This window comes from Agrococcus sp. GW821-FHT14H11 (genome assembly GCF_058803545.1).
Genome location: NZ_JBXAPA010000003.1, coordinates 110350 through 166607 on the forward strand (window position 1 = coordinate 110350; position 56258 = coordinate 166607).

54 protein-coding genes and 4 tRNA genes (2 of these 58 only partly in view) are annotated in these 56258 nt (G+C 73.4%); 43 read left to right on the forward strand and 15 right to left on the reverse strand.

The window, feature by feature from the left end; genetic code table 11:
* From AC1RNL_RS04460 to AC1RNL_RS04480, 5 genes are all read left to right on the forward strand, one after another.
* Positions 1-19, forward strand: partial view of a DUF3159 domain-containing protein gene (locus AC1RNL_RS04460; protein WP_146356264.1) — the 3' portion only. Its footprint begins 725 nt before the window's first position; the window shows 19 of its 744 coding nt (coding positions 726-744); its start codon lies off the left edge, out of view; it ends in the stop codon at positions 17-19.
* A 108-nt stretch (positions 20-127) separates the two neighbouring features.
* Positions 128-2968: an aconitate hydratase gene (locus AC1RNL_RS04465; protein WP_492934564.1), complete on the forward strand. Its 2841-nt coding sequence runs from the start codon at positions 128-130 to the stop codon at positions 2966-2968.
* A gap of 85 nt (positions 2969-3053) precedes the next feature.
* Positions 3054-5024, forward strand: a complete 1971-nt coding sequence (gene dxs / locus AC1RNL_RS04470) for a 1-deoxy-D-xylulose-5-phosphate synthase (RefSeq protein ID WP_492934565.1) — start codon at positions 3054-3056, stop codon at positions 5022-5024.
* A 65-nt stretch (positions 5025-5089) separates the two neighbouring features.
* Positions 5090-5539, forward strand: coding sequence for a hypothetical protein (locus AC1RNL_RS04475; RefSeq protein WP_492934566.1), 450 nt, complete (start codon positions 5090-5092; stop codon positions 5537-5539).
* Positions 5536-6333: an ADP-dependent NAD(P)H-hydrate dehydratase gene (locus AC1RNL_RS04480; RefSeq protein ID WP_492934567.1), complete on the forward strand. Its 798-nt coding sequence runs from the start codon at positions 5536-5538 to the stop codon at positions 6331-6333. Before AC1RNL_RS04475 ends, AC1RNL_RS04480 begins: the two co-directional genes overlap by 4 nt.
* Here the strand turns inward: AC1RNL_RS04480 and AC1RNL_RS04485 are convergent.
* The 5 genes from AC1RNL_RS04485 to AC1RNL_RS04505 all read right to left on the reverse strand — a co-directional run bounded on the left by AC1RNL_RS04485 (position 6323) and on the right by AC1RNL_RS04505 (position 13094).
* The gene (locus AC1RNL_RS04485) at positions 6323-7825 is read right to left on the reverse strand and encodes a DUF7059 domain-containing protein (protein WP_492934568.1); all 1503 of its coding nucleotides are present in this window, start codon (positions 7823-7825) and stop codon (positions 6323-6325) included. The genes AC1RNL_RS04480 and AC1RNL_RS04485 overlap by 11 nt on opposite strands.
* A gap of 41 nt (positions 7826-7866) precedes the next feature.
* Positions 7867-10005, reverse strand: coding sequence for a 3-hydroxyacyl-CoA dehydrogenase NAD-binding domain-containing protein (locus AC1RNL_RS04490; protein WP_492934569.1), 2139 nt, complete (start codon positions 10003-10005; stop codon positions 7867-7869).
* Entirely contained in the window at positions 10005-11189 is a 1185-nt protein-coding gene (locus AC1RNL_RS04495) for a thiolase family protein (RefSeq protein ID WP_396131274.1), read from the reverse strand. The genes AC1RNL_RS04490 and AC1RNL_RS04495 overlap by 1 nt, the downstream gene beginning before the upstream one ends.
* Before the next feature lie 95 nt (positions 11190-11284).
* Positions 11285-12505 (reverse strand): HRDC domain-containing protein, encoded by a 1221-nt coding sequence (locus AC1RNL_RS04500; RefSeq protein ID WP_492934570.1) that lies wholly within the window; start codon positions 12503-12505, stop codon positions 11285-11287.
* Entirely contained in the window at positions 12498-13094 is a 597-nt protein-coding gene (locus tag AC1RNL_RS04505; RefSeq protein WP_128189143.1) for a DUF3000 domain-containing protein, read from the reverse strand. Before AC1RNL_RS04505 ends, AC1RNL_RS04500 begins: the two co-directional genes overlap by 8 nt.
* A 22-nt stretch (positions 13095-13116) precedes the next feature.
* On the opposite strand from AC1RNL_RS04505, the gene AC1RNL_RS04510 reads away from it, so the two are divergent.
* Positions 13117-14292 carry an alpha/beta hydrolase family protein gene (locus tag AC1RNL_RS04510; RefSeq protein WP_492934571.1) on the forward strand — a complete coding sequence of 392 codons (1176 nt, stop codon included), beginning with the start codon at positions 13117-13119 and terminating at the stop codon, positions 14290-14292.
* Position 14293: 1 nt separating this feature from the next.
* On the opposite strand, the gene AC1RNL_RS04515 is transcribed toward AC1RNL_RS04510, so the two are convergent.
* Both AC1RNL_RS04515 and AC1RNL_RS04520 read right to left on the reverse strand, forming a co-directional pair.
* Positions 14294-14710, reverse strand: a complete 417-nt coding sequence (locus AC1RNL_RS04515; protein ID WP_128189145.1) for a SufE family protein — start codon at positions 14708-14710, stop codon at positions 14294-14296.
* Positions 14707-15597 carry a sulfurtransferase gene (locus AC1RNL_RS04520; protein ID WP_400530415.1) on the reverse strand — a complete coding sequence of 297 codons (891 nt, stop codon included), beginning with the start codon at positions 15595-15597 and terminating at the stop codon, positions 14707-14709. Before AC1RNL_RS04520 ends, AC1RNL_RS04515 begins: the two co-directional genes overlap by 4 nt.
* Before the next feature lie 120 nt (positions 15598-15717).
* Between AC1RNL_RS04520 and zapE the strand changes: the two genes are divergently transcribed.
* Positions 15718-16719 (forward strand): cell division protein ZapE, encoded by a 1002-nt coding sequence (gene zapE, locus AC1RNL_RS04525; protein ID WP_128189147.1) that lies wholly within the window; start codon positions 15718-15720, stop codon positions 16717-16719.
* On the opposite strand, the gene AC1RNL_RS04530 is transcribed toward zapE, so the two are convergent.
* Positions 16716-17918 carry a Na+/H+ antiporter NhaA gene (locus AC1RNL_RS04530; protein ID WP_246991182.1) on the reverse strand — a complete coding sequence of 401 codons (1203 nt, stop codon included), beginning with the start codon at positions 17916-17918 and terminating at the stop codon, positions 16716-16718. The two genes, zapE and AC1RNL_RS04530, sit on opposite strands and share 4 nt — an antisense overlap.
* Before the next feature lie 167 nt (positions 17919-18085).
* On the opposite strand from AC1RNL_RS04530, the gene AC1RNL_RS04535 reads away from it, so the two are divergent.
* Complete coding sequence (locus AC1RNL_RS04535) at positions 18086-19318, forward strand: ammonium transporter (RefSeq protein ID WP_128189149.1); 1233 nt, start codon at positions 18086-18088, stop codon at positions 19316-19318.
* 52 nt (positions 19319-19370) lie between these two features.
* Here the strand turns inward: AC1RNL_RS04535 and AC1RNL_RS04540 are convergent, their stop codons facing one another.
* A complete protein-coding gene (locus tag AC1RNL_RS04540) occupies positions 19371-20048 on the reverse strand; it encodes an SDR family NAD(P)-dependent oxidoreductase (protein WP_146356246.1) in 678 nt (225 codons plus the stop codon).
* A 108-nt stretch (positions 20049-20156) separates the two neighbouring features.
* Between AC1RNL_RS04540 and AC1RNL_RS04545 the strand changes: the two genes are divergently transcribed.
* The gene (locus AC1RNL_RS04545; RefSeq protein WP_492934572.1) at positions 20157-20525 is read left to right on the forward strand and encodes a four-helix bundle copper-binding protein; all 369 of its coding nucleotides are present in this window, start codon (positions 20157-20159) and stop codon (positions 20523-20525) included.
* A 59-nt stretch (positions 20526-20584) separates the two neighbouring features.
* Here AC1RNL_RS04545 and AC1RNL_RS04550 read toward each other — a convergent pair.
* A tRNA-Val gene (locus tag AC1RNL_RS04550) sits at positions 20585-20657 on the reverse strand.
* 157 nt (positions 20658-20814) lie between these two features.
* Here AC1RNL_RS04550 and AC1RNL_RS04555 point away from each other — a divergent pair.
* The 3 genes from AC1RNL_RS04555 to AC1RNL_RS04565 all read left to right on the forward strand — a co-directional run bounded on the left by AC1RNL_RS04555 (position 20815) and on the right by AC1RNL_RS04565 (position 21083).
* Positions 20815-20886, forward strand: a tRNA-Gly gene (locus tag AC1RNL_RS04555).
* A 37-nt stretch (positions 20887-20923) separates the two neighbouring features.
* Positions 20924-20994 (forward strand) — tRNA-Cys (locus tag AC1RNL_RS04560).
* Between the two features lie 14 nt (positions 20995-21008).
* Positions 21009-21083: transfer RNA gene (locus AC1RNL_RS04565), tRNA-Val, on the forward strand.
* Between the two features lie 36 nt (positions 21084-21119).
* Here AC1RNL_RS04565 and AC1RNL_RS04570 read toward each other — a convergent pair.
* Together AC1RNL_RS04570 and AC1RNL_RS04575 are read right to left on the reverse strand one after the other, a co-directional pair.
* A complete protein-coding gene (locus AC1RNL_RS04570) occupies positions 21120-21584 on the reverse strand; it encodes a hypothetical protein (RefSeq protein WP_492934573.1) in 465 nt (154 codons plus the stop codon).
* A complete protein-coding gene (locus tag AC1RNL_RS04575) occupies positions 21581-22126 on the reverse strand; it encodes a COG4315 family predicted lipoprotein (RefSeq protein ID WP_492934574.1) in 546 nt (181 codons plus the stop codon). The genes AC1RNL_RS04570 and AC1RNL_RS04575 overlap by 4 nt, the downstream gene beginning before the upstream one ends.
* Before the next feature lie 107 nt (positions 22127-22233).
* On the opposite strand from AC1RNL_RS04575, the gene thrS reads away from it, so the two are divergent.
* From thrS to ruvC, 8 genes are all read left to right on the forward strand, one after another.
* Complete coding sequence (gene thrS, locus AC1RNL_RS04580; protein ID WP_400530769.1) at positions 22234-24144, forward strand: threonine--tRNA ligase; 1911 nt, start codon at positions 22234-22236, stop codon at positions 24142-24144.
* Between the two features lie 134 nt (positions 24145-24278).
* Positions 24279-24797 carry an HIT family protein gene (locus AC1RNL_RS04585; protein ID WP_492934645.1) on the forward strand — a complete coding sequence of 173 codons (519 nt, stop codon included), beginning with the start codon at positions 24279-24281 and terminating at the stop codon, positions 24795-24797.
* 39 nt (positions 24798-24836) lie between these two features.
* Positions 24837-25727: a pyridoxal 5'-phosphate synthase lyase subunit PdxS gene (gene pdxS, locus AC1RNL_RS04590; protein ID WP_225792729.1), complete on the forward strand. Its 891-nt coding sequence runs from the start codon at positions 24837-24839 to the stop codon at positions 25725-25727.
* On the forward strand, positions 25721-26323 hold the full coding sequence (gene pdxT, locus AC1RNL_RS04595; RefSeq protein ID WP_225792747.1) for a pyridoxal 5'-phosphate synthase glutaminase subunit PdxT: 603 nt from the start codon (positions 25721-25723) through the stop codon (positions 26321-26323). The genes pdxS and pdxT overlap by 7 nt, the downstream gene beginning before the upstream one ends.
* Positions 26316-27242, forward strand: coding sequence for a DMT family transporter (locus AC1RNL_RS04600; protein WP_225792728.1), 927 nt, complete (start codon positions 26316-26318; stop codon positions 27240-27242). Before pdxT ends, AC1RNL_RS04600 begins: the two co-directional genes overlap by 8 nt.
* Positions 27243-27250: 8 nt before the next feature.
* Positions 27251-27925, forward strand: coding sequence for a hypothetical protein (locus AC1RNL_RS04605; protein ID WP_492934575.1), 675 nt, complete (start codon positions 27251-27253; stop codon positions 27923-27925).
* 54 nt (positions 27926-27979) lie between these two features.
* A complete protein-coding gene (locus AC1RNL_RS04610; protein WP_128189155.1) occupies positions 27980-28741 on the forward strand; it encodes a YebC/PmpR family DNA-binding transcriptional regulator in 762 nt (253 codons plus the stop codon).
* Positions 28742-28745: 4 nt separating this feature from the next.
* Complete coding sequence (gene ruvC / locus AC1RNL_RS04615) at positions 28746-29303, forward strand: crossover junction endodeoxyribonuclease RuvC (protein ID WP_492934576.1); 558 nt, start codon at positions 28746-28748, stop codon at positions 29301-29303.
* On the opposite strand, the gene AC1RNL_RS04620 is transcribed toward ruvC, so the two are convergent.
* Positions 29304-29483 (reverse strand): hypothetical protein, encoded by a 180-nt coding sequence (locus AC1RNL_RS04620; protein ID WP_246991166.1) that lies wholly within the window; start codon positions 29481-29483, stop codon positions 29304-29306.
* Positions 29484-29591: 108 nt separating this feature from the next.
* On the opposite strand from AC1RNL_RS04620, the gene ruvA reads away from it, so the two are divergent.
* The 6 genes from ruvA to AC1RNL_RS04650 all read left to right on the forward strand — a co-directional run bounded on the left by ruvA (position 29592) and on the right by AC1RNL_RS04650 (position 36520).
* The gene (gene ruvA, locus AC1RNL_RS04625; protein ID WP_492934577.1) at positions 29592-30188 is read left to right on the forward strand and encodes a Holliday junction branch migration protein RuvA; all 597 of its coding nucleotides are present in this window, start codon (positions 29592-29594) and stop codon (positions 30186-30188) included.
* A complete protein-coding gene (gene ruvB / locus AC1RNL_RS04630) occupies positions 30185-31198 on the forward strand; it encodes a Holliday junction branch migration DNA helicase RuvB (RefSeq protein ID WP_310125058.1) in 1014 nt (337 codons plus the stop codon). Before ruvA ends, ruvB begins: the two co-directional genes overlap by 4 nt.
* A 63-nt stretch (positions 31199-31261) precedes the next feature.
* Positions 31262-31636 carry a preprotein translocase subunit YajC gene (gene yajC / locus AC1RNL_RS04635; RefSeq protein ID WP_128189160.1) on the forward strand — a complete coding sequence of 125 codons (375 nt, stop codon included), beginning with the start codon at positions 31262-31264 and terminating at the stop codon, positions 31634-31636.
* Between the two features lie 3 nt (positions 31637-31639).
* Complete coding sequence (gene secD / locus AC1RNL_RS04640) at positions 31640-33301, forward strand: protein translocase subunit SecD (protein ID WP_492934578.1); 1662 nt, start codon at positions 31640-31642, stop codon at positions 33299-33301.
* On the forward strand, positions 33301-34272 hold the full coding sequence (gene secF / locus AC1RNL_RS04645; protein ID WP_246991156.1) for a protein translocase subunit SecF: 972 nt from the start codon (positions 33301-33303) through the stop codon (positions 34270-34272). The genes secD and secF overlap by 1 nt, the downstream gene beginning before the upstream one ends.
* Before the next feature lie 19 nt (positions 34273-34291).
* Positions 34292-36520, forward strand: coding sequence for a RelA/SpoT family protein (locus AC1RNL_RS04650; protein WP_146356228.1), 2229 nt, complete (start codon positions 34292-34294; stop codon positions 36518-36520).
* Positions 36521-36575: 55 nt separating this feature from the next.
* Here the strand turns inward: AC1RNL_RS04650 and AC1RNL_RS04655 are convergent, their stop codons facing one another.
* Entirely contained in the window at positions 36576-38102 is a 1527-nt protein-coding gene (locus tag AC1RNL_RS04655) for a DUF349 domain-containing protein (RefSeq protein WP_492934579.1), read from the reverse strand.
* A 48-nt stretch (positions 38103-38150) separates the two neighbouring features.
* Positions 38151-38909, reverse strand: a complete 759-nt coding sequence (locus AC1RNL_RS04660) for a peptidylprolyl isomerase (protein WP_128189164.1) — start codon at positions 38907-38909, stop codon at positions 38151-38153.
* Between the two features lie 85 nt (positions 38910-38994).
* Between AC1RNL_RS04660 and AC1RNL_RS04665 the strand changes: the two genes are divergently transcribed.
* The 17 genes from AC1RNL_RS04665 to AC1RNL_RS04745 form a co-directional block, all read left to right on the forward strand.
* On the forward strand, positions 38995-40320 hold the full coding sequence (locus AC1RNL_RS04665) for a replication-associated recombination protein A (protein WP_492934580.1): 1326 nt from the start codon (positions 38995-38997) through the stop codon (positions 40318-40320).
* Between the two features lie 126 nt (positions 40321-40446).
* The gene (rpsD, locus tag AC1RNL_RS04670; protein WP_128189166.1) at positions 40447-41076 is read left to right on the forward strand and encodes a 30S ribosomal protein S4; all 630 of its coding nucleotides are present in this window, start codon (positions 40447-40449) and stop codon (positions 41074-41076) included.
* Positions 41077-41189: 113 nt separating this feature from the next.
* Positions 41190-41369: a hypothetical protein gene (locus tag AC1RNL_RS04675; RefSeq protein WP_128189167.1), complete on the forward strand. Its 180-nt coding sequence runs from the start codon at positions 41190-41192 to the stop codon at positions 41367-41369.
* A 75-nt stretch (positions 41370-41444) separates the two neighbouring features.
* Positions 41445-44102 (forward strand): alanine--tRNA ligase, encoded by a 2658-nt coding sequence (alaS, locus tag AC1RNL_RS04680; RefSeq protein ID WP_492934581.1) that lies wholly within the window; start codon positions 41445-41447, stop codon positions 44100-44102.
* A 14-nt stretch (positions 44103-44116) separates the two neighbouring features.
* Positions 44117-44590: a Holliday junction resolvase RuvX gene (gene ruvX / locus AC1RNL_RS04685; RefSeq protein ID WP_492934582.1), complete on the forward strand. Its 474-nt coding sequence runs from the start codon at positions 44117-44119 to the stop codon at positions 44588-44590.
* Between the two features lies 1 nt (position 44591).
* Positions 44592-45668, forward strand: coding sequence for an endolytic transglycosylase MltG (gene mltG / locus AC1RNL_RS04690; RefSeq protein ID WP_492934583.1), 1077 nt, complete (start codon positions 44592-44594; stop codon positions 45666-45668).
* A gap of 1 nt (position 45669) precedes the next feature.
* Positions 45670-46521: a shikimate dehydrogenase gene (locus AC1RNL_RS04695; RefSeq protein ID WP_492934584.1), complete on the forward strand. Its 852-nt coding sequence runs from the start codon at positions 45670-45672 to the stop codon at positions 46519-46521.
* 2 nt (positions 46522-46523) lie between these two features.
* Positions 46524-47711, forward strand: coding sequence for a chorismate synthase (gene aroC, locus AC1RNL_RS04700; RefSeq protein ID WP_400530385.1), 1188 nt, complete (start codon positions 46524-46526; stop codon positions 47709-47711).
* Positions 47708-48247: a shikimate kinase gene (locus AC1RNL_RS04705; protein WP_492934585.1), complete on the forward strand. Its 540-nt coding sequence runs from the start codon at positions 47708-47710 to the stop codon at positions 48245-48247. Before aroC ends, AC1RNL_RS04705 begins: the two co-directional genes overlap by 4 nt.
* Positions 48248-48267: 20 nt before the next feature.
* Positions 48268-49329 carry a 3-dehydroquinate synthase gene (aroB, locus tag AC1RNL_RS04710; RefSeq protein ID WP_146356218.1) on the forward strand — a complete coding sequence of 354 codons (1062 nt, stop codon included), beginning with the start codon at positions 48268-48270 and terminating at the stop codon, positions 49327-49329.
* A 19-nt stretch (positions 49330-49348) separates the two neighbouring features.
* Entirely contained in the window at positions 49349-49783 is a 435-nt protein-coding gene (locus tag AC1RNL_RS04715) for a type II 3-dehydroquinate dehydratase (protein WP_492934586.1), read from the forward strand.
* Between the two features lie 53 nt (positions 49784-49836).
* Positions 49837-50400, forward strand: a complete 564-nt coding sequence (efp, locus tag AC1RNL_RS04720; protein WP_128190031.1) for an elongation factor P — start codon at positions 49837-49839, stop codon at positions 50398-50400.
* Between the two features lies 1 nt (position 50401).
* Positions 50402-50821 carry a transcription antitermination factor NusB gene (gene nusB, locus AC1RNL_RS04725; protein WP_128190032.1) on the forward strand — a complete coding sequence of 140 codons (420 nt, stop codon included), beginning with the start codon at positions 50402-50404 and terminating at the stop codon, positions 50819-50821.
* A 74-nt stretch (positions 50822-50895) separates the two neighbouring features.
* The gene (locus AC1RNL_RS04730; RefSeq protein ID WP_492934587.1) at positions 50896-53199 is read left to right on the forward strand and encodes a cell wall-binding repeat-containing protein; all 2304 of its coding nucleotides are present in this window, start codon (positions 50896-50898) and stop codon (positions 53197-53199) included.
* Positions 53200-53271: 72 nt separating this feature from the next.
* Positions 53272-55587 carry a cell wall-binding repeat-containing protein gene (locus AC1RNL_RS04735; RefSeq protein ID WP_492934588.1) on the forward strand — a complete coding sequence of 772 codons (2316 nt, stop codon included), beginning with the start codon at positions 53272-53274 and terminating at the stop codon, positions 55585-55587.
* An 89-nt stretch (positions 55588-55676) separates the two neighbouring features.
* Positions 55677-56225, forward strand: coding sequence for a bifunctional pyr operon transcriptional regulator/uracil phosphoribosyltransferase PyrR (gene pyrR / locus AC1RNL_RS04740; protein ID WP_128190035.1), 549 nt, complete (start codon positions 55677-55679; stop codon positions 56223-56225).
* Positions 56222-56258, forward strand: partial view of an aspartate carbamoyltransferase catalytic subunit gene (locus AC1RNL_RS04745; protein WP_364194008.1) — the beginning only. The gene runs 929 nt beyond the window's last position; 37 of the gene's 966 nt are visible here — the first part of the coding sequence; its start codon is at positions 56222-56224; its stop codon lies off the right edge, out of view. Before pyrR ends, AC1RNL_RS04745 begins: the two co-directional genes overlap by 4 nt.

Below are 56258 nucleotides of genomic sequence, written 5' to 3' on the forward strand. Positions count from 1 at the left end.
GGAGCCGTCTGAGCGCTAGGATATCTTGACGTCAAGATATCTCGCCCTGCACCCCTGGAGTACGGCGGTGCGAGGCTTACACTCGAGGCGCGGCCAGCGCATCCCGTGAAGACCCTGAGGAGTCACGATGGCGAATCCGAACAGCTTCGACAGCAAGGACACGCTGTCGGTCGGCGACACCGACTACACGGTGTACCGCATCGACAAGGTCGAGGGGCACGAGCGGCTGCCGTTCAGCCTCAAGGTGCTGCTCGAGAACCTGCTGCGCACCGAGGACGGCGCGAACGTCACGAAGGAGCAGATCCAGTCGCTCGGCTCGTGGGTCGCCGACTCCGAGCCTTCGACCGAGATCCAGTTCTCGCCGGCGCGCGTCGTCATGCAGGACTTCACCGGCGTGCCCTGCATCGTCGACCTCGCCACGATGCGCGAGGCCGTCGCGGAGCTCGGCGGCGACCCCAAGAAGATCAACCCGCTCGCCCCGGCCGAGCTCGTCATCGACCACTCGGTGATCGCCGACCTCTTCGGCACCGCCGACGCCCTCGAGCGCAACGTCGAGATCGAGTACCAGCGCAACGGCGAGCGCTACCAGTTCCTGCGCTGGGGCCAGACGGCGTTCGACGACTTCAAGGTCGTCCCGCCCGGCACCGGCATCGTCCACCAGGTCAACATCGAGAACCTGGCGAAGGTCACCTACTCGCGCGAGTTCGGCGGCGAGCTCACCGCCTACCCCGACACCGTCGTCGGCACTGACTCGCACACCACGATGGTCAACGGCCTCGGCGTGCTCGGCTGGGGCGTCGGCGGCATCGAGGCCGAGGCCGCGATGCTCGGCCAGCCCGTCTCGATGCTCATCCCGCGCGTCGTCGGCTTCAAGCTCACCGGCTCGATCCCCGCCGGCGTGACGGCGACGGATGTCGTGCTCACGATCACCGACATGCTCCGCAAGCACGGCGTGGTCGGCAAGTTCGTCGAGTTCTACGGCACCGGCGTGGCCTCCGTGCCGCTCGCGAACCGCGCGACCATCGGCAACATGAGCCCGGAGTTCGGCTCGACCGCCGCCATCTTCCCGATCGACGACGTCACGCTCGACTACCTGCGCTTCACCGGCCGCAGCGAGGAGCAGGTCGCGCTCGTCGAGGCGTACTCGAAGCAGCAGGGCCTCTGGCACGATCCCGCCGTCGAGCCGACCTACTCGGAGTACATGGAGCTCGACCTGTCGACGGTCGTGCCCTCGATCGCCGGCCCGAAGCGCCCGCAGGACCGCATCGAGCTGACCAACGCGAAGCAGCAGTTCTCGGCCGACCTGCAGAACTACGCGACGGCGCCCGAGCAGGCGGCGGAGCCCGAGAAGGACATCGTCGACGAGGCCGTGGAGGACACCTTCCCGGCCTCCGACCCCGCGTCGTTCTCGGCCGACACCGACGAGGAGCTCGTCGCCCCGACGCCCGCGGCCCCCACGGGCGTGCCGACGGCATCGCGCATCTCGCAGCCGGTCACGGTCGAGGTCGACGGCGAGACGTTCGAGCTCGACCACGGCCACGTCGCGATCGCGGCGATCACGTCGTGCACCAACACGTCGAACCCGTCGGTGATGCTCGCCGCCGGCCTGCTCGCGCGGAACGCGGTCGAGAAGGGCCTCTCGTCGAAGCCGTGGGTCAAGACGACGATGGCGCCCGGCTCGAAGGTCGTCACCGACTACTACGAGAAGGCGGGCCTCTGGGGCGACCTCGAGTCGCTCGGCTTCTACCTCGTGGGCTACGGCTGCACGACGTGCATCGGCAACTCGGGCCCGCTCAAGGAGGAGATCTCCGCGTCGGTCAACGACAACGACCTCGCCGTCACCGCGGTGCTCTCGGGCAACCGCAACTTCGAGGGCCGCATCAACCCCGACGTGAAGATGAACTACCTCGCGTCGCCGCCGCTCGTGATCGCCTACGCGCTCGCCGGCACGATGGACTTCGACTTCGACACCCAGCCGCTCGGCAAGGGCAAGGACGGCCAGGACGTGTTCCTCGCCGACATCTGGCCCTCGGCCGACGAGGTGCAGGCGACGATCGACTCGTCGATCGACACCGAGATGTTCACGACGCAGTACGCGGCCGTGTTCGACGGCGACGAGCGCTGGCAGAACCTGCCGACGCCGGCCGGCGACGTCTTCGAGTGGGACGAGCAGTCGACGTACGTGCGGAAGCCCCCGTACTTCGAGGGCATGACGATGGAGACGACCCCGGTCGCCGACATCACCGGCGCCCGCGTGCTCGCGAAGCTCGGCGACTCGGTCACGACCGACCACATCTCGCCCGCGGGCAGCATCAAGGCCGACAGCCCGGCCGGCCGCTACCTCACCGAGCACGGCGTCGACCGCAAGGACTTCAACTCCTACGGCTCGCGCCGCGGCAACCACGAGGTGATGATCCGCGGCACGTTCGCGAACATCCGCCTGAAGAACCTGCTGCTCGACGGCGTCGAGGGCGGCTACACGCGCGACTTCACGACCGCCGACGGCGAGCAGGCCTTCATCTACGACGCATCCGCCAACTACCAGGCGCAGGGCACCCCGCTCGTCGTGCTGGGCGGCAAGGAGTACGGCTCGGGCTCGAGCCGCGACTGGGCCGCGAAGGGCACGAGCCTGCTGGGCGTCAAGGCCGTCATCACCGAGTCGTTCGAGCGCATCCACCGCTCGAACCTCATCGGCATGGGCGTCGTGCCGCTGCAGTTCCCGGCCGGCGAGACCTGGGAGTCGCTCGGCCTCGACGGCACGGAGTCGATCTCGATCACGGGCCTCACCGAGCTGAACGAGGGCCGCACCCCGAAGACGGTGCACGTCGTCGCCGAGCCGACCGAGCACAGCCCCGAGGGCAAGCAGACGGTCGAGTTCGACGCGGTCGTGCGCATCGACACCCCGGGAGAGGCCGACTACTACCGCAACGGCGGCATCCTGCAGTACGTGCTGCGCTCGCTCGTCTGAGCAGCATCGATCGACGGCCCCGGGCTCCGCTATGAGCCCGGGGCCGTCGGCGTCCGCGGAGCCGTCGCCGCGTAGACTCGAGCGCATGAGCCTGCTCGATCGGATCCGCGGCCCGAGGGACCTCGATGGGCTCTCCCAGCACGAGCTCGAGGCGCTCGCCGCCGAGATCCGCGCCTTCCTCATCCGTGAGGTCTCGCGCACCGGCGGCCACCTCGGCCCGAACCTCGGCGTGGTCGAGCTGACGATGGCCATGCACCGCGTCTTCCGCTCGCCGCGCGACGCGTTCGTCTTCGACACCGGCCACCAGTCGTACGTGCACAAGCTGCTCACCGGCAGGCAGGACTTCTCGCGCCTGCGCCAGAAGGGCGGCATCGCGGGCTACCCGCAGCGCGCCGAGAGCGAGCACGACATCGTCGAGTCGAGCCACGCATCCTCCTCCCTGTCGTGGGCCGACGGCATCAGCCGCGCCTTCGACATCACCGGCCAGCATGACCGCTCGGTCGTCGCCGTCGTGGGCGACGGGGCCCTCACCGGCGGCATGACGTGGGAGGCGCTCAACAACATCTCCGACGACAACAGCCGCCGGCTCGTCATCATCGTCAACGACAACGGGCGCTCCTACGCGCCGACGATCGGCGGCATGGCCCGCTTCCTCAACGGGGTGCGCACGCAGCGCTCGTACCGGAGCCTGCGCGGCACCTCCGAGCGGCTGTTCTCGCACCTCGGCCGACCCGGCCGCGCGATGTACCGCGGCGTGCGCGGCGCGACCCACGGCTTCCTCACGCGCTTCGTCAACAACGAGGTGCTCTACTCCAACCTCGACATCAAGTACCTCGGGCCGATCGACGGCCACGACCTCGAGGCGCTCGAGGAGGCGCTCACCCAGGCGCGCGACTTCGCGGCGCCGGTCATCGTGCACGTCATCACCCAGAAGGGCCAGGGCTTCGACCTCGCCGTCAACGACGAGGCCGACCAGTTCCACGCCGTCGGGCAGATCGACCCGGAGACGGGGGAGTCGCTCTCGAGCGCGGGCCGGCCCGCCTGGACCTCGGTGTTCGCCGACGAGCTCGTCTCGCTCGCGCGCCGCGACGACCGCATCGTCGGCATCACCGCCGCGATGCTTCGCCCGACCGGCCTCGACCGGCTCGCGGCGCTCGACGCCTCGCGCGTGCTCGACGTCGGCATCGCCGAGCAGCACGCGGTCACGACCGCCGCGGGCCTCGCGTTCGGCGGGCTGCACCCGGTGGTCGCGATCTACGCGACCTTCATGAACCGCGCCTTCGACCAGGTGCTCATGGACGTCGCGCTGCACCGCGCGGGCGTCACCTTCGTGCTCGACCGCGCCGGCGTCACCGGCCCCGACGGCCCGAGCCACCACGGCATGTGGGACCTCGCGCTGCTGCAGTTCGTGCCCGGCATCCGCCTCGCCGCGCCGCGCGACGCTGCCCGCCTCGAGGAGGAGCTGCGCGAGGCCGTCGCGGTCGACGACGGCCCCACCGTCATCCGCTACCCGAAGGGGTCGGTGCCGAACCAGCTCGACGCGGTGCGCCGCACCGACGACGGCGTCGACGTGCTCGTGGAGGCGCCGCACCGCGACGTGCTCATCATCGCGATCGGCGCGTTCGCGCACCTCGGCGTCGACGTCGCCGAGCGCGTGCGCGCGCAGGGCATCGGCGTCACGGTCGTCGACCCGCGCTGGGTCGTGCCGGTCGCGGCCTCGATCGTCGAGATGGCGCGCGACCACCGCATCGTCATCACGCTCGAGGACGGCGTGCGCGTCGGCGGCATCGGCACGCGCGTGCGGCAGGAGCTGCGCGCCGCCGGCGTCGACACGGCGGTCGACGAGCTCGGCCTGCCGGACGCGTTCATCGACCACGCGGAGCGCGGCGAGATCCTCGAGGAGGCCGGGCTCTCGGCCCAGGCGATCGCGCGGAACATCGTGCAGCAGGTGCTCGGCACGGGACGCGTGCCGGTCGCGCGACCGCTGCCCGGCGAGCCCGAGCTGCGCATCGACGCCGACGACGCCGTGGACGGCGCGAGGCGCACGACCGACTGACGGCTCTCCACAGGCGGGCGGGCGCGGCGCGCGCCCGAGCGGCCGGATGCGGTTCCCTGCCGCGCATGGACGACACCGCCTCCTCCGCGCCCGATCCCGGGCGCGTGCCCAGCCGACCCATCCGCGCGCGCGACGCCGACGACCCGCTCGAGGTCGCGCGCGGGCTCGTGCAGCACGGCCTCGTGCGCCGGCTCTGGATCCTGCTGCTCACCCCGGGCGGCACGCTGCTGCCGCAGCTGCAGCAGGTCGACGGCATCCCGGTCTGCCCGGACGCCTACGCCGTGCTCGGGCTCCGCGGGCTCCTCGGCCGCATCGCCGAGCCCGAGCGGGAGATCGCCGTCGTGCTCGAGCGGCCCGGCGCCGCTCGGCCGACGCCCGACGACTGGGCGTGGCACGACGCCGTCGCGCGGGCGGCGCGAGGGCAGGCGCTGCCGCTGCGCTCGGTGCTGCTCGCGCACAGCGCCGACGTCGACCGCATGGAGCCCGACCCGCCGCCGCGTACGCTGGCGGCATGACGTGGCTGCGCGCCCCCGGTGCCGAGGACGACAAGCGATCGATGGGCGTGGTCGGCGTCGTGACGGGCTCCGAGCGCTACCCGGGCGCCGCCGTGCTGGGCGTCGAGGCGGCGTGGCGCACGGGCGCCGGCATGGTGCGGCTCTGGGCGCCCCGGCGCGTGCAGGACCTCGTGCTCGCGCGGCGGCCGGAGACGGTGTGCCACGCGCTCGACGAGGCGCCCGCCGACGTGCGCGCGTGGGTGCTCGGCTCGGGGCAGGACGCTCGCGAGCGCGGCCCGGCGCTGCGATCGCTCCTGCTCGAGGCGCTCGGCTCCGGCGCGCCGTGCGTCGTCGACGCGGGCGCCCTCGACCTCGCCGCGCGGCACGCGGGCCCCGTCGTCGCGACGCCGCACGCCGCCGAGCTGCGGCGGTCGCTCGCGGGGCTCGGCATCGACGAGGACGACGAGCGGATGCGCGCGGCGCGGCTCGCCGACGCGCTCGGCGCCGTCGTGGTCGAGAAGGGCGCCGCGACGCGCGTCGTCGCCCCCGGCGGCCGCTCGGCCACCGTGCAGGCGCCGACGCACCGGCTGGCGACGGCCGGCACCGGCGATGTGCTCGCGGGACTGCTCGGGGCGATGCTCGCCGCGCGCGCCGACGACGCCGCCGATCCCGCGACGCTCGCGCGCATCGCCGTCGAGGGCGTCGAGCTCCACGGCGAGGCTGCCGCGGCCGCGGCAGCCGGCGGCCGTCCGATCACCGCGCTCGACGTCGCCGAGCACCTGCCCGGCGCGGTGGCGGCGCGGCTCAGTCGCTGACGGGCCGCAGGAAGCCCGTCACGACCAGCTCGCGCACGCGCGGCAGCAGGTCGGCGGCGAGGACGCCCTCGTCGACCTCGAGGAGCGCCGCGATCGCATCGACGAGCGTGCCGACGGGCAGCTCGCCGTCGCACGCGCCGACGAGCCCGGCGAGCGCCGTGTCGACCGACACGGTGCGGCCGAGCCCGCCGCCCTGGCGCAGCTCGATGACCGTCGGCCCGTTCGCGCCGGGGCGCTGGTGGCGCACCTCGGTGACGTCGGGGGCGACCTGCAGGTGCTCGGCGGCCAGTGCCGCGTCGTCGAGCTGGGCGAGCCACTCGCCCGCGGCGAACGCCTCGGCGAGGTGCGCGCCGGCGCGCTCGAGCGCGATCGGCTGCGGCAGGCGCTCGAATCGCGCTGTGCACCGCCCCGCCGCCGGCGACTGGAGGGCGAGCCAGCCCATCCCCACCGCGTCGACGCCGCGCCGCTCGAAGTCGTCGAGCCAGGCGCCGAGCAGCCGGTCGTGGTCGGGGTCGCGGGGGAGCGTGCCGCCGTCGCGCAGCCAGAGCGCCGCGTACCGGGCCGGATCGAGCGACTCGCGCTCGATCGCCCAGACGTCGAGCGACGCATCCGCCCACTCCTCGACGCGCGCGAGCCCGTCGCGGCCCCCGACGGCCTCCCAGTTGCCGAGCAGCCGCGCGGCGCCGCCGGGCCGCAGGTGCGCGCCGAGCCCCTGCACGACCTCCGCCATGAGCGCGTCGCCCGTGCGCCCGCCGTCGCGGTACTCGTAGGCCGGCACGCCCTCGGCGCGCGGCGTGATGACGAACGGGGGATTGGATGCGACGAGGTCGAAGCGCTCGCCCTCGACCGGCTCGTAGAGCGATCCCAGTCGCGTCTCGATGCCGTCGACGCCGTTGAGCGCCGCGTTGAGGCGGGTGAGGTGCAGCGCGCGCTCGGAGACGTCGGTGGCGACGACCCGGTCGGCGAGGCGCCGCAGGTGCAGCGCGATCACGCCGCAGCCGGTGCCGAGGTCGAGCGCGGCGCCGCAGCGCACCGGCGGCAGCAGCGCCGCGAGCGTGCGCGCCGCGCCGCCGACGCCGAGCACGTGGTCGGGCCGCAGCCGCGAGACGCCCGAGAGCTCGTCGAGGTCGCTCGCGATCCACCACTCGCCGACGCCGAGCGCGTCGCGGAACGCCGTCGGGCGCACGGCGAGGAGCGGCCGGGCCGTGGCGCCCTCGACGGCGACGAGGCCGAGCGCGACCGCGCCGTCCACGCCGAGCGCCGGCAGCGCATCCGCGAGCTCCGCCGTCGGCACGCGGTCGCCGAGCACGAGGGCGCGCAGCAGCGTGGAGCGCGGGCCGGGCGAGCGCAGCGCTGCGCGTCGCGCGGGCGCGGCCACCATCCGGCCGAGCGCCGCCTGCGCGGCGTCGCCGACGAGCGCGGCGACGCCCCCGCCCGTGAGATCCGCTGCTGCGAGATCACGGGCGAGGGCGTCGACGAGGGCGCGTTCCACCGTGCCAGTCTGCCGGAGTCCTGGGGCTCGGGTCGTGAGCCTCAGGCCTTCGGGCCGGCGATCGGCGGCTGGTGGAAGGTGCCGCCGAACACGCGCTCGGAGGCGCCGACGCGGTCGAGGTACGGCGTGATGCCGCCCATCTGGAACGGCCAGCCCGCGCCGAGGATCATGCACAGGTCGATGTCCTCGGCGGCCTCGACGACATGGTCGTCGAGCATGCGCTTGATCTCGTCGGCGAGGCCGTCCTCGATGCGCACGCGCAGCTCGTCGGCCGAGAGCGCGACGGCGCCCGCGGGACGGTGCTTCGCCACGATCCTCCGGGCCCGCTTGTCGATCCCCTTAACCTCGCCCTTGCCGTCCTTCTCGAGCAGGATGCCCTGCTCGGCGAGCTCGTGCAGCGCCTTCGACTCGAAGAAGCGGTCGGGGAAGGCGCCGTGGTGCGTGTCGAGCACGTGCGCGCCGACCTTGAGCCCGACGAGGTCGAGCAGCACGAACGGGTCCATCGGGAAGCCGAACGCGCGCTGCGCCTCGACGACGTCCTCGAAGGAGGAGCCCTGCTCGACCGCGTGCATCGCCTCGCCGAGCAGCTTCGCGAGCACCCGGTTGACGACGAACCCGGGGGTGTCGCGCGTGATGACGGCGTTCTTCTTCAGGTCCTTCGCGACGCGCATCGCGGTCGCGAGGGTCGCGTCGTCGGTCGCGGGCGTGCGCACCACCTCGATGAGCGGCATGACCGCCACGGGGTTGAAGAAGTGGAAGCCGACGAGGCGCTCGGGGTGCGCGAGCCGCGCGCCGATCTGCTCGACCGACAGGCTCGAGGTGTTCGTCGCGATGACGGCCGTCTCCGACAGGTGCGGCTCGACCTCGGCGAAGACCTGCTGCTTGACGCCCAGCTCCTCGAACACCGCCTCGATCACCCAGTCGCAGCCGGCGAAGTCGGCCTTGTCGACCGTGCCGGAGATGAGCGCGCTGAGGCGCTGCTGCTCGTCGGTGGTGATGCGGCCCTTGCCCGCGAGCGCGTCGATCTCGCCGCGGATGCGCGCCACGGCCGCGTCGACGCGGCCCTGGTCGAGGTCGGTGATGACGACCGGCACCTGGAGGCGCCGCAGGAACAGCAGCGCGAACTGGCTGGCCATGAGCCCCGCGCCGATGATGCCGACCTTCGTCACGGGCTTCGCGAGCGCCGCGTCGGGCGCGCCGGCCGGGCGCTTCGCCCGCTTCTGCACGAGGTCGAAGGCGTAGATCGAGGCCGCGAACTGGTCGCCCGGGATGAGGTCGGCGAGCGCCGCGTCCTCGGCCGCGAAGCCGGCCGCGCGGTCGTTCTTCCTGGCCAGCTCGATCACGTCGAGGGCGCGGTAGGGCGCGAGGGCGACCTTCCCGATCCGCTTCTCGAGCGTCTCGCGCGCGATCTTCAGGACGATCGGCCACTTCACCGTGCGCTCGAGCGTGCCGGGCACGTGCGGGCGGTCGACCTTCGCGCCGCCCAGCACCCCGTCGGCCCAGCGGAGCGACGACTCCAGGAAGCTCGCGGGTCCGAACATCGCGTCGGCGATGCCGAGCTCGAGCGCGTCCGCGGGCTTCAGCACGCGCTGCTTGAGCGGGTTCTCGATGATCACCTTGAGCGCCCGCTCAATGCCGATCAGGTTCGGCAGGATCGTCGCGCCGCCCCAGCCGGGCACGAGGCCGAGGAACGTCTCGGGCAGCGCCACGGCGGGAGCCGCCGAGCTGATGGTGCGGTAGTCGGCGTTGAGCCCGATCTCGAGGCCGCCGCCGAGGGCGAGGCCGTTGATGAAGACGAAGGTCGGCACGGGCGCCTCGTGGAGGAGGCCGAGCACGCGGTGGCCGAGCCTCGGCAGCTCGGCGGCCGTCTCGCGGTCGGGCAGGCTGCCGACGTTCGACAGGTCTGCGCCGGCGGCGAGGAAGTAGGGCTTGCCGGTGACCGCGATCGCGTCGACCTCGCCGGCGGCGCCGCGGGCGCGCTGCGCCTCGAGGGTGTCGCCGAGCTCGAAGAGCGTCGCGGGGCCGAGGGTCGAGGGCCGCGTGTGGTCGCGCCCGTTGTCGAGCGTGATGAGGGCGAGCGTCCTGCCGGAGGCGAGCTGCACGTCGCGCACGTGGCTGTGCGTGACGACCTCGTCGAACTCGGCGGCCGCGAGCCGCGGGAACTCGTCGCGGATGGCCATCAGATGCCCTTCCCGTAGCGCTTGTGGTGCGGGTTCTCCCAGATGACGGTGCCGCCCTGGCCGAGGCCGACGCACATCGCGGTGATGCCGAAGCGCACGTCGGGACGCTGCTCGAACTGCCGCGCGAGCTGGAGCATGAGGCGCACGCCGGAGGAGGCGAGCGGGTGGCCGATCGCGATCGCGCCGCCCCACGGGTTGACGCGCGGGTCGTCGTCGGCGATGCCGAAGTGGTCGGTGAACGAGAGCACCTGCACGGCGAACGCCTCGTTCAGCTCGAACAGGCCGATGTCCTCGATCGACAGCCCGGCCTTCTTGAGCGCCTTCTCCGTCGACGGCACCGGGCCGATGCCCATGATGTCGGGGTCGACGCCGGCGAAGCCGAACGAGACCATCCGCATCTTCGTCGTCAGCCCGTGCTCCTTCGCGGCGGCGGCCGAGGCGATGATCGACATCGTCGCGCCGTCGTTCAGGCCGGATGCGTTGCCGGCGGTCACGCGGCCGTGGTCGCGGAACGGCGTCTTCAGTCCCGCGAGGCCCTCCATCGTCGTCTCGGGGCGCGGCGCCTCGTCGGCCGTGGCGAGCCCCCAGCCGGCGGCGGACTGCGTCGCGACCGGGATGAGGTCGTGCTGGATGTGGCCGGCGGCGAGCGCCGCGGCGTACTTCTGCTGCGACCCGAGCGCGAAGCGGTCGGCCCGCTCCTTCGTCAGGTGCGGGAAGCGGTCGTGGATGCGCTCGGCCGTCTTGCCCATGTTGAGCGCGTCCATCGAGACGAGCTTCTCGGCGACGAAGCGGGGGTTCGGGTCGGCGTCGAGGCCCATCGGGTGCCGGCCCATGTGCTCGACGCCGCCGGCGACGGCGATGTCGTAGGCGCCGAAGGCGATGCCGCCGGCGACCGCGGTGACCGCCGTCATCGCGCCCGCGCACATGCGGTCGATCGCGTAGCCGGGCACCGAGACGGGGAGCCCCGCGAGCATGCCGACGGTGCGGCCGAGGGTGAGGCCCTGGTCGCCGGTCTGCGTGGTCGCGGCGACCGCGACCTCGTCGATGCGCTCGAGCGGCAGGCTCGGGTTGCGCTCGAGCAGTCCCGTGAGCGCCTTGACCGCGAGGTCGTCCGCTCGGGTCTGCCAGTACATGCCCTTCTCGCCCGCGCGCCCGAATGGGGTGCGGACGCCGTCCACGAACACGACGTCGTCGTCAGCCACGATGCCTCCTGATTGGGGGTGATTGCGGCACCAGTGTAGGAACGCGCCCCCGGGCCCGACGCGGCGGTTGCCGCTTCCTACGAGGAGGGCTCGGAGGGCTGGGCGGGCGCTTGGTCTGCCTCTACAAACGCGGCGGCGATGCTCTGTGCGGTCGCCGCAACCTGCCACGGGCGCGCATCGCGGGCCCGGAGCGCCTCGGCGACCGCCAGCTCCGTGGGCTCGATCGGCTCCCACGCGACCCGCCGCAGCGCATCCGGGGTGAGCAGGTTCTCGGCCGGCATCGCGAGCTCCTCGGCCACCGCCTGCACGGCGGCGCGGGCGCGCTGCAGGCGCAGGTCGGCCTCCGGGCGCCGGCTCTTCCAGAACCGGGGCGGCGGTGGCTCGTCCGAGCGCACGCGCAGCACCGGCAGGTCGTCGCTCGCGCGGCCCGCCTCGATCGCCGCCCACCAGCGGTCGAGCTCGCTGCGGCTCGCGCGACCGGTGAAGTCCTTGCGCGCGGCGAGGCGGCCCTTCGCCTCGATGTCGGCCATCGCGGCGGCGAGCAGCGAGCGGTCGGGCACGAGCCGGCCCGGCGCGGTGTCGGTCTCGCGGGCGAGCGCGTCGCGCGCGAGCCACAGCTCGCGGGCGACGGCGAGCTGGCGGCGGTCGCGGATCGCGTGGATGCCCGAGAGCCTGCGCCACGGCTCCTCCGCGGGGGGCTTCGGCCGGCGGGCGAGCGCGTAGGCGAACTCCTGCTCGGCGATCTCCTGCTTGCCCTGGGCCTCGAGCTCCGCCGCCAGCGCGTCGCGCGCATCCGGCAGCACCTCGACGTCGAGCGCCGCGTACTCCAGCCACGAGCGGGGGATGGGCCGGGCCGACCAGTCGCTCGCGCCGTGCTCCTTGCGCAGGCGCAGGCCCACGAGCCGCTCGGTGACGGCGGCGAGGCCGACGCGCTCGAAGCCCGCGATCCGCGCGCCGAGCTCGGTGTCGAACAGGGTGACCGGCTCGAGGCCGACCTCGCGCAGGCACGGGAGGTCCTGGCTCGCGGCGTGGATGATCCACTCCTCGCCGCCGATCGCGTCCTGGATCGGCGACAGGTCGTCGATCGCGGTCGGGTCGATTAGCACGGTGCCGGTGCCGCGCCGGTGGAGCTGCACGAGGTAGGCCTTCGCGGTGTAGCGGAAGCCGTTCGCGCGCTCGGCGTCGACGGCGACCGGGCCCTCGCCCGCGTGCAGCCGCTCGGCCGCGCGAGCCAGCGCATCCGCGTCCTCGATGACGTCGAGCGGGCCCGACGCCACCGCCTCGGGCAGCTCAGCCACGCGTGCGCCTGTGCGCGTCGAGGCCCGCGGCGCCCGGCTGCACCGGCAGGCCGGCGATCGCGCACAGGAGGTCGGTCCAGGCGGTGAGGTGCGCGCCGAAGTCGTGGCCGGTCGGCGTCCACGACGCGCGCAGCTCGATCTGGGCGCCGTCGCCCTGCGCGGCGAGCTCGCCGAAGCCGCTCGAGAGGATCTTGGTCGCGGTGCCCGACTCCGAGTGGTACTCGGCGCCGCGCTGCTCGAGCGCCTCGAGCAGGTAGGTCCAGGTGACCTCGGCGAGGAACGGGTCGACGCCGATCTCGGGGTCCTGCGAGGCCTGCGTGAAGCTGACGATGCGGAAGTCGCCGCCCCAGGCCTCGGGCTCCTCCGGGTCGTGCATGAGGATGAAGCGGCCGGTGCCCAGGTCGGAGTCGCGGCCGTGGCTCGTCACGCCGACGTCGGCGGCGATGGCGAACGAGAAGGGCGCGATGCGACCGGGCGCCGGGATCTCGCGCACCGAGAGCTCGGAGCGCAGCTCAGCCCTGCGCAGCTGGTCGATGGCAGCGCGGAAGGCCTCCGGCTCGGGGGCGGGGGCTGCACTGCTCGTGTCCACCCGGCAAGACTACGATCGCACCGTGACGACCCGAGCGAGGCGCGCCGCCGCATCCACCCGCCCCGCGAGGCTCGCGATGGCCGCAGGCGGGGTGGTGGTCGCGGGCGCCGCCCTCGCCGTGACCGGTGCCTCCGCGGCGCTCGCCTCCATGCTCGTCACCCCGCCGCGGGAGCTCGTCGACGACATCCGGGTGCTCGGCCTCGACGAGCGCGGCGTGCGGCTCGGGCGCACCCCCGACACGGGGCTGCCGGGCCTGTACGCGCTGTGGGTGGGGGAGCGGCTCGTGGTGCTCGGACCCGTCGTGGCCGAGGACGCGCACAGCGTCGTGCGGGCGGTCGACGCGGGCGCCCGCGAGGTGCTCGACGGCGTGGCGTCCGCGCGGTGGTCGGGCTACGCCGTGCATCGGCCCGAGGAGGTGGCGGATGCGGTGGAGACCGTCGACGTCGCCACCGAGGTGGGCCCCGCGCCCGCGTGGATCATGGGCGACCAGGCGGCCGCCACCTGGTGCATCCAGGTGCACGGCCGCGGCGTCACGCGACGCGAGACGATCCGGGCCGCGCCCGTGTTCCTCGAGCGCGGCATGCCCGTGATGGCGGTCTCGTACCGCAACGACACCGAGGCGCCGCCGAGCGGCGACGGCAAGTTCCGGCTCGGGCTCGACGAGTGGCGCGACGTCGACGACGCGATCGGCTTCGCGGTCGCGCGCGGCGCCCGCCGCATCGTGCTCATGGGCTGGTCGATGGGCGGCCAGATCGCGCTGCAGCTCGCGCGCCGCTCCCGGCACCGCCGCCGCATCGTGGGGCTCGTGCTCGACTCGCCGGTGGTCTCGTGGCGCGCCACGCTGCTGCTGCAGGTCGCGATCGCCAAGATGCCCGCCTGGCTGGTCGACACCGCCGTGGGCCTCCTCGAGTCGCCTGCGGCCGCGCTCAGCGGCAGCCGCAGCCTCGACTTCGACGAGCTCGACAACGTGCTGCACGCCGACGCCCTGTCGCAGCCCATCCTGCTGCTCCACTCGGCCGACGACGGGTTCGTGCCTGCCGACGCCTCGCGGGCGCTCGCCGAGGCGCGGCCCGACATCGTCGACTACCGGGAGTGGCGGACGGCCCGGCACACGAAGCTGTGGAACCTCGACCGGGCGCGCTACGAGCAGCAGATCCGCGGCTGGCTCGACGAGCACCGGATCGCGCCGCTCGACTGAGTCAGCGCTCCCGCACCTGCCGCTGGATGCGTCCGAGCATCCCGGCCATGCCGCGCAGGCGCAGCGGCGAGATCACGCGGTCGAGGCCGAGCAGGCGCGGCATGTCGGCGGGCACCGCGAGCACCTCGTCGCGGCTCGCGCCCTCGAGGCCCTGCGCGAGGATCGAGGCGAAGCCCCGCGTCGTCGGCGCCTCCGCGGGCGCGGTGGCGTGCACGTGCACCGCGTCGTCGACCTCGACGAACAGGTAGACGGGCGACTGGCACTCGGCGACACGCTCCAGGAGGTCGGGGTGGTCGGCGTAGCGCTGGGGCAGCTCGGGCAGCTCGTCGGCGAACTCGAGCAGCAGCTGCAGCCGGTCGCGCTCCTCGACGGCCTGGAAGTCGTCGACGGTGCGCTGCAGGGCAGGGGTGAGCGTCATCGCGCGGGCACCTCGCCGGGCTCGGAGCCGACCACGATCGGCACGCCCACGAGCGAGCCCCACTCGGTCCAGGAGCCGTCGTAGTTGCGCACCTTCGGCAGGCCGAGCAGGTGCGTGAGCACGAACCAGGTGTGGCTCGAGCGCTCGCCGATGCGGCAGTAGGCGATCACGTCGTCGGCGTCGCGCAGGCCGGCGCCGTCGAGGTAGACGGCCTCGAGCTCCTCGCGCGAGCGGAACGTGCCGTCCTCGTGCACGGCGCGGCCCCACGGCACGCTCGCGGCGCTCGGGATGTGCCCCGCGCGCAGCGCGCCCTCGTCGGGGTAGGCCGGCGCCGTGGTGCGCTCGCCGGAGTACTCCTCGGGGCTGCGCACGTCGACGAGCGGGCGGCCGAGGTGCGCGAGCACGTCGTCGCGGAAGGCCCGCAGCGTGCGGTCGTCGCGCGCCACGACCGGGTAGTCGACCGCGGGCCGGCGCGAGGGCTCCCGCGTGAGCTCGCGGCCCTCCGCGATCCACTTGTCGCGCCCGCCGTCCATGATGCGCGTGCGGTCGTGCCCGTAGAGCGCGAAGACCCAGAGCGCGTACGTCGCCCACCAGTTGGCCTTGTCGCCGTAGAAGACGACGGTGGTGTCGCGCCCGATGCCCTTCTCTCCCAGCAGGCGCGCGAACGCCTCGGGGGTGAGGTAGTCGCGCATCACCGGGTCGTTGAGCTCGGTGTGCCAGTCGACCTTCACCGCGCCCGGGATGTGGCCGACCTCGTAGAGCAGCACGTCCTCGTCGGACTCGACCACCACCACGTCGGGGTCGTCGAGGTGCGCGGCCACCCACTCGGTGGAGACCAGGCGCTCCGGCGCGGCGTACTCGGCGAAGCGGGGCTCCGACTCGGTCATGGCGACTCCTTCCGCACCGCGCGCGCACGCGGCTGTCCTGCCTGACTAGGCTCGTCCGGGGGAACGCCATCCTCCCACCGAAACTTCCCCGGACGCCGACGCGTCGACGAAGGAGCGCCCATGCCAGCACCGATCTCGCTCGTCGAGCGCCGCCCCGAGGCCAGCGCGGAGCAGATCGTCGCGGGCCTCACGCCGCCGCCGCAGTTCGACGGCGCGACGTTCGAGTCGTACCGGCCCGACCCCGCGCATCCGTCGCAGGCCGAGGCGCTCGAGCGGATGCAGGAGCTCGTGACGGCGTGGACGTCGCCGAAGCGCTCCCTGTTCCGCAAGGCGCCCGAGGTGCGGCCGGGCATCTACCTCGACGGCGGCTTCGGCGTCGGCAAGACGCACCTGCTCGCCTCGCTGTGGAAGGCGATGCCCGGGCCGAAGGTGTTCGGCACGTTCATCGAGTACACCGCGCTCGTCGGCGCGCTCGGCTACGCCGAGACGGTGCGGGCGCTGCAGGGCTCGCGGATCGTCTGCATCGACGAGTTCGAGCTCGACGACCCGGGCGACACGATGGTGATGACCCGCCTGCTCGGCGAGCTCGTCGCCGGCGGCTCGAAGCTCGCGGCCACGAGCAACACGCCGCCGAACGCGCTCGGGGAGGGCCGGTTCGCGGCCTCCGACTTCCTGCGCGAGATCCAGGCGATCGCCGACCGCTTCCAGATCATGCGGATCGACGGCGACGACTACCGCCACCGCGACATCACCGGGCACGCCCCGGTCACGCCCGACGACCGCATCGAGGCGGAGCTCGCGGGCCTCGACGGCACGGTCGCGGTCGACGACTTCCGCGCGCTCGTCGCGCACCTGTCGAAGGTGCACCCGTCGCGCTACATCGGGCTCGTCGAGGGGCTGCAGGGGCTGGGCCTGCGCGACGTCGAGGTGCTGCACGACCAGAACGACGCGCTGCGGTTCGTCGCGCTCGTCGACCGCCTCTACGACGCGCAGGTCGTGCTGCGGGCGAGCGGCACGAGCCTCGACCGCGTCTTCAGCGAGGAGATGCTCGGCGGCGGCTACCGCAAGAAGTACCTGCGTGCCATCTCGCGCCTCGTGGCGCTGGCGAACGAGACCGCCTAGCCCACCCCGTCGGTGCGCCGCAGGTACTCCTCGGCGTCGCGGGCGCGGATCTCGGCCGTCTCGACGTCGGGGTAGCGGCGGTTCAGGAGCGCCAGGTAGGTCGCGCCGAGGATCGCCGCGATGAGCGAGCCGGCGAGCACGCCGAGCGTGCCCTCGGTGATGAGCTCGGGGGTCGTGCGGTGGGCGAGCTCGTTCATGAGCAGCGCGACCGTGAAGCCGATGCCGCCGAGCAGGCTGATGCCGAGCAGCTCGCGCAGCAGCACGCGGCCGCCCTTCGGCACGCGCAGCGCCCACTGGCCGAGCAGGCCGGCCGCCGTGATGCCGATGAGCTTGCCGAGCGGCAGGGCGACGACGATCGCCCAGAAGACGGGGCTGAGCTCGCCGAGCGGCACCTGCGGGATCATCACCGACGCGGCCGTGAACGCGAACACCGGCAGCACGATGCCGTTCGTGAACGGCTCGAGCTTCTCGCGCGCCGACTCGGCGGGGGCGGGGGAGAGCACGAGGCCGAGCGCGACGCCCGCGATGGTGGCGTGGATGCCGCTCATCGCGACGAGCCACCACGTGACGGCGGCGACCACGAGCAGCAGGATGCGCAGCGGCCAGCTGCCGCGCTTGCCGCGGTAGGCGCGGCCGAGCAGCCAGAAGGCGACGACGCCGACCGCGGCGAGCCCGAGCAGCGGCAGCGAGAGCGACTCGGTGAAGAAGACCGCGATGAAGAGGATGCCGATGAGGTCGTCGATCACCGCGAGGGCGAGCAGCAGCGCGCGCACGCGCGACGGCAGGCGCTTCGCGACGAGCGCGAGCACGCCGAGCGCGAAGGCGATGTCGGTCGCGGTGGGGATCGGCCAGCCGCGCGCGCCGTCGGCGCCGGCCAGGTTCAGGTAGATGAGCGCCGGCACCGCGACGCCGCCGAGCGCGGCGATGGTCGGCACAGCGGCCTTCGAGACGCTGCTGAGGTCGCCCTGCGTGAACTCGTAGCGCAACTCGATCGCGACGACGAAGAAGAACACGACGAGCAGCCCGTCGGTCACCCAGTGCGCGGCCGAGAGGTCGAGCCCGAAGACCGTGAACGGCAGGTGCATGTGCTTCAGCGCGTCGAGGCCCGGGCCGAGGCCGGTGTTGGCGATGACGAGACCGAGGATCGCCGCACCGAGGAGGAGCATCGCCGACACCTGCGGGTTCCTGATCCACGTCATGGGATCCATCCTGGCATCCGGCCGCATGCCCGCCGTCGCCCGAAACGCGCCCGAAACACGGTCGCGCATCCGTAACCGAGACGAAACGCGAGCGCGCCCGCCGGCGAAACCGCGCGGGGTGATCCTCAGAGCAGTCCCTTCCCGCGGATACCCCCAAGGAGCACCTCATGGATGCAGGCAGCATGGCCTTCGGCGTCGTCGCGACAGCACTCGTGCTGTTCATGACGCCCGGCCTCGCGTTCTTCTACGGCGGCCTCGTGCGCGCCAAGAGCGTCATCAGCATGATGATGATGTCGTTCGGGGCCATCGGCCTCGTCGGCACCCTCTGGATCCTGTACGGATTCAACATGGCGGCCGTCGAGTCGCCGCTGCAGTTCTCGGGCAACCCGTTCAGCGACCTCGGCCTCGCCGCCCTCGCCGCGGGCGAGAGCGCCAACACCGACCTGATCGGCGTCGCCTACGGCTCGACCTTCGCGATCATCACGGTCGCCCTCATCTCCGGCGCCATCGCCGACCGCGCCAAGTTCGGCGCCTGGATGCTCTTCGCCGGCGTCTTCGCCACCCTCGGCTACTTCCCCATCGCCGCGTGGGTGTGGGGCGGCGGCTGGGCCTACTCGCTCGGCGAGATGCTGGGCCTGCCCTCCGTCATCGACTACGCCGGCGGCACCGCGGTGCACATCAACGCCGGCGCGGCGGCCCTCGCGCTCACCTTCGTGCTCGGCAAGCGCATCGGCTTCACGAAGGGCGCCCACAAGCCGCACAACGTGCCGTTCGTGATCCTCGGCGCGAGCATCCTGTGGTTCGGATGGTTCGGCTTCAACGTGGGTGCGGAGTGGCTCAACGGCCTCGGCAACGCGGGTCTCATCACGCTCAACACGCTCGGCGCGACCGCCGCGGCGATCTGCGCCTGGCTGCTCGTCGAGAAGCTGAAGGACGGCAAGCCCACCTCCGTCGGCGCCGCCTCGGGCGCCGTCGCGGGCCTCGTCGCCATCACTCCCGCGTGCGCCAACCTCACGCCCGGCTGGGCGCTGCTGCTCGGCGTCATCGCCGGCGCCGTCTGCGCCCTCGCGGTGGAGCTCAAGTGGAAGCTCGGCTTCGACGACTCGCTCGACGTGGTCGGCATCCACCTCGTCGGCGGCCTCATCGGCACGCTCTACCTCGGCTTCTTCGCGACCGAGACGGGCCTGTTCCTCGGCGGCGGTCCCGGCCAGCTGGCCGTGCAGGTCATCGCGGCCGTGGGCGTCATGGTCTACGCCTTCGTCGTCGCCTTCGTGATCGGCTTCGCGATCGAGAAGACGATCGGCTTCCGCGTCAAGAACGAGGACGAGCTGGCCGGCGTCGACCAGATCGTGCACGGCGAGGACGCGTACGGCTACGAGCTGGAGCGCGACCGCGTCTGACGCGCTCGAATCGCGGGAGGGGCCGGCGGGAGCCGGCCCCTCCTCGCGTGCGTCAGAGGGCGACGGAGCCGCGCACCCGGTGGCCGGTCGCGATCGACTCGCCGGAGGTCGTCGACCGCGGGGAGAGCAGGAACGCGACGAGCGCGGCGATCTGCTCGGGCGACGACTCGCCGGGCTTCCCGTGCGCGACGTCGTCGGCGGGCTCGGCGGTGACCGGGCCCGGGTTCACGACGTTGACGGCCACGCCCGTGCCGGCCAGCTCGTCGGCGAGGTGCTTCGCCGCGATGATGAGCGCGGCGTTGCGCACCGAGCCGGTGATGCTGCCCGTGATCAGCGCGTTCTGGCCGCTCACGCCCACGATGCGGCCGAAGCCGGCGTCGCGCATCGGCGCCTTCGCGGCGTTCGCGAGCCGCAGGAACGTCATCGCCTTCGCGTCGACGGCCTCCACGACCTGCGCGGGGTCGGAGCTGCGGGCGGGGTCGAGCGTCTGCGCGGGCGGCGCGGCGGCGACGACGAGGCCGTCGAGGCGGCCGTGCTGCTCGAGCACGCTCGCGACGGCGCCGGCGACGGATGCGTCGTCGGCGGCATCGAGGCGGAGGTCGGCGCCCTCGCCGCGGGCGGCGGTCAGCACGGTCGCGCCCTCGGCGCGCAGCACGTCGGCGACGGCGCCGCCGATGAGGCCGGTGCCTCCGACGACGAGGACGACACGGTCGTTCAGCTGGAGATCCATGGCTCGACGCTAACGGGCCGAGGGCGTTCGTGGGGGACATCCAGGCTCCGGGCGTACCGTCGCCCGCGAACCGATGCGCGGGCATCGAGCCCGCCGAGAGGAGCGATGATGCACCACGGACACGAGCACGAGCACGAGCAGGGCGCCGGCGGCGCGGAGGTCGGCAGCCACGCGGCCCACGTCGCCGAGCTGGAGGCGTGCGCCGCGGCGTGCCGCGAGTGCGCCCGCGCCGACCGGCAGGAGGGCATGGACGACTGCGCGGTGATGTGCGAGGCGTGCGCCGACCTCTGCGAGGTGACGGCACGCATCCTCTCCCGCGAGGTGCCGCTGCCGCAGCAGGCGCGCGACGCGCTGCTGGCCGCGTGCGCCGCGGTCTGCCGCGCCTGCGCGGCCGAGTGCCGACGGCACGACGCCGAGCACTGCCGGGCGTGCGCCGAGGCGTGCGAGCAGTGCGCCCAGGCGTGCGAGGCGGCCTGAGCCGCGCCCGAGCGGATACGACGAAGGCCCCGGCGGATCGCCGGGGCCTTCGGTCTCGGTGGGCGATACCAGACTCGAACTGATGACCTCTTCCGTGTGAAGGAAGCGCGCTACCAACTGCGCCAATCGCCCGTGCCGCGCGAAGCGGACCGCACAAGTCTGCCACATCCGCGGGCGCGCGCGTGACCATCCCCGGACGTCCGGCGGCGGATGCGCGACACGTGCGGGGCGATTTGGACATGCGGCTCGAGCGCGGGTATAGTCATGCGAGTGCTCAGCGATGAGCCCCGCGGATGTGGCGCAGTGGTAGCGCATCACCTTGCCAAGGTGAGGGTCGCGAGTTCGAATCTCGTCATCCGCTCGACAGCAATGTCATGAGAGTCAATCTCACACCACCTGGTGGGGTGGCCGAGTGGTGAGGCAGCGGCCTGCAAAGCCGTCTACGCGGGTTCGAATCCCGTCTCCACCTCGAGCACCCACTGAGGGCGATTGGCGCAGCGGTAGCGCGCTTCCCTGACACGGAAGAGGTCACTGGTTCGAACCCAGTATCGCCCACCAGGCAGAACCCCCGGATCCCCGGGGGTTTCTTCTTGCCTACGCGCAGCCGTGCGTGGCGATGGCGGCGCAGCGCTCGAGCGTCCATCCGCCAGCTCCGTATCGGTCGAAGTCGGTCGTCGTGTGCACCGCGATCCTCGACGCGCCCTCCTCCACGACGGCGAAGCTGACGATCGGATCGCCCTCGACGGTCGGCGACGACCAGGCCAGCGCAGCCGCGCCGCCCGCGGCGAGCGCCTCGCCGATGCACGCGATCGCGGCATCGGGCAGCGCCTCGCCCTGGTCGAGCTCCAGCTCGCCGCACGTGGCCTCGGCCTGCACCGCGTCGGGCGCGTCGCCGAGGGCGCGAGCCGCGACGATGGGCTCCGCGGGCGGCGTGCCGGTGGGGAAGACCGTGCCGGCGGAGACCACGGGAGCGGTCGGGTCGCCCGCGCCCGGCGAGGCGCAGGCCGCAAGCGCCAGCGAAGCGATCGCGATGCCGGCCGCCGCCGCGCGGCGGATCACGGCGCCCGCTCCCCGCTCGGCGTGACGACCCACCAGAGGCCGCCGTGCGTCGCGACGTCGTGGCACCGCACCTCGCCCGGCCCCTCGTGCGCGTAGAAGTAGAGCGGATGCCCGCCGTAGGTGACCTGCACCGCACCGTCGGCGCGCACGGTGCTGCCGAGCAGCGCCGGGTCGACGCCGCCGGCGGCCGTCGGCTCGCCGACCGTAAGCACGGGAGGCCATGCGACGGCGCAGTCGCCGGTGCACTGCGACTCGGGCGAGACGTCGCGCTCCCAGATGTAGACGACCTGGTCGCCCGGGCCCCACAGGATCTCGCCGAACTCGCTGGTCGCGGTCGAGATCGCGGTGCCGGCAGGCTCCGCCGCAGGGTCGGACGGAGGGCCGGGCTCGCTCGCCGTCGGGGTCGCGGACGCTCGTGGGCCGGCGGTCGTCACGACCGGCTCCGGCGCCGTGCCCGTGGGAAGCGCGCCGCCGGGGGCGGCGCACGCGGCGAGCAGCAGCATCGCGAGCGCGATGCCGGCGATCGACGACGACCGGGGCATGTCGCGAGCGTACCGATCGCGGACCGCGCGAGACAGGGCATCCCGCGATCTACGATGGTCTGGTGACCACCGGATTCGACCTCTTCTCCGACCGTGCCGTCGTCGCCATGCGCGTCGACGGCGAGCTGCAGGACCTCGCCCGCGAGGTGACCGAGACGGCGACGGTCGAGCCGGTGACGATCGACAGCCCCGACGGCCTCGACATCCTCCGCCACTCCGCCGCGCACGTGCTCGCGCAGGCCGTGCAGCGCGTGAACCCCGAGGCGCGGCTCGGCATCGGCCCGCCCGTGCAGGACGGCTTCTACTACGACTTCGACGTCGCCGAGCCCTTCTCGAGCGACGACCTGAAGGCCCTGCAGAAGGAGATGGAGCGCATCGTCAAGGCGGGGCAGCGCTTCGTGCGCCGCACCGTCACCGACGACGAGGCGCGCGCCGAGCTCGCCGACGAGCCCTACAAGCTCGAGCTCATCGGGCTGAAGGGCGGCGCGGCGACGGCTGCCGAGGGCGCCTCGGTCGAGGTCGGCGCGGGCGAGCTCACGATCTACGACAACGTCGACCCGAAGTCCGGCGAGGTGGCCTGGAAGGACCTCTGCCGCGGCCCGCACCTGCCGTCGACGCGGCTCATCGGCAACGGCTTCGCGCTCATGCGCGTCGCGGGCGCCTACTGGCGCGGCAAGACCGACCTGCCCCAGCTGCAGCGCATCTACGGCACCGCGTGGCCGTCGAAGGACGAGCTCCGCGCCTACCAGCAGCGCCTCGAGGAGGCCGCGAAGCGCGACCACCGCAAGCTCGGGCGCGAGCTCGACCTGTTCTCCTTCCCGGAGGAGGTCGGCTCAGGACTGTCGGTGTGGCACCCGCGCGGCGCGATCGCGCGCGGCGAGATGGAGCAGCACGCGCGGCGCCGGCACATCGAGCAGGGCTACAGCTACGTCTACACGCCGCACATCACGAAGCGCGACCTCTTCGTCACCTCGAACCACCTCGTCACCTACGGCGAGGGCATGTGGCCGCCCATCCACATGGACGAGGAGCGCGACGAGGAGGGCAATGTCACGAAGCCGGGCGTCGACTACTACCTGAAGCCGATGAACTGCCCGATGCACATCCTCATCTACAAGGAGCGCTCGCGCAGCTACCGCGATCTGCCGCTGCGGCTGGCCGAGAACGGCACCGTCTACCGCAACGAGCTCTCGGGCGCGCTGCACGGCCTGACCCGCGTGCGCGGCTTCACGCAGGACGACGCGCACCTGTTCGTCACCCCCGAGCAGCTCGAGGAGGAGACCGCGAAGGTCCTCGAGTTCGTGCTGTCGCTGCTGAGCGACTTCGGCCTCACCGACTTCCGCCTCGAGCTGTCGATGCGCGACGACGAGAAGGAGAAGTGGATCGGCGACGAGGCCATCTGGGAGACGGCGACGGATGCGCTGCGGCGCGTCGCGCGCTCGACCGGGCTGGAGCTCGTGGAGGAGCCGGGCGAGGCCGCGTTCTACGGCCCCAAGATCGACCTCAAGGTGACCGACGCGATCGGCCGCTCGTGGCAGCTGTCGACCGTGCAGCTCGACTTCAACCTGCCCGAGCGCTTCGAGCTCGAGTACGCCGCCGCCGACGGCTCGAAGCAGCGCCCGATCATGATCCACCGCGCGCTCTTCGGCTCGATCGAGCGGTTCTTCGCGATCCTGCTCGAGCACTACGCGGGCGCGTTCCCGGTGTGGCTCGCGCCCGTGCAGGTCGTGGGCGTGCCGGTCGCCGAGGACTACGCCGACTACCTCGACGAGGTGGCGGCGAAGCTGCGCGCGCGCGGCGTGCGGGTCGAGGTCGACCGCAGCGACGAGCGCATGCAGAAGAAGATCCGCACGCACACGCTCATGAAGGTGCCGTTCCAGCTCATCGCCGGCGGCCAGGACCGCGACGCGGGCAGCGTCTCGTTCCGCTTCCGCGACGGCACGCAGGACAACGGCGTGCCCGTCGACGAGGCGGTGCGCCGCATCGTCGAGGCCATCGAGACGAAGGCGCACGTGTGACCGACGAGCCGCGCGACCTCGATGAGCCGGCGGAACGGGCGGCCGTCCACCGCGACGCGCTGCCGGCCTTCGACCCGGCGGAGCCGCAGGAGCCGCCGCTCGTCGCGGAGCACTCGTGGGGCGCGCCGACGCAGATGTCGAGCGAGCTCCCCGGCGTGCCCGACCACTTCCAGCGGCTCTGGACGCCCTACCGGATGGTCTACATCCAGCAGGGGCAGATGCCCGAGGAGGACGCCTGCCCCTTCTGCCGCGCGCCCGCGCTGCAGGACGACGAGGGCCTCATCGTGCACCGCGGCGAGACCTGCTTCGTGCTGCTGAACCTCTTCCCGTACAACACCGGGCACCTGATGGTCTGCCCGTACCGGCACGTCGGCATGTACGACCAGGCGACGACCGACGAGGTCGCCGAGATGGCCGTCCTCACGCAGACGGCGATGCGCGTGCTGTCGCAGGTGACGCGCTGCCAGGGCTTCAACATCGGCATGAACCAGGGCCGCATCGCCGGCGCCGGCATCGCCGACCACCTCCACCAGCACATCGTGCCCCGATGGTCGCTGGACTCGAACTTCTTCCCGATCATCGCGAAGACGAAGGCGCTGCCCATCCTGCTGGAGGACATGCGCCAGGACATCCAGGCGGCCTGGCCGGCCTGATCGCCCGATCATCCCGGCACCGCACGAAAGGCACCGATCATGACCGAGACCACCACCGGCTCGGCCCGCGTCAAGCGCGGGCTCGCCGAGATGCTGAAGGGCGGCGTCATCATGGACGTCGTCACCCCCGAGCAGGCGCGCATCGCCGAGGACGCCGGCGCCGTCGCCGTCATGGCGCTCGAGCGCGTGCCGGCCGACATCCGCGCGCAGGGCGGCGTCGCCCGCATGTCCGACCCCGACCTGATCGACGCGATCAAGGCCGAGGTCTCGATCCCGGTGATGGCGAAGGCCCGCATCGGCCACTTCGTCGAGGCGCAGGTGCTCGAGGCGCTCGAGGTCGACTACATCGACGAGTCCGAGGTGCTGAGCCCGGCCGACTACGTCAACCACATCGACAAGTGGCCGTTCACGGTGCCGTTCGTCTGCGGCGCCACCAACCTGGGCGAGGCGCTCCGCCGCATCACCGAGGGCGCGGCCATGATCCGCTCGAAGGGCGAGGCCGGCACGGGCGACGTCTCCGAGGCGACGAAGCACATCCGCACCATCAACCAGGAGATCCGCCGGCTCACGTCGATGTCGAAGGACGAGCTCTTCGTCGCGGCGAAGGAGCTGCAGGCGCCGTACGAGCTGGTCGCCGAGGTCGCCGAGGCCGGCCGACTGCCCGTCGTGCTCTTCGTGGCCGGCGGCGTCGCGACGCCCGCCGACGCGGCGATGATGATGCAGCTCGGCGCCGACGGCGTCTTCGTGGGCTCGGGCATCTTCAAGTCCGGCAACCCCGAGGCGCGCGCCGCCGCCATCGTGCGCGCCACCGCCTCGTACGACGACGCGAAGGCGATCGCGGATGCGTCGCGGGGCCTCGGCGAGGCGATGGTCGGCATCAACGTGGCCGACCTGCCCGCGCCGCACCGCCTCGCCGAGCGCGGCTGGTGACCGCGCGCCGGCCCCGCGTCGGCGTCCTCGCGCTCCAGGGCGACGTGCGCGAGCACGTCGCGGTGCTCGAGGCGCTCGGCGCCGAGGTGGCGCTCGTGCGCACCCCGGCGCAGCTGGCGCAGGTCGCGGGGCTGGTGCTGCCGGGCGGCGAGTCGAGCGTGATCGACAAGCTGTCGCGGCTGTTCGAGGTGCGGGAGCCGATCATCGAGCGGATCGCGGGCGGCATGCCGGTGTACGGCACGTGCGCGGGCATGATCCTGCTCGCCGACCGCATCCTCGACGGGCTGCCGACCCAGCTGTCGTTCGGCGGCCTCGACGTCGACGTGCGCCGCAACGCCTTCGGCAGCCAGGTCGACTCCTTCGAGGCGGAGCTCGCGGTGCCCGCGCTCGGCGACGAGCCGGTGCGCGCGACCTTCATCCGCGCGCCCGCCGTCGAGCGCGTCGGCGCCGCCGCGACGGCGCTCGCCTCGGTCGACGGCCGCGTCGTCGCGGTCGAGCAGGGGCCGCTGCTCGCGACCGCCTTCCACCCGGAGGTCGGCGGCGAGCTGCGCTTCCACCGCCGGTTCCTCGACCGCGTGCGCGCCGCCGGTGCGTGAGCGCGTGCCCTGGCAGGCGCTCTGGATCTCGCTCGCCATCATCTGGGGCTCCTCCTTCCTGCTCATGAAGCTGGGGCTCGAGGCGCTGCACCCGATGCAGATCGCGACGCTCCGGATCGGCATCGCGGCGGCGACGCTCCTGCTGCTCGCAGCGGCGATGCGCACGCGGCTGCCGCGCGACGCGGGCACGTGGGGCCTCCTGGCCGTCTGCTCGCTCTTCCTCACCGCGATCCCGTTCACCGCGTTCGTGCTCGCCGAGACCCGCATCTCGTCGAGCCTCGCCGGCCTCGGCAACGCGATCACGCCCGTCGCGACGGTGCTGTTCGCGCTGCTGCTGCTGCCGAGCGACCGGCTCACGCCGCGCAAGCTCGCGGCGGTGCTGCTCGGCCTCGTGGGCGTCGTGCTCATCGCGCAGCCGTGGACGGCCGCGGCCGGCCCCGACCTCATCGGCTTCGCGATCGCGGTCGCGGGCGGCGCGTCGTACGGCGTCGGCTGGACGCTGAACCGGCGCCTCCTCGCCCACCGCGAAGTGCCGGGCATCGCGCATCCGACCGCGCTCATGGTGACGGGGCTCCCGATGGTGCTCGTCGCCCTGCTGATCTGGAGCGGGCTCGAGGGCTGGTCGCCCGTCGCCGCGCATTCGCCGGAGGCCCTGCCGCTCGCGCTGCTCGCGGTCGCGGCGCTCGGCGTCGTCGGCACCGGCATCGCCTACATCCTGCAGTTCGAGGTCGTGCGCGCCGTGGGGCCGACGGTCTCGGCGACCGTGACCTACCTCATCCCCGTCGTCGCGGTCGGCCTCGGCGTGCTCGTGCTGGGGGAGCGCCTCGGCGTGTGGGAGGTCGTGGGGGCCGCGGTCGTGATCGGCGCCGGCATCCTCGTCGGGCAGCGGCCCCGGGTGCGCGCCGTCGCTGCTGGTTGAATCGGGGCGTGCAGCTCTACTCCAGCCGTCCCGTCGCCGCGGCCTGGCAGGTCGTCGCCGACCTCGCCGCGATCGCGACGATCGCCGTCAGCGTCTGGATCGCCCTGCAGGTGCGCGACGCGATCGCCTCGCTCGGCGGCTTCGGGCGCCAGATCGAGGATGCCGGCACCGGCTTCTCCACGACGCTCTCCGACGCCGGGGATGCGCTCGCGCAGGTGCCGCTGATCGGCGACGGCGTCGCGCAGCCGTTCCGCGACGCATCCGGGTCGGCCGACGACCTCGCTGCCGCCGGCACCGCGCTCACGAGCACGATCGAGCTGCTCGCCGTGACCGTCGGCACGGCGCTGTGGCTGCTGCCGACCCTGCTCGTGCTGCTCGTGTGGCTGCTGCCGCGGCTGCGCTTCGCCACCCGGGCCCGCGCGAGCGCCGCCCTCGCCCGCACCCGCGAGGGGCGCGACCTGCTGGCGCTGCGCGCCGTCGCGACCCAGCCGACGCGGCGGCTGCTCGCGACCGTCGCCGATCCGGTCGCCGCGATCCGCACGGGCGACGAGCCGGGCCTGCGCGCGCTCGCCGCGCTCGAGCTGCGGAGCGCCGGGGTGCGCGTCGCGATGGCGGGACCGGGACCCGGGACGGGCCCCGGCGCTGGCGTCGCAGCGGCGACCCGAAAGGGTCGCCGCCCATAGCTCCAGCGCGCGCGTAGGATGGGGCGTCCCCCTTCACGCGACCAGGAGAGCAGCATGTCCGGACACTCCAAGTGGGCCACGACGAAGCACAAGAAGGCCGTCATCGACGCCCGGCGCGCGAAGTCGTTCGCGAAGCTCATCAAGAACATCGAGGTCGCCGCGAAGATCGGCGGTGCCGACCTCTCGGGCAACCCGACGCTCGTCGACGCCGTGCAGAAGGCGAAGAAGACGAGCGTCCCCAACGACAACATCGACCGCGCGATCAAGCGCGGCGCGGGGCTCACCGGCGAGTCGATCGACTACACGACGATCATGTACGAGGGCTACGCCGGCGGCGGCGTGGCGCTCATGATCGAGTGCCTCACCGACAACAGGAACCGCGCCGCCGCCGAGGTGCGCGTCGCGATGACCCGCAACGGCGGCACGATGGCCGACCCTGGCTCGGTCGCCTACAACTTCAGCCGCAAGGGCGTCGTGTCGATCACGAAGGCCGACGGCGTCACCGAGGACGCGATCCTCGAGGCCGTGCTCGACGCCGGCGCCGAGGAGGTCGTCGACCAGGGCGGCGGCTTCGAGGTCGTCTCGGAGGCCGGCGACCTCGTCGCGGTGCGCTCGGCGCTCCAGGACGCGGGCATCGACTACGACTCGGCCGAGGCGGAGTTCGTGCCGAACCTCAAGGTCGAGGTCGACGTCGAGACGGCGCGCAAGGTGCTGCGCCTCATCGACGCGCTCGACGACCTCGACGACGTGCAGAACGTCTACGCCAACCTCGACCTCTCCGACGAGGTGCAGGCGCAGCTCGACGAGGACGAGTAGTCCCGTGCCGGCGTCGGTGCGCGTGCTCGGCGTCGACCCCGGGCTGACGCGGTGCGGCGTCGGCGTCGTCGACATCGAGCGGCGCACGCCCACCCTCGTGCACGTGGAGGTGCTGCGCTCCGACGCCGACGAGGCGATCGAGCTGCGGCTGCTGCGCATCGCGCGCGGCGTCGAGGCGGCGATCGACGCCCACCGCCCCGATGCGATCGCGCTCGAGCGCGTGTTCGCGCAGGCGAACCTGCGGAGCGTCATGGGCGTCGCGCAGATCTCGGGCATCGTGCTGCGCGCCGCCGCCGAGCGGGAGCTGCCGGTGGCGCTGCTGACGCCGAGCGAGGTCAAGGCGGCCGTCACCGGCTACGGCGCGGCCGACAAGCGGCAGGTGGGGGAGATGGTGCGTCGCCTGCTGCGGCTCGAGGCCGCGCCGAAGCCGGCGGACGCCGCCGACGCGCTCGCGATCGCGATCGCCGAGGGCTGGCGCACGCGCGCCCCCCGCGCGGAGCACTCGACGCCCGCGCAGCGCGCCTGGGCGGCGGCGGAGTCGGCAGCGCGCGCCCGGCGCTGATCAGCCCTTGTGCAGCCCGCGGCGGCCGATCTCGACCGCGCCCAGCGTCGACAGGATGAACATCGCGAGGCCCGCGGTGAACACGATGCCCTCGATGCCGTCGGCCGTGATCGCGTAGCTCATCACGACGAACGAGCCCACGAGCAGCAGCATGAGGATCAGGAACTGGACGTAGCGCATGGGATCTCCGTGTCGAGCGATCGGCGGGCCCGCTCAGGCTACCAGCGCGCACTCGCTCGACCGGCGCGCCAGGCGGCCGGCGTCGTGGGCCCGGCCTAGGCTCAGGGGGTGATCTCCAGGCTCGACGGCACCGTGCTCGCCGCGCGCGGGCAGCGCCTCGTCGTCGGCGTCGGCGGCGTCGGCCTCGCCGTCGCGGTGACCCCCCAGACCTCGCTGACCGCCCGCGCCGGGAGCGCGGTCGCGCTGCACACGCACCTCATCGTCCGCGAGGACGAGCTCTCGCTCTACGGCTTCGAGACCGAGGCCGAGCTCGACGCGTTCGAGCTGCTCATCGGCGTGACGGGCGTGGGCCCGAAGTCGGCGCTCGGCGTCCTCGCGCACCTCACCCCCGATGCGCTCGCCCGCGCGGTCGACGCACAGGACGAGCGCGCGTTCAAGGCCGTGAGCGGCATCGGGCCGAAGACGGCCAAGCTCATCATCCTGCAGCTGAGCGGCAAGCTCGTGGCACCGGTGGCGACGCCCGCGGCGCCTGGGTCGGATGCGCGGGCCGACGTGCTCACGGCGCTCACGGGGCTCGGGTGGCCCGAGCGCACCGCCGCCGACGCCATCGAGCGGGCGGCCGTCGCGGCGCCCGAGGCGGCCGGCACGACCGGCGCGCTGCTGCGGGCTGCCCTCGCCATCCTCGGACCGGGCGCGCGCCCGTGAGCGACCCGCTGACCGACCCGGCCGCGACGCCGGACGAGATCGCCTTCGAGGGGGCGCTGCGCCCCACGAGCCTCGCCGAGTTCGTCGGCCAGCCCAAGGTGCGCGGCCAGCTCGAGGTGCTGCTGCAGGCGGCGCGGATGCAGGAGCGCACGCCCGACCACATCCTGCTGGCCGGGCCGCCCGGGCTCGGGAAGACCACCCTCGCGACGATCATCGGCGCCGAGACCGGCCGGCCCATCCGCTACTCCTCGGGCCCCGCCATCCAGCACGCCGGCGACCTCGCCGCGGTGCTGTCGGCGCTCGTGCCCGGCGAGGTGCTGTTCGTCGACGAGATCCACCGCATGGCGCGCTCCGCCGAGGAGATGCTGTACCTCGCGATGGAGGACTTCCGCATCGACATCATGGTCGGCAAGGGCGCGGGCGCCGCCTCGATCCCGCTCGAGCTCGCGCCGTTCACGCTCGTCGGCGCGACGACGCGCTCCGGCATGCTGCCCGCGCCGCTGCGCGACCGCTTCGGCTTCACGGCCCACCTCGAGTTCTACGACCCGGCCGACCTCGAGCGGGTGCTCGCGCGCTCCTCGCGGCTCATGGACCTCACGATCGAGCCCGCCGCGCTCGCCGAGCTCGCCGGTCGCTCGCGCGGCACGCCCCGCATCGCGAACCGGCTGCTGCGGCGCGTGCGCGACTGGCTGCTCGTGCACGAGGGGTCGAGCGACCTCGAGGGGGTGCGCGCGGCGCTCGAGCTGTACGACGTCGACGAGGCCGGGCTCGACCGCATCGACCGCGCCGTGCTGCACGCCATCGCCCACCGCTTCGCCGGCGGCCCGGTGGGGCTGTCGACGCTCGCGGCGGCCGTGGGGGAGGAGGCCGACACCATCGAGTCGGTCGTCGAGCCGTTCCTCGTGCGCGAGGGCCTCATCGGCCGCACGCCCCGCGGCAGGATCGCGACCCCGACGGGCATGCGGCACGCGGGCGCGCAGACGCAGGACGCGACGCTCGACGGGGTATGATGGGCCCTTGGTGCTGCGCGCAGCCGCGCAGGACGAACCACCCCTGAGAGGCCCCTTCCGACGATGCTGTTCCTGCAGACGACGACCACCGCCCAGCAAGGGTTCCCGATCGACCCGCTGACGCTCATCATGCTCGTCGTGCTCGCGGCGATGATCTTCTTCATGTTCCGCAGCAACAAGAAGCGCAAGGCCCAGGCCGAGGAGCTGCAGTCCCAGATGGTCCCCGGTGCCGAGGTGATGACGAACTTCGGCCTCTTCGGCGAGCTCACGGCGATCGACGAGGAGCGCAACGAGGCGCTCATCGAGATCGCGCCCGGCACCATCGTGCGCGTGCACCGCCAGACCCTCGCCCGCGTGGTCGACGACCACGCCGAGGTCGTCGAGGACCGCGGGATCGACGAGGCCGGCGACGCGGACGAGCCGCGCGACCGCGCCTGATCCGTGGCGAAGGCTCGATCGCGGGGCGCCCGCGCGCTCATCTGGCTGGTGGTGCTGATCGCCGGCCTCGTCGGCGTCAACTTCTCCGCCGTGCAGTGGGGCGGCGGCTCCTGGACCCCGCAGCTCGCGCTCGACCTCGAGGGCGGCACGCAGATCGTGCTCGCGCCCGTCGTCGCCGAGGGCGCGCAGGTCACCCAGGAGCAGCTCGACCAGGCGGTGGCGATCATCCGCCAGCGCGTCGACGCCTCCGGTGTCTCCGAGGCCGAGATCACCACGCAGGGCGGCCGCAACATCGTCGTCGCCATCCCCGGCGAGCCCGACGCGGCCACGATGCAGCGCATCCAGGCGAGCGCCAAGATGGAGTTCCGCCCGGTGCTGCAGTCCGCCGCCGCGAACGTGCCCGGCGAGACGCCCGCGCCGAGCGAGAGCACACCGCCCGCCGAGCCCGCCGCGACCCCCGAGAACGCGTGGGACCAGGCGTGGATCACGCCTGAGCTGCAGGCCGAGTTCGACGCCTTCCAGTGCGCCGACGTCGACACCACGACCGTCGCGCCCGCCGACCAGCCCTTCATCACGTGCTCGACCGACCAGACTGCGCGCTTCATCCTCGGCCCGGTCACGGTCGAGGGCTCCGACATCGCCGACGCGCAGGTCTCGGCCGCGACGAACTCGCAGGGCCAGGCCACGGGCGGCTGGGCCGTCAACCTCGAGCTCGACGGCGAGGGCCCGGCCGGCTTCGAGGCGACGACGCGCGCCATCACGGGCCTGCCCGAGCCGCAGAACCAGTTCGCGGTCGTGCTCGACTCGACCGTGCTCATGCCCATCTCGTCGAACGCCATCATCACCGACGGCAACGCGCAGATCACGGGCGGCTTCACGCAGGAGGCGGCGCAGGGCCTCGCCGACCAGCTGCGCTTCGGCGCGCTGCCGATCGGCTTCGAGGTGCAGTCGAACGAGACGATCTCGGCGACGCTCGGTGCCGACCAGCTGCGCGCGGGCCTCCTCGCCGGCCTCATCGGACTCATCCTCGTCGTCGTGTACTCGGTGTTCCAGTACCGCGCGCTCGGCCTCGTGGTCGTGCTGTCGCTCGGCATCGCCGCGGTCCTCACCTACCTCACGGTGACCTTCCTCTCGAGCACCGAGGGCTACCGGCTCTCGCTCGCCGGCGTCGCCGGCCTCGTGATCGCCATCGGCATCACCGCCGACTCGTTCATCGTCTACTTCGAGCGCATCCGCGACGAGCTGCGCGAGGGCAAGCACCTCACGAGCGCGCTCGAGACCGGCTGGAAGCGCGCCTTCCGCACGATCCTGGTCTCGGATGCGGTGAGCTTCCTCGCCGCCGTGATCCTGTTCCTGCTGTCGGTGGGCAACGTGCGCGGCTTCGCCTTCACGCTCGGCATCACGACGTTCATCGACATCGTCGTCGTCGCGCTCTTCACGCATCCGCTCCTGCGCCTGCTGTCGCGCACGAGCTTCTTCTCCTCCGGCCACCGCTGGAGCGGGCTCGACCCGCAGGCGCTCGGCGCCGTCTACCGCGGGCGCGCGAAGTTCCGCGAGCCGGTCGCGGCAGGCAGGGGAGCCCGGTCGGCGAAGGAGGCGCAGAAGCGCCAGACGATCGCCGAGCGCAAGTCGGCCATGGCCGCCTCGAACGGCAAGGAGGACTGATGGCCTCGCTCACCAGCGTCGGCAACGAGCTCTACACCGGGGAGCGCTCGCTGCCGGTCGTCGCCAAGCGCAAGCTGTGGCTGTCGATCGCGGTCGGCATCCTCATCGCGCTCGCGCTCGGCACCATCATCCGCGGCGGCTTCGTCTTCGGCATCGAGTTCACGGGCGGCAGCGAGTTCCGCGTCACCGGCATCTCGGAGGCGTCGGCCGACGGCGCGGCGGAGGCCGTCGAGGCGATCGCGCCCGAGGCCGAGGCGCGCGCCGTCACGCTCGGCTCCGACACCGTGCGCGTGCAGACCGACGCCGTGTCGGAGGAGCAGGCCGCCGAGATCCGCGCCGCGCTCGCCGACACCTACGGCGTCGACAGCGGCGAGGTCGCGTTCTCGTTCATCGGCCCGTCGTGGGGCGCCGACATCTCGCAGCAGGCGCTGCGGGCGCTCGTCGTCTTCCTCGTGCTCGTGTCGATCGTGCTCGCCGTCTACTTCCGCACCTGGAAGATGTCGGTCGCGGCGCTCGCGTCGCTCGCCTTCGACCTGCTGGTCACCGCCGGCGTCTACGGCATCATCGGCTTCGAGGTCACGCCCGCGGCCGTCATCGGCTTCCTGACGATCCTCGGCTACTCGCTCTACGACACGGTCGTCGTGTTCGACAAGGTGCGCGAGAACACCGCGCCGGGCACGAGCGGCGAGCTGCTCGACAACATCAACCTCGCGGTCAACCAGACGCTCGTGCGCTCGATCAACACCTCGATCGTGGCGACGCTGCCGATCGCGGCGGTGCTCTTCATCGGCGCCCTGCTGCTGGGCGCCGGCACGCTCCGCGACATCTCGCTCGCGCTCTTCATCGGCACGATCGTCGGCACCTGGTCGTCGATCTTCGTCGCGGCCCCCGTCTATGCTCAGCTCAGGCAGCACGACGCGATCGCCGAGGTCACGGAGAAGCCGCGGAACGAGCGCGGGGCGGTCGTCTGAGCCGACGGGGAGGAGCGAGATGAGCGACGCCCAGCAGACCTCGGGCGGCTTCCGCACGCTGCTGCCCTTCCTCTTCTCGCGCTCCCACCGCGCGGGCGCCGTCGACGAGCTGATCCGCACGGTCAAGTCGCAGCACCCGAAGGGCGACACCGGGCTCATCCAGCGCGCCTACATCGTCGCCGAGGAGGCGCACCGCGGCCAGTACCGCAAGTCGGGCGAGCCGTACATCACGCACCCCGTCGCCGTCGCGCAGATCCTCGCCGACCTCGGCATCGGAGCCATCACCGTCGCCGCCGCGCTGCTCCACGACACCGTCGAGGACACCACCTACACGCTCGAGCAGTGCCGCGCCGACTTCGGCGACGAGATCGCGATGCTCGTCGACGGGGTGACGAAGCTCGACAAGCTGAAGTACGGCGAGTCGGCGCAGGCCGAGACGGTGCGCAAGATGGTCGTCGCGATGTCGAAGGACATCCGCGTGCTCGTCATCAAGCTCGCCGACCGGCTCCACAACGCGCGCACGTGGGGCTTCGTCTCGGACGAGTCGGCGCAGCGCAAGGCCCGCGAGACGATCGAGATCTACGCGCCGCTCGCGCACCGGCTCGGCATCCAGACGATGAAGGTCGAGCTCGAGGACCTCTCGTTCGCGGTGCTGCAGCCGAAGGTCTACCTCGAGATCAAGAACCTCGTCGAGGCGCGCGCGCCCGAGCGGGAGCGGTACCTCGAGGAGGTCGTGTCCGGCCTCAGCGAGGACATGAAGTCGCAGAGGATCCGCGGCCGAATCGCGGGGCGCCCGAAGCAGTACTACTCGATCTACAACAAGATGCGGGTGCGCGGCCACGACTTCGCCGACATCTACGACCTCGTGGGCGTGCGCGTGATCGTGCAGTCGGTGCGCGACTGCTACGCGGTGCTCGGCGCGATCCACGCGCGCTGGCAGCCGATGCCGGGCCGCCTCAAGGACTACATCGCGACGCCGAAGTTCAACCTCTACCAGTCGCTGCACACGACCGTCATCGGCCCGCGCGGCCACCACGTCGAGATCCAGATCCGCACCGAGGAGATGCACCGCCGCGCCGAGTACGGCGTCGCGGCGCACTGGAAGTACAAGCAGGGCGGCGGCGCGATGTCGTCGACCGACATGGCGTGGCTCGCGCACATCAACGACTGGCAGGAGGAGACCACCGACCCCGGCGAGTTCCTCGACTCCTTGCGGTTCGAGATCGGCGCGAAGGAGCTCTACGTCTTCACGCCCAAGGGCAAGGTGATCGGCCTGCCCGCCGGCGCGACCCCCGTCGACTTCGCCTACGCGGTGCACACCGAGGTCGGCCACCGCACCATGGGCGCGAAGGTCAACGGCCGCCTCGTCCCGCTCGACACGAAGCTCGCGACCGGCGACATCGTCGAGGTGCTCACGTCGAAGAACCCGGATGCGGGGCCGAGCCAGGACTGGCAGGGCTTCGTCACGTCGCCCCGGGCGCGCAGCAAGATCCGCCAGTGGTTCCAGCGCGAGCGCCGCGACGAGGCCGTCGAGGTCGGCAAGGAGGCGATCGCGAAGGCCATGCGCCGGCACGACCTGCCGCTGCAGAAGCTCATGGGCCGCGATGCGTTCGCGCAGGTGGCGGCGCAGCTGAAGTACGACGACGTGACGGCCCTGTACGCCGCCGTGGGCGAGGGGCACGTCTCGACGCAGTCGGTGCTCGAGAAGGTCGTGTCGGCGATCCGCGTCGACGAGGCCGCGGACGACGACGCGCACGTGACGGTCCTCCCGAGCAAGGCGCCGAGGCCCGCGTCGAGCGCCTCCGGCGTGCTCGTGCGGGGCGCCGACGACATCCTCGTGAAGCTGTCGAAGTGCTGCACGCCCGTGCCGGGCGACGAGATCGTCGGCTTCGTCACGCGCGGCCAGGGCGTGAGCGTGCACCAGCGCAGCTGCCCGAACGTGCAGGGCCTGCTCGCCGAGCCCGAGCGCATGATCGAGGTCGAGTGGGCGGCGACGTCGAAGGGGCTGTTCCTCGTGAACATCCAGGTCGAGGCGCTCGACCGCTCGGGGCTGCTGAGCGACATCACCCGCGTGCTGACCGAGCACCACGTCAACATCCTCTCGGCGAGCGTGCACACCGGCACCGACCGGCTCGCGATCAGCCGCTTCGCGTTCGAGATGGGCGACGTGACGCACCTCGACCACGTGCTGAACGCGGTGCGCCGCATCGACGGCGTCTACGACGTCTACCGCATCACGACGGGCTGACGGACGACGAGGGGGCCGGCGCCATCGGCGCCGGCCCCCTGCTCGCTCTGCTGCGTCAGCCTGCGGCTGCGACGACCTCGAGCCACGAGCGCTTCGTCTGCAGCTCGGCCTCGAGCTCTGCCTTGCGGCGCGCATCCGTCGTGTCCGCGATCTCGGCCTCGAGCTTCTCGATGGCCTCCTCGAGCTGGCCGGCGAGACCCTCGGAGCGCGCCTTGCGCTCGGGGTTCGACGCCTTCCAGTGCTGCTCGTCGAGCTCGCGCACGTGCGTCTCGATCTTGCGCATGCGGTCCTCGACCTCGCGCAGCGCCTCGCGGGGCACGCGGCCGATCTCGTCCCAGCGGCGCTGCACGCCGAGCAGCGCCTCGCGCGCCTTGGCGCGGTCGGTGATCTCGAGGATCGGCGTCGCCTCCTCGAGCAGCGCGCGCTTGGCGGCCAGGTTCTCGGCGTACTCCTCGTTGTCGACCGCGGCCTGCTCGGCCTTCGCGGCGAACAGCACGTCGCCGGCCTCCTTGAACTGGGCCCACAGCGCGTCGTCGATCTTGCGGCCGGCGCGGCCGGCTGCCTTCCACTGGTCGAGCAGCGCGCGGTAGGCGGGGATGCCGTCGACGCCCTTCGGCGCGAGCGCCTGGGCCTGCTCGACGAGCGCCTGCTTGCGCGCGCGGACGTCCTTGTGGGATGCGTCGAGGTCGGCGAAGAAGCGGCGGCGGGCGGTCTCGAGGGTCGAGCGCGCATCGCGGAAGCGCTTCCAGAGCGCGTCGGCCTGGCCCTTCGACAGCCGCGGGCCGTCCTTCTGCAGGCGCTGCCAGTCGGCGAAGAGCACGTCGACCTGCTGCATCGTCTGCTTCCACTGCACGTTCTCGAGGTCGCCGCTCGCGAGCTGCTCGATCGCCTCGACGACGCGCGTGCGCTCGGCGATGGCCTCGTCGACCTCAGCCTTGCTCGCGGCCTGCTGCTTCGCCTCGAGCTCGCCGAGCTCGCCGCGGAGCGCGTCGAGGCGGCTGAGCAGCGACGGGATGTCGCCGACCGCGGGCGCCTCGAGCACGGTCGCGTGGAGGTGCGAGGCGGCCTTCGCCACGTCGCGGGCGCTCGCGCCGCCGCGGATGCGCTGCTCGAGCAGGCGGACCTGGCCCTCGAGGTCGGCGAACTTGCGCTCGAAGTAGCCGAGCGCCTCCTCGGCCGTGACGTCCGGGAACTGGCCGACGACGCGCCATCCGTCGCCGTCCTTGACCGCGACCGTGCCGGCGGCGTCGACCCGGCCGAGCTCGCGCTCGATGACCGGCTCGCCCATGACGGGCGCGGCGGGCTCCTCGGCGGCAGCCTCCTGCTCGGCGGGAACCTGCTCCTCAGCGGGAGCCTGCTCGTCGGAGGCAGGCGCCTCCTGCTCGGTGGCCGCAGCCTCCTCGGGCGCCTCCTGCTCGACGGGCGCCTCCTCCTCGGCAGCGGGAGTCTCCGGCTGGGCGGGAGCCTCCGGCTCGGCGGACTGCTCCACCTGCTCGGCGGGCGCCTCCTGCTCGGGGGCGTCCTGCGGCGCGGCAGGCTGCTCCGACGCGGCGGGGTCGATGGGCTGGGTGGGCTCGGGCATGACGGAGTCTCTCGTACGAGGGGACGGGCAGGTAGAGCGTAGCGCGGGCTACTGCAGGACGAAGTCCTCGATCGTGACCGGCTCCGCGGGTGCGCCGTCGGGCACGCCGCCCGCCGTGCCCTTGGAGATGACGGCCTCCTGCAGCTCGTCGAGGCCGCCGGTGACGCGGCCGATCACGCTGTAGCCGCCGGCGGAGTCGGAGGGGATGCTCGTGTCGCCGTAGACGATGAAGAACTGGTGGCCGTTCGAGTCGGCGTTGCCCGACTGGCGGGCCATCGCGATGGTGCCCTCGACGTAGAGGTCGTCGGCGGGCGCGTTCTCGACCGGGCCGTACATGTAGGTCGGGTCGCCGCCGCCCTGGCCGTCGACCGAGCCGCACTGCAGCACCGAGAATCCCTCGCTCGTCGTGAGGCGGTGGCACGTCTTGCCGTCGTAGTAGTCGCGCTGCGCGTCGGCGAGCACGGCGGAGACGGCCTGGGGGGCCGCGGCGCCGTCCAGCTCGACGTCGAGCTCGACGCCGTTCACCGTGAGCGAGCCGGTCCACGTGCGTCCCTCGGCGAGCGAGGGGTCGGGCACGGTGGACTCGGCCGCGGGCGCGGTCGCGCTGGGCGTCGGCGCCGCGGTGTCGGCCGGGTCCGCGGGAGCGGGGCGGGTGGCGATGAGCGCCGTGCCGCCCGCGAGCACGACGAGCGCGAGGGCGGCCCCGATGAGGGAGTCGCGGCGCTGCCGGCGCTGCCGGCGCTCGTGCACGGCCTGCCGCGCGCGGTAGTCGCGGACGCGCCGCTCCTGCTCCTGCTTCGTGACCACGGGCTCTCCTCTGCCGCTCGCGCACCCGCTCGGTGCGGCGTTCAGGCTACCGGGTCGTGTGGGCGGCGCCGCCTAGGCTGGGGGCATGGCAGGAGGGACGACAGCGCCGCTCGCCGTGCGCATGCGCCCGACGAGCCTCGACGACGTCGTCGGCCAGCGCCACCTGCTCGGCCCCGGCTCGCCGCTGCGCCGGCTCGCGGCGCCGAGCGAGGGCGCGAGCGGCCAGAGCGTCATCCTCTGGGGCCCGCCCGGCACCGGCAAGACGACGCTCGCGCAGTCGATCGCGCACTCCTCCGACCGCCGATTCGTCGAGCTGAGCGCCGTCACGGCCGGCGTCAAGGACGTCCGCCAGGTGATGGAGGCGGCGCTGAACGACCGCGACCTCTTCCAGCGCTCCACCGTGCTCTTCCTCGACGAGATCCACCGCTTCACCAAGGCGCAGCAGGACGCGCTGCTGCCGGGCGTCGAGCAGGGCTGGGTCACGCTCATCGCCGCGACGACCGAGAACCCGTCGTTCAGCGTCATCAGCCCGCTGCTGTCGCGCTCGCTGCTGCTGACGCTCGAGCCGCTCGGCGACGACGACATCGCCGAGCTCGTCGACCGCGCGATCGCCGACCCGCGCGGCTTCGACGGGCGCATCGCCCTCGACGACGAGGCGCGCGCGCAGCTGATCCGGCTCTCCTCCGGCGACGCGCGGCGCGCGCTCACGGCGCTCGAGGCCGCCGGCGCGCACGCGCTCGAGGCCGCGGGCGATGGCGTCGCGGATGCGCCGACGACCGTCACGGCCGAGGCCCTGGCGAGCGCCGTCGACCGCGCGCTGCTGCGCTACGACCGGCAGGGCGACGAGCACTACGACGTCATCTCGGCGTTCATCAAGTCGGTGCGCGGCTCCGACCCCGACGCGGCGCTCCACTGGCTCGCCCGCATGATCGAGGCGGGGGAGGACCCGCGCTTCATCGCCCGGCGCATCATCGTGCTCGCCGCCGAGGACATCGGGATGGCCGACCCGCAGGGCCTCGTGGTGGCGACCGCCGCCGCGCAGGCGGTGCAGATGATCGGCATGCCCGAGGGGCGCATCCCGCTCGCCGAGGCGGTCGTCTACCTCGCCACCGCGCCGAAGTCCAACCGCTCCTACCTCGGCATCGACCGCGCGATCGCCGACGTGCGCTCGGGCGACATCGGCCGCGTGCCGACGCACCTGCGCGACGCGCACTACCCGGGCGCCAAGCGACTCGGCCACGGCAAGGGCTACCGCTACGCGCACGACGCGCCGGCCGGCGTCGCGACCCAGCAGCACCTGCCCGACCCGCTCGTGGGGCGCCGCTACTACGAGCCGGGCGCCCACGGCTACGAGCGCGACGTCGCAGCTCGCCTCGAGCGCATCCGCCGCATCCTCTCCGGCGACGCCTGACCTCTGGTAGCCTGGTCGCTGGTCCTCTGGCAGCCCGGCTGCCGACGCAGGACCCGCACCCCTCCTTAGGTCCCGGCACTCGGCCGGGACAGCCGCTCGCGCGGCAGCGACTCAGCGAAGGAAGTCATGTCCACGAAGTCCCGTACCCGGTCGAAGACGCGCCTCTCGCGCGCCCTCGGCATCGCCCTCACGCCGAAGGCGGCGCGCTACCTCGAGAAGCGCCCCTACGGCCCCGGCCAGCACGGCCGCACCAAGCGCAAGGCCGACAGCGACTACGCCGTCCGCCTCCGCGAGAAGCAGCGCCTGCGCGCCCAGTACGGCATCCGCGAGGCGCAGCTGCGCAACACCTTCAACGAGGCCCGCCGCCAGTCCGGCCTGACGGGTGAGAACCTCGTCGAGCTGCTCGAGATGCGCCTCGACGCGCTCGTGCTCCGCTCGGGCTTCGCCCGCACGATGTCGCAGGCCCGCCAGATGGTCGTGCACCGCCACATCATGGTCGACGGCCAGCGCGTCGACCGCCCCTCGTTCCGCGTGAAGGAGGGCCAGCTCATCCACGTGCACCAGCGCAGCGAGGGCATGGAGCCCTTCCAGGTCGCGGCCGCAGGCGGCCACGCCGGCGTGCTCCCGCCCGTCCCGCCGTACCTCGACGTGCAGCTCGACCGCCTCCAGGCCCGCCTCGTGCGCCGCCCGAAGCGCGCCGAGGTGCCCGTCGTCGCCGACGTCCAGCTCGTCGTCGAGTACTACGCCGCTCGCTGATCCGAGCGCATCGAGGAGGGGTCGCCAGCCGGCGGCCCCTCTTCGTCGTTAGACTGTCCGAGCCCGTGCGCCGATCCGGCGCGGGGCGAAGCGAGACACGAGGGGGACCCGCTGTGAAGAAGCTCCTGTTCCTGGCCGTCGGCGTCGTCATCGGCGTCTTCGCCGCCCGCCGCATCGAGGAGACCGAGAAGGGCAAGGCGTTCCTCGACAACGTCGACTCGCGCGGCCGTGAGTTCACGGACGCCGTCAAGGACGGCTACCAGGCACGCGACCGCGAGCTGCGAGGCGAGTGACGACACCCGATCCGAGCCCGGGCGCTGCGCGCCCGGGCTCGTCAGGCCCCGACGGGGCTGGAAAGACCTGACCCCATGCAGACCGCAGAGATCCACAGCCGCTTCCTGAAGCACTTCGAGGCCAAGGACCACACCATCGTCCCCTCGGCGTCGCTCGTCAGCGACGACCCCGCGATCATGTTCACGATCGCCGGCATGGTGCCGTTCATCCCCTACCTCTCCGGCCGGGTGCCCGCCCCCTGGCCCCGGGTCGCCGACGTGCAGAAGTGCATCCGCACCCTCGACATCGAGGAGGTCGGCCGCACGCCCCGTCACGGCACCTTCTTCCAGATGGCCGGCAACTGGTCGTTCGGCGACTACTTCAAGCGCGAGGCGATCGCCTACGCGTGGGAGCTGCTCACCGGCTCCGAGGCCGACGGCAAGTTCGGCTTCGACCCCAAGGACCTCTGGGTCACCGTCTTCGAGACCGACGACGAGGCCGAGCGCCTCTGGCTCGAGGTCACCGACGTCGACGCGTCGCGCATCCAGCGCCTCGGCCTCGAGGACAACTACTGGATGACCGGGCAGCCCGGCCCCGCCGGCCCCGACTCCGAGATCTTCTTCGACCTCGGCCCCGAGCACGGCCCCGACGGCGGGCCCGCGACCGGCAGCGACCGGTACGTCGAGATCTGGAACCTCGTCTTCATGCAGGACGAGATCGCCGACGTGCGCTCGAAGACCGACTTCACGATCGTGCGCGAGCTGCCGAACAAGAACATCGACACCGGCATGGGGCTCGAGCGCGTCGCGTTCCTCAAGCAGGGCGTGCAGAACATCTACGAGATCGACCAGGTGCGCCCGGTGCTCGACGTCGCGGGCGAGCTCTCCGGCCGCCGCTACGGCGCCGCGACCGAGGACGACGTGCGGATGCGCGTGGTCGCCGACCACGTGCGCTCGTCGCTCATGCTCATGGGCGACGGGGTGACGCCCGGCAACGACGGCCGCGGCTACATCCTGCGCCGCCTCATGCGCCGCTCGGTGCGCTCGATGCGCCTGCTCGGCGTGCACGAGGCGACGTTCCCGGCGCTGTTCGAGGCGAGCTATCGCGCCATGGTCACCGCCTACCCCGAGCTCGAGGCCGCCTACCCGCGCATCGCGCGGCTCGCGGTGAACGAGGAGGAGACGTTCCTCCGCACCCTCGAGTCGGGATCGACGGTGCTCGACCTCGCGATGTCCGACGTGCGCCGCGACTCCGGCCACGTCGTGCCCGGCAAGACGGCGTTCCTGCTGCACGACACGTACGGCTTCCCGATCGACCTCACGATGGAGATCGCCGAGGAGGCGGGCCTCGAGGTCGACCGCTCGACGTTCGAGACGCTCATGAGCGAGCAGCGCACGCGCGCGAAGGCCGACGCGAAGTCGCGACGGCGGCAGCTCGCCGACCTGTCGGTCTACTCGGAGCTGCGCGCGAAGGGCGAGACGGCCTTCCTCGGCTACGACGAGCTGCAGGCCGACGGCGAGGTCATCGGCATCATCGCCGACGGCGCCCAGGTGCAGCGCGCGGGCGTCGGCGACGAGGTCGAGGTCGTCCTCACCGCCACGTCGCTCTACGCGGAGTCGGGCGGCCAGGACAGCGACCAGGGCACGCTCGTCGGCTCCGGCTTCGAGGCCGACGTGCTCGACGTGCAGCGCCCGGTGCAGGGCCTCATCAGCCACACGGTGCGGGTGACCTCGGGCGAGCTCGCCGTCGGCGACCTCGCGCACGCGGCCGTCGACCCGCTCTACCGGCGCGCGGCCAACCAGGCGCACTCCGCGACGCACGTCGTGCACGCGGCGCTGCGCCAGCTGCTCGGCCCCGACGCGGCCCAGTCGGGCTCGTACAACAAGGCCGGCTACATGCGCCTCGACTTCTCCTGGTCGAGCGCCCTCTCGAACGACATGCGCCAGGAGCTCGAGGGCATCGCGAACTCGGCGATCCGCGACGACCTGCCGGTCGAGACGCGCGTCATGCCGATCGACGAGGCGAAGTCGCTCGGTGCGATGGCGCTGTTCGGCGAGAAGTACGGCGACACCGTGCGCATGGTCGACATCGGCGGCCCCTGGTCGCGCGAGCTGTGCGGCGGCACCCACGTGGGCGCCTCCAGCCAGATCGGGCTCATCTCGATCACGAGCGAGTCGAGCGTCGGCTCGACCAACCGGCGCGTCGAGGCCGCCGTGGGCCCGGATGCGTTCCGCCAGCTGGTCGCGGAGCGCACGCTCGTGAGCGAGCTCACCGGCATGCTGAAGACGCCGAAGGAGCAGCTCCCCGGTCGCATCCAGGAGCTCGTGACCTCGCTCAAGGCGGCCGAGAAGCGCATCGCCGAGTTCGAGTCGCAGCAGCTGGCCGGCCGCGTCGGCCCGATCGCCGAGGCCGCCGAGGCGGTCGGCGCGCTGCGCTTCGCCTCGCTCGACCTGGGCCGGATCGGCTCCGCCGACGACCTCCGCTCGGTCGCGGCGCAGGTGCGCGAGCGCCTCGGCGCCGACCCCGCGGTCGTCGCGATCGGCGGCGCGGTCGACGGCCGCCCGGCGATCGTGGTCGCCACCAACCAGGCCGCGCGCGACGCGGGCGTCGTCGCGGGCCCGCTCGCCAAGGCGGCCGCGGGCGCGCTCGGCGGCGGCGGCGGCGGCAAGCCCGACATGGCGCAGGGCGGCGGGCAGGATGCGGCCGCGATGCCCGCGGCCATCGCGGCCGTGCGCGAGGGGCTCCGCCGCTGAGCGCGGCGACGGCGATGCGCCGGGGCGTCAGGATCGGCGTCGACGTGGGCCGCGCCCGGGTCGGGGTCGCCAGGTGCGACCTCGACGGGCTGCTCGCGACGCCGGTGGAGACCATCCAGCGCGCCGACGTCGACCCCGTCGCACGCCTCGCCGCGATCGCCGAGGAGCTCGGCGCGATCGAGGCGGTCGTGGGGCTCCCGATCTCGCTCTCCGGCGCCGACACCCCGAGCACCCAGGACGCGCGCGACATGGCCGCCTCGCTCGCGCGCTCGCTGCCCGTGCGGCTCGTGGACGAGCGGCTCTCGACCGTCACCGCCTCGGCGGGGATGCGCGCGGCCGGCAGGTCGTCGCGCCAGCAGCGCCAGAGCATCGACCAGGCCGCGGCCGTGGTCATCCTGCAGCACGCACTCGACAGCGAGCGGACCGCCGGGCGGGCGCCCGGCGAGATGCTCACCGACGGCGGCGCAGCCGCCCCCATGGAGGACTGAGATGGCTGGACGTCGCGCGAGGGAGCGCAGGGCCCGAGGCCGCCGCAGGCTCATCGGCTGGAGCATCGCGCTCGTGGTGGTCGTCGGCGCGATCATCGCCGCGGTCGTCGTGGTGCCGCGCCTCGTCGACCGCTTCAGCGGCCCCGAGGACTACGCGGGCCCCGGCACCGGCGAGGTGATCGTGCAGGTGCAGTCGGGCCAGAACGGCTACGACGTGGCGGCGGAGCTCGCCGAGCAGGACGTCATCGCGAGCGCGGAGGCGTTCACCGACATCCTCGTCGCCGACCCCTCGATCCAGCTGCACCCGGGCGCGTACCGCGTGCAGCAGCAGATGTCGGCGCAGGGCGCGCTCGACGCGATCCTCGACCCCGCGAACAAGGTCGAGCTGCGCGTCACTGTGCCCGAGGGCTACACGCTGCCGCAGGTCTTCGAGCGGCTGGAGCGCGACCTCGGGATCCCGCAGGCCGAGTTCGTGCAGGCGAGCGGCGACCTCGCGCAGTTCGACCTGCCCGACGACGCGACGACGCTCGAGGGCTGGCTGTTCCCGGCCACGTACACCTTCGACGACGGCGTCACCGCGCCGGCCGTGCTGCAGGCGATGATCGCGCGCCAGGCGCAGGCCCTCGACGCCGCCGGCGTCGCCGAGGCCGACCGCCAGCGGGTGCTGACCTTCGCGTCGCTCGTGCAGCGCGAGGCGCGGCTGCCCGACGACTTCGGCCGCGTGGCCCGCGTCTTCCAGAACCGGCTCGACATCAACATGCCGCTGCAGTCCGACGCGACCGTCGCCTACGGCACGGGCAACCTGCACGTCGTGACGACGACGGCTGAGGAGCGGGCCGACACCGAGAACCCGTACAACACGTACGCGCGCCCCGGGCTGCCGGTCGGCCCGATCGGCGCCCCCGGCGACACCGCGCTCCAGGCGGCGCTCGCGCCGACCGAGGGGGACTGGCTCTACTTCGTCACGGTCAACCCGGAGACGGGCGAGACGGTCTTCTCGGAGACCTACGGCGAGCACCTGGCCGCCGTCGAGCAGTTCCAGCAGTTCCTGCGCGACAACCCGGGCTGGGGCGGCTGACGTGGCGGCCGTCGGCGGCGCGGCCGGCACCCGCCGCCTCGCCGTCGTCGGCCAGCCGGTCGCGCACTCGCTCTCGCCGGTGCTGCAGGGCGCGGCCGCGCGGGCGCTCGGCCTCGACTGGGCGTACGAGCGGCGCGAGGTCGCGCCCGGCGCGCTCCGGGCCTTCGTCGCCGGGCTGGCTGCCGCGTGGCTCGGCCTCTCGGTCACCGCGCCGCTGAAGGGCGAAGCGGCGGCGCTCGCATCGGCGCTCGACGAGCGCGCGACGCTCACGGGAGCCGCGAACACGCTGCTGCTCGGCGCGCGCGTGCGGGGCTGGAACACCGACGTCGGCGGCATCGTCCGGGCGTTCGAGGATGCGGGGCTCGGCTCCGTGCGGACGGGCGCGATCGTCGGCGCGGGCGCCACGGCGCAGTCCGCGCTCGTCGCGCTCGCCGAGCTCGGCGCCGAGCGCGTCGCCGTGGGCCTGCGGAGCCCGCACAAGGCCGAGGCGCTCGTGGCGCTGGGGGAGCGGCTCGGCGTGATCGTCGCGCCCCAGGGCCTCGAGGTGCCCCTGCCCGCCGTCGACGCCGCCGTCTCGACGCTGCCCGCCGCGGCGCCGGCCGCGCCGGCGTTCGACGCGCCGCCGGCGCTGCTGCTCGACGCCGACTACGCGCGCGCCGACGGCTCCCGCTACCGCGGCGCGGTCCCCGCCGGGCAGCTGCTCGACGGCCGCGAGATGCTGCTCCAGCAGGCGGTGCTGCAGGCCCGCATCTTCGCGCTCGGCGAGGTGGAGGCGCCCCTGCCCGAGGAGGCGCGCGTCGTGAGGGCCATGCGCGCGGCACTGGAGGCATCCGCGGGTCTGGAAGAATCGTGACCATGCTGCGCTGGCTCACCGCCGGGGAATCCCACGGCCCCGAACTCATCGCCCTCCTCGAGGGGCTCCCCGCAGGGGTGCCGATCACCGCCGAGCAGATCCAGGCCGACCTGCAGCGGCGCAAGCTCGGCGCGGGCCGCGGCGCGCGCATGAAGTTCGAGCAGGACGAGCTGTCGATCTCGGGCGGCATCCGCCACGGTCGCTCGCAGGGCGGCCCCGTAGCGCTCCGCATCGGCAACACCGAGTGGCCGAAGTGGACCGAGGTCATGGGCGCCGCGCCGCTCGAGGGCGAGCTCACGGGCGCGCGCGCCGCGAAGCTGACCCGGCCCCGGCCCGGCCACGCCGACCTCGTGGGCATGCAGAAGCACGGCTTCGATGAGGCGCGCCCCGTGCTCGAGCGGGCGAGCGCCCGCGAGACCGCCGCCCGCGTGGCGCTCGGCGCCGTCGCGCGCGCGTTCCTCGGCGAGCTCGGCGTGCGGCTCGTCAGCCACACCCTCTCGATCGGCCCCGTGCGCGTGCCGGACGACGCGCCGCTGCCGACCGCCGACGACGTCGACCGGCTCGACGGCGACGAGCTGCGCTGCCTGCACCCGGCCACGAGCGCTGCGATGCTCGCCGAGGTCGAGGACGCCCGGCGCTCGGGCGACACGCTCGGCGGCATCGTCGAGGTGCTCGCCTACGACCTGCCGCCGGGCCTCGGCTCCTACGTGCACTGGGACCGCCGACTCGACGGACGGCTCGCGCAGGCCCTCATGAGCATCCAGGCCATCAAGGGCGTCGAGGTCGGCGACGGCTTCGAGACCACCCGGCGGCGCGGGAGCGTCGCGCACGACGAGCTGCTCGTCGGCGAGGACGGCGTCACGCGCGAGACCGTGCGCGCCGGCGGCATCGAGGGCGGCATGTCCACCGGCGGCGTGCTGCGCGTGCGCGCGGGGATGAAGCCCATCGCCACCGTGCCGCGGGCCCTGCGCACCGTCGACGTCGCGACCGGCGAGGCCGCGCAGGCGCACCACCAGCGCAGCGACGTCTGCGCGGTGCCCGCCGCGGGCGTCGTCGCCGAGGCGATGGTCGCGCTCGTGCTCGCCGACGCGGTCGTCGAGAAGTTCGGCGGCGACTCGGTCGCCGAGACGCGCCGCAACCTCGACGCCTACCTCGCCGCCATCCCCGAGCAGCTGCGCACGACGCCGTGACGGCCGACGGGCCGCGGCCGGGCGACGAGGCCGGCACGACGCCGCCGCTCGCGCTCATCGGGCCGATGGCCGCCGGCAAGTCGTCGCTCGGGCGCAAGCTCGCGACCCGGATCGGGCGCACCTTCGTCGACACCGACCGGCTGGTGGCGCTCGAGCACGGCCCGATCCCCGAGATCTTCGCCGAGCACGGCGAGCCCGCCTTCCGCCGGTGGGAGGCCGAGGCCGTGCGGCACGCGCTCACGCCGGGCGGCGTGGTGGCGCTCGGCGGCGGCGCCGTGCTCGACGCCGGCACCCGGGCACTCCTCGAGCACGCGACGGTCGTGCTCGTGACCGTCGACGAGCGCGCCGCCGAGCGGCGCATCGCCGGCGGCGGACGCCCGCTGCTCGCCGACGGCATGGCGGCGTGGCGGCGCATCGCCGAGGAGCGCGCGCCGCTCTACCGCGAGCTCGCCGACGTCGAGCTCGACACATCCAGGACACCGATGGCCCAGCTCGTCGACCGGCTCGAGGCCTGGCTCGTCGAGCGCGGGCTGTGAACGCACATGAGGGGGAGCCGATGACCACCATCCGCGTCGAGACCGAGGCGCCGTACGACGTGCACGTCGGGCGGGGCATCCTCGTCGAGCAGGTGCGCGCGTCGCTCGGCGACGCGCAGCGGCTGCTCGTGGTGCACCAGCCGGCGATGAGCCGCATCGCCGACCACCTGAAGTCGGAGCTCGGCATCGAGGTGCTCCTCGCGGAGGTGCCCGACGCCGAGGCCGCCAAGCGCATCGAGGTCGCGCAGTTCCTGTGGCAGATCCTCGGCCAGGCCGAGTTCACCAGGACGGATGCGGTGCTGGGCCTCGGCGGCGGCGCCGTCACCGACCTGGCCGGCTTCGTCGCGGCCACGTGGCTGCGCGGCGTGCGAGTCCTCCAGGCGCCCACGAGCGTGCTCGGCATCGTCGACGCCGCCGTCGGCGGCAAGACCGGCATCAACACCGAGCAGGGCAAGAACCTCGTCGGCGCGTTCCACCACCCGGCGGCCGTCGTCGCCGACCTCGAGCTGGTCGACTCGCTCCCGCGCAACGAGCTGCTCACCGGCTTCGCCGAGATCGTGAAGGCCGGCTTCATCGCCGACCCGCGCATCCTCGAGCTGCTCGAGGGCTCGCTCGCGGCCGCGACCGACCCCGCCGCCCCGGAGTTCCAGGAGGTCGTGGCGCGCTCGATCGCGGTGAAGGCGCGGGTCGTGGCGAACGACTTCCGCGAGCACGGCGAGCGCGAGTTCCTGAACTACGGGCACACGCTCGGGCACGCGATCGAGCACACCGAGCGCTACCGCTGGCGGCACGGGGCGGCGGTCTCCATCGGCATGGTGTTCGCGGCGGAGCTCTCGCGGCTCGCCGGGCGCCTGCCCGAGTCCGTCGTCGACCGGCACCGGGCCATCCTCGAGTCCCTCGCGCTCCCGACCACCTACCCGGTCGGGCGCTGGCAGACGCTGCTCGGCACGATGCGCAAGGACAAGAAGACGCGCGGGTCGATGCTGCGGTTCGTCGTGCTCGACGACGTCGCGAAGCCGCGGATCCTCGAGGGCCCCGACGACAGCCTGCTGTTCATGGCCTACCAGTCGCTCGCCGACTGACGTGCGGCAGACTGGCCGCATGCGCATCCTCGTCCTGAACGGGCCGAACCTCGGCCGGCTCGGCACCCGCGAGCCCGACGTCTACGGCACGGCCACGCTCGCCGACGTCGCGCCGCTCGTCGAGGCCGCCGGCACCCCCGAGCGGCCGGTCGAGGCGGATGTGCGGCAGACGGACGACGAGGCCGAGCTCGTCGGGTGGATCCATGAGGCTGTCGACACCGCGACGCCCGTGATCCTGAACCCCGCCGCCTTCACGCACTACTCCTACGCGCTCCGCGACGCGTGCGCGCAGCTGCAGGGCGTCGCGCCGCTCGTCGAGGTGCACATCTCCAACCCGCACGCGCGCGAGGTCTTCCGCCACACCTCGGTGGTGTCGGCCGTCGCGACGGGCGTCATCGCCGGCTGCGGCCTCGACGGCTACCGCCTGGCCGCCCTCGCGATCGCCGCCCGCTAGAATCGTCTGTCGGTCCGCTGAGGGCCCCACTGACCCCCACGGAACGGAACCCCATGGCAACCACGAACGACATCAAGAACGGCGCGGTGCTGAACCTCGACGGCCAGCTCTGGAGCGTCATCGAGTTCCAGCACGTGAAGCCCGGCAAGGGCGGCGCGTTCGTGCGCACCAAGCTGCGCAACGTGCGCAGCCAGAAGGTCGTCGACAAGACCTTCAACGCCGGCACGAAGATGGAGTTCGCGACCGTCGACCGCCGCGACTACCAGTTCCTGTACAACGACGGCCAGGACTTCGTGTTCATGGACAACGACACGTACGAGCAGCTGCCCATCCCGGCCGCGACCGTCGGCGACGCCGCGAAGTACCTGCTCGAGAACGGCACCGCCGCCATCTCGATGCACGAGGGCGAGGCGCTGCAGGTCGAGCTGCCCGCGTCGGTCGTGCTCGAGATCACGTACACGGAGCCCGGCCTGCAGGGCGACCGCTCGAGCGCGGGCACGAAGCCCGCGACGGTCGAGACGGGCGCCGAGATCCAGGTGCCGCTCTTCGTCGAGCAAGGAACCCGCGTCAAGGTCGACACCCGCGACGGCAGCTACCTCGGCCGCGTCACCGACTGACGTGGGCGACGAGACCTACCCCTCCCGCCGCAAGGCCCGCAAGCACGCGGTCGAGGTGCTCTACTCGGCGCAGGCGCGCGACGAGTCGCCGGAGGCCGTGCTGCGCGACACCGCGGCCCGGCTCGGCTGGGCGAAGCACCCGTGGTTCGCGTTCGCGCGCGAGATCGTCGCGGGCGTCGCCGACGAGCAGGCGGGCATCGACGAGCTGATCGCCTCCTCGAGCGAGCACTGGCCGATCGACCGCATGCCGCGCACCGACCTCGCGATCCTGCGCGTCGGCGCATGGGAGCTCGAGCACGAGACGGCACCCGCGAGCGTGGTCGTCTCGGAGGCGGTGCACCTGGCGAACGAGCTCTCGACCGAGCGCTCGGGCGCGTTCATCAACGGCGTGCTGGGGAGGATCGCGGCGCAGCGCGGCTGAGCGGGCGCGGCCGGGCGCCGTCGTAGTGTGACCTCGGGCGGCCGGCGGACATGTCGGGCCGTCGAGAGGATCCCATGCGCCGCTCACCGTTCCGCGCGCTGACACCGGTCGTCGGCGTCCTGGCGCTCGCGTCCGCGCTGCTGGTCGCGCCCTCCTCGCCTGCCGTCGCCGTCGACCCGGCTGCGCCGGCGCCCGGCAGCATCGAGGAGTGCCTGGTGCGCTCGGCCATCGTGCCGGTCGACGCCGAGCCCTCGGAGGACCCCGCGCAGGTGCGCGAGGCGGCGCTGCGCACGCTGCAGCACGCGCTGCTGTCGCGCCACCCCGATGCGCTCGGCGCAGCCGACCTGCTCCGCGCCCCCGACGGCGAGGGCGCGGGCATCGCGCTGCTCGCGGCGACTCCCTTCGCCGGCGAGCTCGTCGCCGAGGAGATCGCCGCCCTGCCGTCGCACCTGCGCTCGGCCGTCACCGACGACGACGTCGACGTCATCGGCGTCGCAGCCCAGCCGCTCCGCGCGCTGTGCGGCGCGCTCGACCGCGCCGTCGGTGCGGACGGGGCGACTGCCGACGCCCTCGTCTCGGCAGCGGTCGACCACCGGAGCGCCGTGCTGCGCCTCGGCGTCGACCGGTCCGGGGCGCTCCGCGCCGCCCCGGCGCGCGCGGGCGCGATCGAGGCGCTTCCGGATGCGTCGGCGGGCGAGGGCGCGGAGCCCGCGGCAGCCGACCTGCTCTCGGCCCTCGGGCTCTCGGGGCTCGGGGTGCCGGTCGAGATGGTCGCGGACGTCGCCGACGAGCCGGTCAGCCGGCTGCACGACGCGGACGGCTACGGCGGCGGCAACGCGATCCGCGTCGGCGGGCTCGCCTGCACGACCGGCTTGGCGGTGCGGACGGCCGACGGCGCCCCCGCGGTGATGAGCGCGGGCCACTGCCCGTCGCCGATCGGCTCGAACGGCGCATCCGTCGTCAGCGGCCACGCGAGCCAGCTGTGCGGGTGGGGGAGCGGTGCAGGCATCGGCCGGGTCTCGCAGAACCTGCTGTCGACCGGCTCCAAGGTCGACTCGATGGTGGTCCGCACGGGATCGGCCAGGCCCACCATGTGGCTCGGGAGCGCGTGCGCCGGGTCCGGCGAGACGGCGGTCCACGGGGCCGGCCAGGTGGGCGCGGGCCAGCAGGTCGGCTTCTCGGGCGCGCGGCAGGGCGAGCAGTACGCGACCCGCACCTCCGAGCCGACCGGCTGCTACGACTTCGGCTACTGGGCGTGCTCGGTGCAGCGCGCGATGTCGTCGCGCTCGACCTACGCCTGCCTGCCCGGCGACTCCGGCGGGCCCGCGTTCCGTCACCGCGCCGGCGGCGGCGTCATCGCGCTCGGTCTCATCACCGCCTCCGGCTACGACCTCGGCATCAACCGGTGCAGCTGGGTCGACATGGGCACGGCGCTGCACCTCAGCGGCGCGGCGATCATGACGCACGCCTCGCTCACCATGGCGCCGCCGGCCCGCATCGCAGGCGCCGACCGCTACCGGACCGCAGCCCTCATCGCGCAGCACGGCTACCCGGACGGCGCCGCGCAGGTCTACATCGCCAGCGGATCGCGCTTCGCCGATGCGCTGAGCGCCGGGGCGGCCGCGGCCCACGTGCGCGCGCCGCTGCTGCTCACCGCGCGAGACCTGCTGCCGTCCTCCGTGCGGCGAGAGCTCGCCAGGCTCGCGCCGGATGCGATCGTGCTGATCGGAGGCGAGCCGTCGGTGTCTGCCGAGGTCGAGGCCGAGCTCGCGGCGATCGCGCCCGTCACGCGGATCGGCGGCGCTGACCGCTACGAGACGAGCGCCCTGCTGGCGGCGCACGCGTTCCCCGAGGGAGCGGACCACGCGTTCGTCGCCACGGGCCGATCCTTCCCGGACGCACTGGCGGCGGGGCCCGCTGCCGCCCGCAGCCACGCGCCCGTGCTGCTCGTCGACGGCCGGACGCCCACCGCGGGAGCGGGCACGCTCGATGCGCTCTCGACCCTGGGCACGACGGAGGTGATCGTCGTGGGCGGCACGCCATCGGTGAGCGACGCCGTCGCCGCGTCGCTGCGGGACGGTCGGACGGTGAGCCGCATCGCCGGCGCCGACCGCTATCAGACGGCGATCCGCGTGAACGCCGGGTTCGGCGCCCGCCCGCCCGCGATGTACGTCGCGAGCGGCGAGCGGTTCCCGGACGCCCTCGCGGCGGCTGCGGTGGCCGGAGCGCGCGGGGCTCCGCTCTACCTCACGCCCGGCTCGTGCCTCCACGCCGGACTGTCCGCGGAGCACACCAGGCTCGGCCGGCCCGGGGTCGTGCTCCTCGGCGGCACGCCCACGCTCGCCCTCGACGTCTCCCGATACGAGCTCTGCGGCTGACGAAACGGCAAGATTGCAGATCCTGCATCTGCGTGTCAGACTGGAGGCCCCCAGCACCTCGAGAGGATCCTCGTGCCCTTCCGTCCCCTCGCCTCGATCGTCGGCGCGCTCGCGCTCGTCGGCGGCCTCCTCGTCGCACCCACCACGGCCTCGGCCGCCCCCACGGCCGACCCCGCGGCCGCGCCCGACGCATCCGTCGTCCAGTGCCTCGCGCGCTCGGCGATCGTGCCCGTCGCGGTCGACCCCGAGGCCACGCCGGAGGTCGGTCGCACCGCGTCGCTCCGCAGCCTGCAGCAGGCACTGCTCGCCGCCGACCCCGACGCGCTCGCCTCGGCGCAGCTGCGCCAGGACGCCGAGGGCGACGTCGTCGGCATCGACGTGCTCGAGGCGGTCGCCGGCAGCGCTGCCGCCCTCGTGCCCGCCGTGATCGCCGGGCTGCCGGCCGAGGCGCAGGCGCTCGTGTCGAGCGTCGACGTGACCGCCGTCGGCACCGTGGACCGCAGCCTCCGCGACCTGTGCGAGGGCTTCGACCGCGCGCTCGCCGCCGCGACCGGCTCGGGCGACGCCATCGTGTCGGCCGCGATCGACCACGAGCGCGCCGCGCTGCGGCTCGGCGTCGACCGCCTCGACGCATCCGCGATCGCGCCGACCGCCGCGCGCGAGCTCGACGGCCTGCCCACGGCGGCCTCCGGCGACGAGCCGGCACGGGCGGAGACGGGCCTGCTCGAGACCATGGGCCTCGCCGACCTCGGCGTGCCCGTCGACGTGGTCGCCGACGTCGCCGACGAGGCCGCTGCATCGCGCCTCGACGACCGCGACGGCCACGGCGGCGGCATCGGCATCCTCGTGGGCGGCACCGTCGCGTGCTCGAGCGGATTCGGCGTGCGGCTCGACGACGGCAGCCCCGCGATCATGAGCGCCGGCCACTGCGCCGCGCCCGACGGCGCCAATGGCCAGTCGGTCACGCACGGCTTCGCCGCGTCGCTCTGCGGCGGCTACGCAGGCAACGGCGCGCGCATCGGCACCATCTCGCACAACCAGCTGCAGTGGAGCTACGTCGACTCGATGGTCGTGCGCACGCAGTTCGCGACGCCCACGATGTGGCTCGGCGCCGGCTGCACCGGCTCGCGCGAGGTCGCAGTCGAGGGCATCGGCGTCATCGCCGGCAGCGGCTCGGTCGGCTTCTCGGGCGTGCGCCACGGCGAGCGGTACGCGACCCGCACGAACGAGCCGGTCGGCTGCTACGACTTCGGCTTCCTGGCCTGCGCCGTCTACCGCTCCATGTCGGCGAGCCCCGACTACGTGTGCGAGCCCGGCGACAGCGGCGGCCCCGTCTTCCAGCACCGCGGCGACGGCACCGTGCGCGCGGTCGGCCTCATCACCGCCACCGGCGCACCCATCGGCATCAACCGCTGCAGCTACACCGACGTCGCGACCGCCCTCTGGGCGACCGGCGCGTCGATGATGACCCGCACGCCGAGCACGGTCGCCGACACGAGCCGCATCTCCGGCGACGACCGCTACGCGACCTCCGCCGAGATCGCGCGCGCCGGCTACCCGAACGGCGCGGGCCGCGTCTTCATCGCCGGCGGCGAGGGCTTCGCCGACGCGCTGAGCGCCGGCGCCGCGGCCGCGCGGCTGCGTGCTCCGCTGCTGCTGACGCAGCGCGACGCGCTGCCGACGACCGTGCGGGCCGAGCTCGTGCGGCTGCGCCCGACCCAGATCGTCGTCGTCGGGTCGACCCCGTCGGTCTCGGCCGCGGTCGAGCGGCAGCTCGCCGACATCGCGCCGGTCACCCGGCTCGGCGGCGCCAACCGCTTCGAGACGAGCGCGATGATCGCGCAGTTCGCCTTCCCGGCGGGCTCCACGTCGAACGCGTTCATCGCGACCGGGCGCAACTTCCCCGACGCGCTCTCGGCCGGACCGGTCGCGGCGCTCCGCGGCGCGCCCGTGCTGCTCGTCGACGGCACGAGCGGATCCGTGCACGCCTCCGGCCTCGCGGTCATGCAGCGGCTCGGCGTCCGGCGCGTGACCGTGATCGGCGGTGAGCCGTCGGTCTCCGAGGCGCTCGTCGACTCGCTGCGCGCCACCCGCACCGTCGAGCGGATCGCCGGCGCCAACCGCTACCAGACGGCCGCCCTCGTGAACGCCGCGTTCGGCGCCACGCCCAGCCGGATGTACCTCGCGAGCGGCGAGCGGTTCCCGGATGCGCTCGCCGCGAGCGCCGTCGCCGGCGCCCAGCGGGTGCCGCTCTACCTCACCGGCGCGTCGTGCGTCGTGCCCGAGGTGCAGGCGGAGCACGTGCGGCTCGGAGCGCCGCCGGTCGTGCTGCTCGGCGGCTTCCCGTCGCTGCGCGGCGCGGTGCTCGAATGGGCGCCCTGCGTATGAGGGGAGCCCGGCGCGCATCGCCGACCCGGTAGGGTGGAGGCATCAGACAACCTTGAAGCCCGTCCTGTGAGGCGGAGAAGGGAGTCAGCATGACTTCAGCGCGCACCGTGCTCGGACCCGACGAGATCGCCAGGGCCCTCACGCGCATCGCCCACGAGATCCTCGAGGCGAACCACGGCCCCGACGGCCTCGTGCTGCTGGGCATCCCCACCCGCGGCGCGCACCTCGCGCAGCGCCTCGCCGACCGGCTCGCCGAGATCACCGGCGACGACTTCTCCGGCCGCGTCGGCGCCCTCGACGTGACGATGCACCGCGACGACCTGCGCGCGACGCCCACGCGCGCATCCCACCCCACGCGCATCCCCGCCGCCGGCATCGACGACCGCGTCGTCGTGCTCGTCGACGACGTGCTCTACTCCGGGCGCACGATCCGCGCGGCGCTCGACGCGCTCGCCGACCTCGGCCGGCCGCGCGCCGTGCGGCTCGCGGTGCTCGTCGACCGCGGCCACCGCGAGCTGCCCATCCGCGCCGACTCGGTCGGCAAGAACCTGCCGAGCGCGCGCAGCGAGCACGTCTCGATCCTGCTCGACGAGGTCGACGGGCGCGATGCCGTGACCATCGAGGGGGGTGCCGCATGAAGCACCTGCTGACGGCCGCGATGCCGCGCGACG

Excerpts from the sequence above, each read along its gene's own strand:
- AC1RNL_RS04465 (WP_492934564.1), top strand. The coding sequence starts at position 128 with ATGGCGAATCCGAACAGCTTCGACAGCAAGGACACGCTGTCGGTCGGC.
- dxs (WP_492934565.1), top strand. The coding sequence starts at position 3,054 with ATGAGCCTGCTCGATCGGATCCGCGGCCCGAGGGACCTCGATGGGCTC.
- AC1RNL_RS04475 (WP_492934566.1), top strand. The coding sequence starts at position 5,090 with ATGGACGACACCGCCTCCTCCGCGCCCGATCCCGGGCGCGTGCCCAGC.
- AC1RNL_RS04480 (WP_492934567.1), top strand. The coding sequence starts at position 5,536 with ATGACGTGGCTGCGCGCCCCCGGTGCCGAGGACGACAAGCGATCGATG.
- AC1RNL_RS04490 (WP_492934569.1), bottom strand. The coding sequence starts at position 10,005 with ATGGCCATCCGCGACGAGTTCCCGCGGCTCGCGGCCGCCGAGTTCGAC.
- AC1RNL_RS04515 (WP_128189145.1), bottom strand. The coding sequence starts at position 14,710 with ATGACGCTCACCCCTGCCCTGCAGCGCACCGTCGACGACTTCCAGGCC.
- AC1RNL_RS04520 (WP_400530415.1), bottom strand. The coding sequence starts at position 15,597 with ATGACCGAGTCGGAGCCCCGCTTCGCCGAGTACGCCGCGCCGGAGCGC.
- zapE (WP_128189147.1), top strand. The coding sequence starts at position 15,718 with ATGCCAGCACCGATCTCGCTCGTCGAGCGCCGCCCCGAGGCCAGCGCG.
- AC1RNL_RS04530 (WP_246991182.1), bottom strand. The coding sequence starts at position 17,918 with ATGACGTGGATCAGGAACCCGCAGGTGTCGGCGATGCTCCTCCTCGGT.
- AC1RNL_RS04535 (WP_128189149.1), top strand. The coding sequence starts at position 18,086 with ATGGATGCAGGCAGCATGGCCTTCGGCGTCGTCGCGACAGCACTCGTG.
- AC1RNL_RS04540 (WP_146356246.1), bottom strand. The coding sequence starts at position 20,048 with ATGGATCTCCAGCTGAACGACCGTGTCGTCCTCGTCGTCGGAGGCACC.
- AC1RNL_RS04545 (WP_492934572.1), top strand. The coding sequence starts at position 20,157 with ATGCACCACGGACACGAGCACGAGCACGAGCAGGGCGCCGGCGGCGCG.
- AC1RNL_RS04575 (WP_492934574.1), bottom strand. The coding sequence starts at position 22,126 with ATGCCCCGGTCGTCGTCGATCGCCGGCATCGCGCTCGCGATGCTGCTG.
- thrS (WP_400530769.1), top strand. The coding sequence starts at position 22,234 with ATGCGCGTCGACGGCGAGCTGCAGGACCTCGCCCGCGAGGTGACCGAG.
- AC1RNL_RS04585 (WP_492934645.1), top strand. The coding sequence starts at position 24,279 with ATGTCGAGCGAGCTCCCCGGCGTGCCCGACCACTTCCAGCGGCTCTGG.
- pdxS (WP_225792729.1), top strand. The coding sequence starts at position 24,837 with ATGACCGAGACCACCACCGGCTCGGCCCGCGTCAAGCGCGGGCTCGCC.
- AC1RNL_RS04610 (WP_128189155.1), top strand. The coding sequence starts at position 27,980 with ATGTCCGGACACTCCAAGTGGGCCACGACGAAGCACAAGAAGGCCGTC.
- AC1RNL_RS04620 (WP_246991166.1), bottom strand. The coding sequence starts at position 29,483 with ATGCGCTACGTCCAGTTCCTGATCCTCATGCTGCTGCTCGTGGGCTCG.
- yajC (WP_128189160.1), top strand. The coding sequence starts at position 31,262 with ATGCTGTTCCTGCAGACGACGACCACCGCCCAGCAAGGGTTCCCGATC.
- secF (WP_246991156.1), top strand. The coding sequence starts at position 33,301 with ATGGCCTCGCTCACCAGCGTCGGCAACGAGCTCTACACCGGGGAGCGC.
- AC1RNL_RS04650 (WP_146356228.1), top strand. The coding sequence starts at position 34,292 with ATGAGCGACGCCCAGCAGACCTCGGGCGGCTTCCGCACGCTGCTGCCC.
- AC1RNL_RS04655 (WP_492934579.1), bottom strand. The coding sequence starts at position 38,102 with ATGCCCGAGCCCACCCAGCCCATCGACCCCGCCGCGTCGGAGCAGCCT.
- AC1RNL_RS04665 (WP_492934580.1), top strand. The coding sequence starts at position 38,995 with ATGGCAGGAGGGACGACAGCGCCGCTCGCCGTGCGCATGCGCCCGACG.
- rpsD (WP_128189166.1), top strand. The coding sequence starts at position 40,447 with ATGTCCACGAAGTCCCGTACCCGGTCGAAGACGCGCCTCTCGCGCGCC.
- alaS (WP_492934581.1), top strand. The coding sequence starts at position 41,445 with ATGCAGACCGCAGAGATCCACAGCCGCTTCCTGAAGCACTTCGAGGCC.
- ruvX (WP_492934582.1), top strand. The coding sequence starts at position 44,117 with ATGCGCCGGGGCGTCAGGATCGGCGTCGACGTGGGCCGCGCCCGGGTC.
- mltG (WP_492934583.1), top strand. The coding sequence starts at position 44,592 with ATGGCTGGACGTCGCGCGAGGGAGCGCAGGGCCCGAGGCCGCCGCAGG.
- aroC (WP_400530385.1), top strand. The coding sequence starts at position 46,524 with ATGCTGCGCTGGCTCACCGCCGGGGAATCCCACGGCCCCGAACTCATC.
- aroB (WP_146356218.1), top strand. The coding sequence starts at position 48,268 with ATGACCACCATCCGCGTCGAGACCGAGGCGCCGTACGACGTGCACGTC.
- AC1RNL_RS04715 (WP_492934586.1), top strand. The coding sequence starts at position 49,349 with ATGCGCATCCTCGTCCTGAACGGGCCGAACCTCGGCCGGCTCGGCACC.
- efp (WP_128190031.1), top strand. The coding sequence starts at position 49,837 with ATGGCAACCACGAACGACATCAAGAACGGCGCGGTGCTGAACCTCGAC.
- AC1RNL_RS04730 (WP_492934587.1), top strand. The coding sequence starts at position 50,896 with ATGCGCCGCTCACCGTTCCGCGCGCTGACACCGGTCGTCGGCGTCCTG.
- pyrR (WP_128190035.1), top strand. The coding sequence starts at position 55,677 with ATGACTTCAGCGCGCACCGTGCTCGGACCCGACGAGATCGCCAGGGCC.